This window comes from Streptomyces sp. NPDC090499 (genome assembly GCF_044769305.1).
In the GTDB taxonomy this organism is placed as follows: Bacteria; Actinomycetota; Actinomycetes; order Streptomycetales; family Streptomycetaceae; genus Streptomyces.
This window is the reverse complement of sequence record NZ_JBIVXP010000004.1, coordinates 112723-168911: the sequence shown is the minus strand read 5'-3', so window position 1 is coordinate 168911 and position 56189 is coordinate 112723. Positions and strand designations below refer to the sequence as shown.

General features: G+C 70.8%; 51 protein-coding genes, 2 tRNA genes and 1 riboswitch (1 of these 54 running past the window's edge). Of the genes, 24 read left to right on the top strand and 29 right to left on the bottom strand.

Features of this window, described 5'->3' with window-relative positions; translation table 11 throughout:
- The 3 genes in view from ACIQVL_RS16460 to ACIQVL_RS16450 are tightly spaced (at most 7 nt apart) and all read right to left on the bottom strand, a layout consistent with a single transcriptional unit that may run on beyond the window.
- Positions 1 to 958, bottom strand: partial view of a cystathionine gamma-lyase gene (locus tag ACIQVL_RS16460; protein ID WP_403475615.1) — the 5' portion only. Its footprint begins 173 nt before the window's first position; the window shows 958 of its 1131 coding nt (coding positions 1-958); it begins with the start codon at positions 956 to 958; the stop codon falls past the left edge of the window.
- Positions 955 to 1446, bottom strand: coding sequence for a low molecular weight protein-tyrosine-phosphatase (locus tag ACIQVL_RS16455; RefSeq protein WP_403428441.1), 492 nt, complete (start codon positions 1444 to 1446; stop codon positions 955 to 957). The genes ACIQVL_RS16460 and ACIQVL_RS16455 overlap by 4 nt, the downstream gene beginning before the upstream one ends.
- A 7-nt stretch (positions 1447 to 1453) precedes the next feature.
- Entirely contained in the window at positions 1454 to 1831 is a 378-nt protein-coding gene (locus ACIQVL_RS16450) for a phage holin family protein (RefSeq protein WP_351956854.1), read from the bottom strand.
- A gap of 59 nt (positions 1832 to 1890) precedes the next feature.
- Here ACIQVL_RS16450 and ACIQVL_RS16445 point away from each other — a divergent pair, with 59 nt between their 5' ends.
- The 4 genes from ACIQVL_RS16445 (at position 1891) to ACIQVL_RS16430 (ending at position 4122) form a co-directional block, all read left to right on the top strand.
- Complete coding sequence (locus ACIQVL_RS16445; RefSeq protein WP_089100494.1) at positions 1891 to 2208, top strand: cupin domain-containing protein; 318 nt, start codon at positions 1891 to 1893, stop codon at positions 2206 to 2208.
- A 165-nt stretch (positions 2209 to 2373) separates the two neighbouring features.
- Complete coding sequence (locus ACIQVL_RS16440; RefSeq protein ID WP_089100495.1) at positions 2374 to 2586, top strand: DUF5326 family protein; 213 nt, start codon at positions 2374 to 2376, stop codon at positions 2584 to 2586.
- A gap of 133 nt (positions 2587 to 2719) precedes the next feature.
- Positions 2720 to 3586 carry an IclR family transcriptional regulator gene (locus ACIQVL_RS16435; protein ID WP_403428437.1) on the top strand — a complete coding sequence of 289 codons (867 nt, stop codon included), beginning with the start codon at positions 2720 to 2722 and terminating at the stop codon, positions 3584 to 3586.
- A gap of 98 nt (positions 3587 to 3684) precedes the next feature.
- The gene (locus ACIQVL_RS16430; protein ID WP_093500910.1) at positions 3685 to 4122 is read left to right on the top strand and encodes an SsgA family sporulation/cell division regulator; all 438 of its coding nucleotides are present in this window, start codon (positions 3685 to 3687) and stop codon (positions 4120 to 4122) included.
- Positions 4123 to 4302: 180 nt separating this feature from the next.
- Here ACIQVL_RS16430 and ACIQVL_RS16425 read toward each other — a convergent pair whose 3' ends face one another.
- On the bottom strand, positions 4303 to 5907 hold the full coding sequence (locus tag ACIQVL_RS16425; RefSeq protein ID WP_403475614.1) for a YibE/F family protein: 1605 nt from the start codon (positions 5905 to 5907) through the stop codon (positions 4303 to 4305).
- A 71-nt stretch (positions 5908 to 5978) separates the two neighbouring features.
- A riboswitch (TPP riboswitch) is annotated at positions 5979 to 6156 on the top strand.
- Between ACIQVL_RS16425 and thiC the strand changes: the two genes are divergently transcribed.
- Positions 6149 to 7951, top strand: a complete 1803-nt coding sequence (gene thiC, locus ACIQVL_RS16420; protein ID WP_403428433.1) for a phosphomethylpyrimidine synthase ThiC — start codon at positions 6149 to 6151, stop codon at positions 7949 to 7951. It overlaps the preceding riboswitch by 8 nt.
- A gap of 91 nt (positions 7952 to 8042) precedes the next feature.
- Here the strand turns inward: thiC and ACIQVL_RS16415 are convergent, their stop codons facing one another.
- The 3 genes from ACIQVL_RS16415 to ACIQVL_RS16405 all read right to left on the bottom strand — a co-directional run bounded on the left by ACIQVL_RS16415 (position 8043) and on the right by ACIQVL_RS16405 (position 11547).
- Positions 8043 to 8915, bottom strand: a complete 873-nt coding sequence (locus ACIQVL_RS16415) for a hypothetical protein (RefSeq protein WP_403475613.1) — start codon at positions 8913 to 8915, stop codon at positions 8043 to 8045.
- Between the two features lie 181 nt (positions 8916 to 9096).
- Entirely contained in the window at positions 9097 to 10182 is a 1086-nt protein-coding gene (locus tag ACIQVL_RS16410; protein WP_403428428.1) for a metallophosphoesterase, read from the bottom strand.
- Positions 10183 to 10434: 252 nt separating this feature from the next.
- Positions 10435 to 11547 carry a LacI family DNA-binding transcriptional regulator gene (locus ACIQVL_RS16405; protein ID WP_403428426.1) on the bottom strand — a complete coding sequence of 371 codons (1113 nt, stop codon included), beginning with the start codon at positions 11545 to 11547 and terminating at the stop codon, positions 10435 to 10437.
- 470 nt (positions 11548 to 12017) lie between these two features.
- Here ACIQVL_RS16405 and hisC point away from each other — a divergent pair, with 470 nt between their 5' ends.
- The 4 genes from hisC to cydD all read left to right on the top strand — a co-directional run bounded on the left by hisC (position 12018) and on the right by cydD (position 19682).
- Positions 12018 to 13097 (top strand): histidinol-phosphate transaminase, encoded by a 1080-nt coding sequence (hisC, locus tag ACIQVL_RS16400; protein WP_403475612.1) that lies wholly within the window; start codon positions 12018 to 12020, stop codon positions 13095 to 13097.
- Positions 13098 to 13366: 269 nt separating this feature from the next.
- A complete protein-coding gene (locus ACIQVL_RS16395; protein WP_403428423.1) occupies positions 13367 to 14875 on the top strand; it encodes a cytochrome ubiquinol oxidase subunit I in 1509 nt (502 codons plus the stop codon).
- Positions 14876 to 14893: 18 nt separating this feature from the next.
- A complete protein-coding gene (gene cydB / locus ACIQVL_RS16390; protein WP_403428421.1) occupies positions 14894 to 15901 on the top strand; it encodes a cytochrome d ubiquinol oxidase subunit II in 1008 nt (335 codons plus the stop codon).
- Positions 15902 to 15953: 52 nt separating this feature from the next.
- Positions 15954 to 19682, top strand: a complete 3729-nt coding sequence (gene cydD, locus ACIQVL_RS16385; protein ID WP_403428419.1) for a thiol reductant ABC exporter subunit CydD — start codon at positions 15954 to 15956, stop codon at positions 19680 to 19682.
- 19 nt (positions 19683 to 19701) lie between these two features.
- On the opposite strand, the gene ACIQVL_RS16380 is transcribed toward cydD, so the two are convergent.
- The 7 genes from ACIQVL_RS16380 to ACIQVL_RS16350 form a co-directional block, all read right to left on the bottom strand.
- The gene (locus tag ACIQVL_RS16380; protein ID WP_403475611.1) at positions 19702 to 20589 is read right to left on the bottom strand and encodes an HAD-IIB family hydrolase; all 888 of its coding nucleotides are present in this window, start codon (positions 20587 to 20589) and stop codon (positions 19702 to 19704) included.
- Between the two features lie 91 nt (positions 20590 to 20680).
- Positions 20681 to 21583, bottom strand: coding sequence for an LLM class flavin-dependent oxidoreductase (locus ACIQVL_RS16375; RefSeq protein WP_403428416.1), 903 nt, complete (start codon positions 21581 to 21583; stop codon positions 20681 to 20683).
- Positions 21584 to 21624: 41 nt separating this feature from the next.
- Positions 21625 to 22095: a hypothetical protein gene (locus ACIQVL_RS16370; protein WP_403428414.1), complete on the bottom strand. Its 471-nt coding sequence runs from the start codon at positions 22093 to 22095 to the stop codon at positions 21625 to 21627.
- A 19-nt stretch (positions 22096 to 22114) separates the two neighbouring features.
- Positions 22115 to 22690, bottom strand: coding sequence for an RNA 2'-phosphotransferase (locus tag ACIQVL_RS16365; RefSeq protein ID WP_403428412.1), 576 nt, complete (start codon positions 22688 to 22690; stop codon positions 22115 to 22117).
- Between the two features lie 121 nt (positions 22691 to 22811).
- Positions 22812 to 23759, bottom strand: coding sequence for a MerR family transcriptional regulator (locus tag ACIQVL_RS16360; protein WP_403475610.1), 948 nt, complete (start codon positions 23757 to 23759; stop codon positions 22812 to 22814).
- Between the two features lie 220 nt (positions 23760 to 23979).
- Positions 23980 to 25740 carry an SDR family oxidoreductase gene (locus ACIQVL_RS16355; protein ID WP_403475609.1) on the bottom strand — a complete coding sequence of 587 codons (1761 nt, stop codon included), beginning with the start codon at positions 25738 to 25740 and terminating at the stop codon, positions 23980 to 23982.
- Positions 25737 to 26585: a M24 family metallopeptidase gene (locus ACIQVL_RS16350; RefSeq protein WP_403428408.1), complete on the bottom strand. Its 849-nt coding sequence runs from the start codon at positions 26583 to 26585 to the stop codon at positions 25737 to 25739. Before ACIQVL_RS16350 ends, ACIQVL_RS16355 begins: the two co-directional genes overlap by 4 nt.
- Before the next feature lie 237 nt (positions 26586 to 26822).
- Between ACIQVL_RS16350 and ACIQVL_RS16345 the strand changes: the two genes are divergently transcribed.
- From ACIQVL_RS16345 to ACIQVL_RS16320, 6 genes are all read left to right on the top strand, one after another.
- Entirely contained in the window at positions 26823 to 27788 is a 966-nt protein-coding gene (locus ACIQVL_RS16345) for an ABC transporter ATP-binding protein (RefSeq protein ID WP_403429065.1), read from the top strand.
- Positions 27778 to 28683: an ABC transporter permease subunit gene (locus tag ACIQVL_RS16340; RefSeq protein WP_403428406.1), complete on the top strand. Its 906-nt coding sequence runs from the start codon at positions 27778 to 27780 to the stop codon at positions 28681 to 28683. The genes ACIQVL_RS16345 and ACIQVL_RS16340 overlap by 11 nt, the downstream gene beginning before the upstream one ends.
- Positions 28680 to 29591, top strand: a complete 912-nt coding sequence (locus tag ACIQVL_RS16335; RefSeq protein WP_403428404.1) for an ABC transporter ATP-binding protein — start codon at positions 28680 to 28682, stop codon at positions 29589 to 29591. Before ACIQVL_RS16340 ends, ACIQVL_RS16335 begins: the two co-directional genes overlap by 4 nt.
- A gap of 10 nt (positions 29592 to 29601) precedes the next feature.
- Positions 29602 to 30321: an ABC transporter permease subunit gene (locus ACIQVL_RS16330; RefSeq protein WP_403428402.1), complete on the top strand. Its 720-nt coding sequence runs from the start codon at positions 29602 to 29604 to the stop codon at positions 30319 to 30321.
- Between the two features lie 80 nt (positions 30322 to 30401).
- Entirely contained in the window at positions 30402 to 30620 is a 219-nt protein-coding gene (locus tag ACIQVL_RS16325) for a hypothetical protein (protein WP_403428399.1), read from the top strand.
- Positions 30621 to 30918: 298 nt separating this feature from the next.
- Positions 30919 to 31006, top strand: a tRNA-Ser gene (locus ACIQVL_RS16320).
- 84 nt (positions 31007 to 31090) lie between these two features.
- Here the strand turns inward: ACIQVL_RS16320 and ACIQVL_RS16315 are convergent.
- The 9 genes from ACIQVL_RS16315 to ACIQVL_RS16275 all read right to left on the bottom strand — a co-directional run bounded on the left by ACIQVL_RS16315 (position 31091) and on the right by ACIQVL_RS16275 (position 41155).
- Complete coding sequence (locus ACIQVL_RS16315) at positions 31091 to 31888, bottom strand: HAD family hydrolase (protein WP_403475608.1); 798 nt, start codon at positions 31886 to 31888, stop codon at positions 31091 to 31093.
- On the bottom strand, positions 31885 to 33162 hold the full coding sequence (serS, locus tag ACIQVL_RS16310; RefSeq protein ID WP_403475607.1) for a serine--tRNA ligase: 1278 nt from the start codon (positions 33160 to 33162) through the stop codon (positions 31885 to 31887). Before serS ends, ACIQVL_RS16315 begins: the two co-directional genes overlap by 4 nt.
- 530 nt (positions 33163 to 33692) lie before the next feature.
- The gene (gene pheA / locus ACIQVL_RS16305; RefSeq protein ID WP_403428393.1) at positions 33693 to 34628 is read right to left on the bottom strand and encodes a prephenate dehydratase; all 936 of its coding nucleotides are present in this window, start codon (positions 34626 to 34628) and stop codon (positions 33693 to 33695) included.
- A 134-nt stretch (positions 34629 to 34762) separates the two neighbouring features.
- Positions 34763 to 36043 (bottom strand): iron uptake transporter deferrochelatase/peroxidase subunit, encoded by a 1281-nt coding sequence (efeB, locus tag ACIQVL_RS16300; protein ID WP_403475606.1) that lies wholly within the window; start codon positions 36041 to 36043, stop codon positions 34763 to 34765.
- Between the two features lie 8 nt (positions 36044 to 36051).
- Positions 36052 to 38046: a copper resistance CopC/CopD family protein gene (locus tag ACIQVL_RS16295; protein WP_403475605.1), complete on the bottom strand. Its 1995-nt coding sequence runs from the start codon at positions 38044 to 38046 to the stop codon at positions 36052 to 36054.
- 13 nt (positions 38047 to 38059) lie between these two features.
- Positions 38060 to 38539 carry a copper chaperone PCu(A)C gene (locus tag ACIQVL_RS16290; RefSeq protein WP_403475604.1) on the bottom strand — a complete coding sequence of 160 codons (480 nt, stop codon included), beginning with the start codon at positions 38537 to 38539 and terminating at the stop codon, positions 38060 to 38062.
- Positions 38536 to 39192 carry an SCO family protein gene (locus ACIQVL_RS16285; protein ID WP_403475603.1) on the bottom strand — a complete coding sequence of 219 codons (657 nt, stop codon included), beginning with the start codon at positions 39190 to 39192 and terminating at the stop codon, positions 38536 to 38538. Before ACIQVL_RS16285 ends, ACIQVL_RS16290 begins: the two co-directional genes overlap by 4 nt.
- A 113-nt stretch (positions 39193 to 39305) precedes the next feature.
- Positions 39306 to 40046 (bottom strand): YcnI family protein, encoded by a 741-nt coding sequence (locus tag ACIQVL_RS16280; protein ID WP_403475912.1) that lies wholly within the window; start codon positions 40044 to 40046, stop codon positions 39306 to 39308.
- Positions 40047 to 40276: 230 nt separating this feature from the next.
- On the bottom strand, positions 40277 to 41155 hold the full coding sequence (locus tag ACIQVL_RS16275; protein WP_403475602.1) for a hypothetical protein: 879 nt from the start codon (positions 41153 to 41155) through the stop codon (positions 40277 to 40279).
- Between the two features lie 288 nt (positions 41156 to 41443).
- Between ACIQVL_RS16275 and ACIQVL_RS16270 the strand changes: the two genes are divergently transcribed.
- From ACIQVL_RS16270 to ACIQVL_RS16255, 4 genes are all read left to right on the top strand, one after another.
- Positions 41444 to 41893, top strand: coding sequence for an ATP-binding protein (locus tag ACIQVL_RS16270; protein ID WP_403428382.1), 450 nt, complete (start codon positions 41444 to 41446; stop codon positions 41891 to 41893).
- 38 nt (positions 41894 to 41931) lie between these two features.
- A complete protein-coding gene (locus tag ACIQVL_RS16265; protein WP_403428380.1) occupies positions 41932 to 42507 on the top strand; it encodes a GNAT family N-acetyltransferase in 576 nt (191 codons plus the stop codon).
- A gap of 99 nt (positions 42508 to 42606) precedes the next feature.
- Positions 42607 to 43554, top strand: coding sequence for an intradiol ring-cleavage dioxygenase (locus tag ACIQVL_RS16260; RefSeq protein ID WP_403475601.1), 948 nt, complete (start codon positions 42607 to 42609; stop codon positions 43552 to 43554).
- Positions 43555 to 43564: 10 nt separating this feature from the next.
- A complete protein-coding gene (locus ACIQVL_RS16255) occupies positions 43565 to 44380 on the top strand; it encodes a triphosphoribosyl-dephospho-CoA synthase (RefSeq protein ID WP_403475600.1) in 816 nt (271 codons plus the stop codon).
- A gap of 143 nt (positions 44381 to 44523) precedes the next feature.
- Here ACIQVL_RS16255 and ACIQVL_RS16250 read toward each other — a convergent pair whose 3' ends face one another.
- A complete protein-coding gene (locus ACIQVL_RS16250) occupies positions 44524 to 45993 on the bottom strand; it encodes an aminopeptidase P family protein (protein ID WP_403475599.1) in 1470 nt (489 codons plus the stop codon).
- Positions 45994 to 46127: 134 nt separating this feature from the next.
- The gene (locus ACIQVL_RS16245; protein WP_403428371.1) at positions 46128 to 47522 is read right to left on the bottom strand and encodes a PP2C family protein-serine/threonine phosphatase; all 1395 of its coding nucleotides are present in this window, start codon (positions 47520 to 47522) and stop codon (positions 46128 to 46130) included.
- A gap of 675 nt (positions 47523 to 48197) precedes the next feature.
- Between ACIQVL_RS16245 and ACIQVL_RS16240 the strand changes: the two genes are divergently transcribed.
- Both ACIQVL_RS16240 and ACIQVL_RS16235 read left to right on the top strand, forming a co-directional pair.
- Positions 48198 to 48872 carry a bifunctional DNA primase/polymerase gene (locus tag ACIQVL_RS16240; protein WP_403428369.1) on the top strand — a complete coding sequence of 225 codons (675 nt, stop codon included), beginning with the start codon at positions 48198 to 48200 and terminating at the stop codon, positions 48870 to 48872.
- Positions 48873 to 48926: 54 nt separating this feature from the next.
- Positions 48927 to 49490, top strand: a complete 564-nt coding sequence (locus ACIQVL_RS16235; RefSeq protein ID WP_403428367.1) for a hypothetical protein — start codon at positions 48927 to 48929, stop codon at positions 49488 to 49490.
- A 245-nt stretch (positions 49491 to 49735) separates the two neighbouring features.
- On the opposite strand, the gene ACIQVL_RS16230 is transcribed toward ACIQVL_RS16235, so the two are convergent.
- From ACIQVL_RS16230 to ACIQVL_RS16220, 3 genes are all read right to left on the bottom strand, one after another.
- Positions 49736 to 50725 (bottom strand): DUF5926 family protein, encoded by a 990-nt coding sequence (locus ACIQVL_RS16230; protein ID WP_403428364.1) that lies wholly within the window; start codon positions 50723 to 50725, stop codon positions 49736 to 49738.
- Between the two features lie 274 nt (positions 50726 to 50999).
- On the bottom strand, positions 51000 to 51638 hold the full coding sequence (locus ACIQVL_RS16225; protein ID WP_403428362.1) for an ATP-binding protein: 639 nt from the start codon (positions 51636 to 51638) through the stop codon (positions 51000 to 51002).
- Positions 51639 to 51860: 222 nt separating this feature from the next.
- On the bottom strand, positions 51861 to 52688 hold the full coding sequence (locus tag ACIQVL_RS16220; RefSeq protein WP_403475598.1) for a glycerophosphodiester phosphodiesterase: 828 nt from the start codon (positions 52686 to 52688) through the stop codon (positions 51861 to 51863).
- Positions 52689 to 52945: 257 nt separating this feature from the next.
- On the opposite strand from ACIQVL_RS16220, the gene ACIQVL_RS16215 reads away from it, so the two are divergent.
- Together ACIQVL_RS16215 and ACIQVL_RS16210 are read left to right on the top strand one after the other, a co-directional pair.
- Positions 52946 to 54412: a S1C family serine protease gene (locus tag ACIQVL_RS16215; RefSeq protein WP_403428358.1), complete on the top strand. Its 1467-nt coding sequence runs from the start codon at positions 52946 to 52948 to the stop codon at positions 54410 to 54412.
- A gap of 60 nt (positions 54413 to 54472) precedes the next feature.
- Positions 54473 to 54557: transfer RNA gene (locus tag ACIQVL_RS16210), tRNA-Ser, on the top strand.
- Between the two features lie 167 nt (positions 54558 to 54724).
- Here the strand turns inward: ACIQVL_RS16210 and ACIQVL_RS16205 are convergent.
- Positions 54725 to 55480: a GntR family transcriptional regulator gene (locus tag ACIQVL_RS16205; protein ID WP_403475597.1), complete on the bottom strand. Its 756-nt coding sequence runs from the start codon at positions 55478 to 55480 to the stop codon at positions 54725 to 54727.
- Between the two features lie 78 nt (positions 55481 to 55558).
- Here ACIQVL_RS16205 and ACIQVL_RS16200 point away from each other — a divergent pair, with 78 nt between their 5' ends.
- Positions 55559 to 55837 carry a hypothetical protein gene (locus ACIQVL_RS16200; RefSeq protein ID WP_403475911.1) on the top strand — a complete coding sequence of 93 codons (279 nt, stop codon included), beginning with the start codon at positions 55559 to 55561 and terminating at the stop codon, positions 55835 to 55837.
- Positions 55838 to 56189 lie beyond the last annotated feature (352 nt).

The window sequence follows — 56189 nt, the reverse complement described above, 5'->3', positions numbered from 1 at the left end:
GCAGGGACTCGAGAAAGCGCTCGGCACGCGCGCGCGTGGGCAGCGTGAAGGAGAGCACCGAGCCGTAGCGCCGCATCTGCTGCGAGGCGATCTTGTGCGCGGGGTCGTCGGACAGCCCCGGATAGCGCAGGGCGGTCACCTCGGGCCGCTCGCGCAGCGCCTCCGCGAGCAGCAGGGCGGTCGCGTTCTGCCGGTCCACCCGCAACTGGAGGGTGGCGAGGGAGCGATGGGCCAGCCAGGCTTCCATGGGCCCGGAGATCGCCCCGATGATCTTCCGCCAGCGGCGTACGGCGGCCATGGCCGCCGCGTCCCGCCCGGCGACGTACCCCAGCAGGACGTCCCCGTGACCGGTGAGCTGTTTGGTGCCACTGGCCACGGAGAAGTCGGCGCCCAGCGCCAGCGGCCGCTGGCCGAGCGGGGTGGCGAGGGTGTTGTCGACGGCGACCAGAGCGCCCCGCGCGTGTGCCGCCTCGGCGAGCCGCCGGATGTCGCAGACGTCGAGCCCGGGGTTGCACGGCGACTCGATCAGCAGCAGCTTCGCGCCGTCCAGGACGTCGAGCTGGGCGTCGCCGGCGGTCGGCGCGGTGCGCACCTCGATGCCGTACGCCTCCAGCTGGGCGCGGACCAGGGGCAGCACCTGGTAGCCGTCGGAGGGCAGGACGACCGTGTCACCGGCGCGCAGCTGGGAGAAGAGCACCGCCCCGATGGCCGCCACGCCGGAGGCGAACACCAGCGTCTCCACGTCCTCGCCCGGTGCCTCCAACTCGCCGATGGCCCGCTCCAGATGGGTCCAGGTCGGGTTCTCGTCACGGCCGTAGGCGTACGGCCCGCTCACCTCGCCGGGGAGATGGAAGTGCGCGGCGAAGACCGGCCCGGGCAGGGTCGGCTCGTTCTTGACCGGCTCGGGCAGCCCCGCGCGTACCGCGCGCGTGCCCTCGCCCATGGCTGCCTCGCTCATGCCGCCGATCCCTCCACTTCGGCCCGAACCGCGGCGAGCAGGCCCGCGCTCGCCGCCTCCACCATCTCAAGACACTCCTCGAAGCCGTCCAGAGCGCCGTAGTACGGATCCGGTACGTCCAGGTCGTCACCGGCGGCCGGGTCGTACGAGCGCAGCAGCCGCACCTTGCGCGCGTCCTCCTCGGTGGGAGCCAGGCGGCGCAGGGACTTGAGGTGTCCGGAGTCGAGGGCGATCACGAGGTCGAGGCGGCCGAACCAGGACGCCTGGAACTGGCGGGCGGTGTGCTCGCCGTCGTAGCCGTGCTCCTCGAGGACGCGGACGGTGCGCGGGTCGGCGCCGTCGCCCTCGTGCCAGCCGCCGGTGCCGGCGCTGTCGGTCTCGACGCGGTCGTCGAGCCCGGCCTCGGCCGTGCGGGCACGGAAGACGGATTCGGCCATCGGGGAGCGGCAGATGTTGCCGGTGCAGACGAAACAGACGCGGTAGGTCATCGGGAGCTCAGTCCGTGTCGGGAAGGATCATGTTGAGGGCCCAGGACACGACCGAGATGATCAGACCGCCGAGGACGGCCGTCCAGAAACCCTCCACGTGGAAGCTCAGGTCGAGCTTGTCGCACACCCACGACGTCAGCAGCAGCATCAGCGCGTTGACCACCAGGGTGATCAGGCCGAGAGTGAGGATGAACAGCGGGAAGGTCAGGATCTTCACGATCGGCTTGACCAGGAAGTTGACCAGGCCGAAGACCAGGGCGACCAGGATCAGCGTCCAGACCTTCTTGGTGGTGCTGTCGCCGGTCAGGGTGATCTTGTCGAGCAGCCATACGGCGACCGCCAGGGCGCCCGCGTTGGCGATCGTCTTGACTACGAAATTCTTCATGTGTCTGATCGTGGCAGAAGAGATCGGATACGAGCAGTGGGGCGAGGGCGACGAAGGCGATGAAGGCATTCCGGCTGGACGAACTGGAGGCGGAGCGCGCCGCCAACGACGGGGCCTACCTGCAGTTCCTGCGGGAGCGGAACATGTCGGTCGGCCTCTACGCCCTCGACGCCGGCTCGCACGACCCGCAGCAGCCGCACAACCAGGACGAGGTCTACTTCGTCGTCAGCGGCCGTGCCGCGATCACGGTCGGCATGGAGACCACTCAGGTGGCGCGGGGCAGCGTGGTGTACGTGCCGGCCGGGGTGGCCCACAAGTTCCATCACATCAGCGAGGATCTGCGGGTTCTGGTCGTCTTCTCTCCGCCCGAGGCCTGACCCCGGGCCTCGGGGTTCCCTAGGGGACGGGTCAGGGGAGGACAAGGGGTCCAGGGCCCCCGCACGACCCCTTCGCGGCTCTAGCATCGGGTGCAGGACATCGCATCGTGCGGGACGCACGAGACCGTACGTGCCGGAACGCACGAGAAGGCGGAGGACAGGGCAATGCGAGAGATCTTCACGGGTCTGCCGTGGTGGGTGAAGTGGATCGCGGTGCCGGTCATCGCGCTGGTGGTGTTCGGCGGTCTGATCACGGCCGTGATCAGCTGGGTGGTCTTCCTCCTCTTCAAGCTGCTGATCTTCGTGGCGCTGGTCGGCGGACTGATCTACATCGTGCGGAAGTTCATGTCGAACTCCTCGTCGAAGAGCGACTGGTGAGGACCGTGGGAATCGGTGACCGGTAACAGGAATCACCGGTTCCCTCGGGGGAGGGAAGTTTCCCGCAGGGGCCGACCGGGAGCGGCGGCGGACGGTTAGAGTCGCTGACCCCCTCGCGCTCCGGGAGTGACCCTTGGCCACGCTTGACGCCACCTCCGCACCCACGGAACACCCCCCGCCCCCGACCCAACGCAGTTCCGGTACGCCTCCGGTGCAGCGGCCGGCCTCCCCGGCCGACTCCGCACAGCCGCAATCGGCCACCCTCATCGGCTCCGTGCAGCGTGCGATGCGCCTGCTGGAGTGCGTCGCCGGACACGAACACGGCGCACCCGCCAAACAACTCGCCCGCGAGACGGGCCTTGCCCTGCCCACCGCGTACCACCTGCTGCGCACCCTGGTCCACGAGGGCTATCTGCGCCGCGACAAGGGGCTGTTCTTCCTCGGTGAGGCAGCGGAGCGGCTGAGCAGCAGCGGAGCGCAGCAGAAACGTCGCAGCGCTGTCGTCGACACCCTCGCCCACTGGCGGGATTCGATCGGTGTCCCGGTGTACTACGCCATGTACCGGGACGGCGAGATCGAGGTCATGAGCGTCTCCGACTCCCCGGCCATCCCTGCGGTCGAGGAGTGGGCCGGCTTCCGCGAGACCGGGCACGCCCACGCCGTCGGCCAGTGTCTCCTCTCCCAGCTGGACCAGGACGTCCGGCGCGATCATCTCCGCCGCTATCCCGTCCGCCACCTCACCCCGTACACGGTCCGTGACGACCAGACGCTGCTGCGCCGGCTGGAGCGCGCGCGGCGGATGGAGCCGGTGGTGGAGCGCCAGGAGTACACGCTGGGGACGGTGTGCGCGGCGATCCCCCTCACCGTCGGCACCACGGCCGCCACGATCGCCATTTCCCTCCCTCTCCACCAGGCCGACCGGCTGCTGCCCGCCGTCCAGCAGTTGCAGGCCGAAGTGGGCCGGCATCTGGGGTCCCTGGCGATCGCTATCAGTATCTGAAAACTCACTCCTTGTGATCTCCCGTGTACTTTCAGCAAGATTTGACCACCATCAAGGGATAAATCCCGGCCAGTCGGTGTCATATGACGGGGTAGGCAATGCGCGAGTCCGTACAAGCAGAAGTCATGATGAGCTTTCTCGTCTCGGAGGAGCTCTCCTTCCGCATCCCTGTGGAGTTGCGCTACGAGACCTGTGATCCCTATGCCGTCCGGCTCACCTTCCATCTGCCCGGGGACGCTCCGGTGACCTGGGCCTTCGGCCGGGAGTTGCTGATCGACGGGGTGGGGCGGCCGTGCGGGGAGGGCGATGTGCACATCGCGCCCGCCGATTCCGAGGTGCTGGGCGAGGTGCTGATCCGGCTTCAGGTCGGCGGCGACCAGGCGGTGTTCCGGTCCTCCGCGCCTCCGCTGGTGGCCTTCCTGGACCGCACGGACAAGCTGGTGCCGCTTGGCCAGGAGGGTTCGCTCGCCGACTTCGACGCCCACCTCGACGAGGCTCTGGACCGCATCCTGGCCGAGGAGCCAAGCACTGGCTGAAGCGTTACGGCACGGAGCCGCGCGCCGCTCGTCCGAGCCGCGTGAGGACACGCAGGAACGCTTCTGCGTGTCCACGGGCGCTCCTGCGCGGACCTTGCCGGAACTCTTCCCCGACCGCGCCGGTGCACGGCTCGCGCCCCCACCTCGTGGACGGCCTTCTCCCGGGCCGTCCACCGCACCTCACCGCTTCCGCCGGCGCCCCCGCCCACCGCGCGCCGCAGCCGGTCCGGCCGGTGCGGCCTCCGCGGACACGGCCCTCCCGGTGCCCGGCCGGTCGGCCGACACCACCAGGGCCGCGAGCAGCGTGGTGACCGGCACCGAGGCGACCAGGCCGATCGAACCGACCAGGGTGCGCACGATCTCCTCGGCCACCAGCTCGCTGTTGGCGACCGTGACCACACTGCTCTGCGCGATCGAGAAGAGCAGCAACAGGGGCAGCGCGGCACCCGCGTAGGCCAGCACGAGGGTGTTGACGACGGAGGCGATGTGGTCGCGGCCGATGCGGATGCCCGCACGGTACAGCCCGCGCCAGCCCATCGTCGGGTTGGCCTCGTGCAGTTCCCAGACGGCCGAGGTCTGGGTCACCGTCACGTCGTCCAGGACACCCAGCGAACCGATGATGACACCGGCCAGCAGCAGGCCGCTCATGTCGATCGACGGATACAGGCCGTGGATCAGGCCGGTGTTGTCGTCGGTGTTGCCGGTGAGCGCGGCCCAGTCGATGAACTCCGAACCGAGCAGCCCGATCAGGCACAGCGAGACGAGCGTGCCGAGCACCGCCACCGAGGTCCGGGCCGACAGGCCGTGGCAGATGTACAGGGCGATCAGCATGATGGCGCTCGACCCGACCACCGCCATCAGCAGCGGATTCGAGCCCTGCAGGATCCCCGGCAGGATGAACATGGTCAGCACCAGGAAGCTGACGGCCAGCGCGACCAGCGCCATCACACCGCGCAGCCGGCCCACCACCACGACGGCGAGCGCGAAGATCCCGGCCAGCAGCGCCATCGGGAACTTCCGGTTCACGTCGGTGACCGAGTACTGCAGGTCCTTGGGCGCGGAGGGCTCGTACGCGGCCACGACCTGCTCGCCCTCGTGCAACTGCCGCGACTGGTCGGGCTGCACGATCTCGGTGAAGGTACGGCCCTTGTCCTTGCCGGTGTCGACCCGGACCGTGGCCTTCTTGCAGGTGCCGCCCTCCTCCGTCGAGGAGGTGCCGTCGGAGGTCGAGGCGTCGCCGGTCGAGCCGCCCCCGGAGGCGTTGACCGACTTGCAGCTGACCGAGACGACCTTGGTGACCGTCGCCGCCTGCGTCTGGCGGTCGAAGCCGACACCCGTGCGCTCGTGCGGCGGGGCGCCGCCGGGCCACAGCACCACCAGGCCGACCACGACCGCGGCGGTGAAGGGGATGAGGATCGCCGCGATGACCTTCCGCAGGTGCTTGGAGACCGGTGCGGCGGGACCGTGGCTGTGACTGTGCCCGTGCGAGTGGCCGTGACCGCCATCTGACCCGGAGCCGCCCTGGTCGGGGCCGGACGCGGGCGAATGGCCGTCAGCCTGGCCGTGGGACGAGCGGTGCTGGGCCTCGCCGTGGCCGTGGGCATGGCCGTTGTCGTGATGGTGGGCGTTGCCGAGGGGCTGCCCGCGGTCGTACTGCTCGCCCTGCCCGTGGATGTGTCCGTCACCGGCACCAAGGCCCCCGTGGCCGGGTCCGCCACCCTGCGGGGCGCCGTTGCCGCGCCGCGGGTCGGGGGGCGGATAGGGGTGCTGCTGTGTCGAGGTCACCGCCCGATCATCGCAAGAACGGTAGGGGCCCTCTGTTCACCGCGCCCGAATTGACGCTAGCGTGGAGGCACCTTTGCACACGCGGGAGCTCGGAGCACCGGGCTGAGAGGGCGCTGACCTCCGTATTCGCGATGTTTCACGTGGAACGAGTGATGTTTCACATGGAACGCCGCCCGACGGAAGCCGCTGCGTCGACCGCCGAACCTGTTACCGGGTAATGCCGGCGTAGGGAGTAGGTCTCATGACCAACAAGGACGCACGCACGCCTGCCTTCAGCCAGGACGAACAGCCCATTGCGGGTGAAACGTCCCCGGAGGCCGGGAAGTCCATCGGCTGGCACAAGGGGTATGTCGAGGGCTCCCGCCCCGACCTGCGGGTGCCGGTCCGTCAGGTGCATCTCACCAACGGGCAGTCGGTCACGCTCTACGACACCTCGGGCCCGTACACCGATCCGCTCGTCGAGACCGACGTCCGCAGGGGTCTGCCGCCACTGCGGGAGAACTGGATCGTCGCCCGCGGCGACACCGAGGAGTACGCGGGCCGGCCAGTCCGTCCCGAGGACGACGGGATCAAGCACACCTCGCCGCGAGGGGGTCTGCGCAACCTGGACGCGGTCTTCCCGGGCCGCCCGCGCCAGCCGCGCCGCAGCCGGGGAGGCGAGGCGGTGACGCAACTCGCCTACGCCCGCCGGGGCGAGATCACCCCGGAGATGGAGTATGTGGCCATCCGCGAGAACGTCGCTCCCGAGGTGGTCCGCGAGGAGATCGCGGCGGGCAGGGCCGTACTGCCCGCCAACGTCAACCACCCGGAGATCGAGCCGATGATCATCGGCAAGCGGTTCCTGGTGAAGGTCAACGCCAACATCGGCAACTCCGCGGTGACCTCCTCCATCGAGGAGGAGGTCGAGAAGATGACCTGGGCGACCCGCTGGGGCGCCGACACGGTCATGGACCTCTCCACCGGCCGCAACATCCACACCACCCGCGAGTGGGTGCTGCGCAACTCCCCCGTCCCCATCGGCACGGTGCCGCTCTACCAGGCGCTGGAGAAGGTCGACGGCAGGGCCGAGGAACTGACCTGGGAGATCTACAAGGACACGGTGATCGAACAGGCCGAGCAGGGCGTGGACTACATGACCGTCCACGCGGGCGTGCGCCTGCCGTATGTGCCGCTCACCGCCAACCGCAAGACCGGCATCGTCTCGCGCGGCGGCTCGATCATGGCTGCCTGGTGCCTCGCGCACCACAAGGAGTCGTTCCTGTACGAGAACTTCGAGGAACTCTGCGAGATCCTCGCCGCCTACGACGTCACGTACTCGCTGGGTGACGGGCTGCGCCCGGGTTCCATCGCGGACGCCAACGACGAGGCCCAGTTCGCGGAGTTGCGCACGCTCGGGGAACTCAACCGGATCGCCAGGCGTTTCCATGTTCAGACCATGATCGAAGGCCCGGGCCATGTCCCGATGCACAAGATCAAGGAGAACATCGACCTTCAGCAGGAGATCTGCGATGAAGCTCCGTTCTATACGCTCGGCCCGCTGACCACGGACGTCGCGCCGGCCTACGACCACATCACCTCCGGCATCGGTGCCGCGATGATCGCCTGGTGGGGCACGGCGATGCTCTGCTACGTCACGCCCAAGGAGCACCTGGGCCTGCCCAACCGGGACGACGTCAAGACCGGCGTCATCACCTACAAGATCGCAGCCCACGCGGCCGACCTCGCCAAGGGCCACCCGGGCGCGCAGGAGTGGGACGACGCGTTGTCCGACGCCCGTTTCGAGTTCCGGTGGGAGGACCAGTTCAACCTCGCCCTGGACCCGGACACGGCCCGCGAGTTCCACGACGAGACGCTTCCGGCGGAGCCGGCGAAGACGGCTCACTTCTGCTCGATGTGCGGGCCGAAGTTCTGCTCGATGAAGATCTCGCAGGACATCCGCCGTGAACACGGCGGCAGTCAGGCTGAGGTCGAGGCGGGTATGGCGCAGAAGTCCAAGGAGTTCGCGGCCGCGGGGAACCGGGTGTATCTGCCGATCGCGGAGTGATGGCGGGCCGGGTGTGTGACGAGGTTCGGGAAGCGGGTTCGTGTGGGCCGGGTGTCCGGCCTGCGCCCCCTGGGCGGGGGCGCAAGCCGGGTTATTCCGGCTGGTGTTCCGGGCCTCCGAAGTCCGGGCTGGTGTAGTCCGGGCTGGTGAAGCTCGGGCGGGGGGCGGGTGCGGCGCCGTCGTCGGTGCTGAAGCCGGGGCGGTCGTAACCGAGACGCGGCATCCGGCCCGCCGGGCCCGACGGGGCGGTGCGGCGCAGTCCGGCCGTGCCGGAGTCGGCGGCCAGCGCTTCCCGCAGGAAGGGCAGGATGCCCCGCTCCAGCACGGCGTCCCGCCAGGCCTCCCGGGCCTTGGCCACCTCCCCGCCGGGTTCGCCGTAGGCTCCGGCCTCCAGCGAGGGGCTGTTGCGCAGTGCGGTGAGCAGCAGCCCCGCGCCGGCCATGATGATGGCGGCCGCGGTCACGACGCCGAACACCCAGCCCGCGGTGAGCATGGTCTGGGCGAACGCCGGGGCCGGGTCCAGCATCTTCAGGACGTATCCGACGAGCAGGAAGATCGCGGCGGCGGTGCCGGCGAGCACCGGCGCCAGGACCAGGGCGAGGGCGAAGCCTCCCGCGCCGGTGGTGGTCTCGGCGGCCTCGCCGAGAGTGGTGGCGAGCCCCAGCGCGCCGCCCGCGCCCGGCTCTGCGGAGCCGGAGTCCTGGACGGCGGCCGGGGTGGACCGCGCCGGATTGCGCAGTTCCTCGCGGACCTTCACATAGTGCTGGTACTCGGTCGCCGCGGCCGCCGTGATCAGTGCGGTGGCGTTGAGCGCCATGGTGCGCAGCTGCTCGGTGTTCAAGTGCTGACCTATACCGGCCAGTTCGGGACGGTAAGGGGCGGAGCGCAGCGCCTCGTCGAGGATCCGCTCGTATTCCTGGCGGTCCTCGCTGTGCAGGTGCTGCGGAACGCTGTTCATGTGCATCCCCCGATGCTCCGTAGGGCTGGTGGCTCGCACGCCGGCGAGCCGTCGGGCAGAAACGGAGGGGAGCCTGCTACGGATAAACCGATGGTAGAGCCGTTACGGCACGCGGTGACAGGGGGTTGCCGGAAATTGAGGGTTGCCCGTGTGTGACGTCGGAGGGATGAAACCGCGCGGTTAATGCTCAGGTGTTGAGCGGGAGTTGCCTCACCAGCAGCTTTCCGGCCATGGTCACGCCGCCGTCCATGGCGATGGCGAGCCCGTCGGCGTAGACGTGCGGTCCGTCCACAACGGGACCGGTGCCCTCTTCGCCCTCCTCGGAGCCGACTTCGCCCAGCAGATAGGGAATCGGGCTGTGTCCGTGAACGATGCGGGTACCGCCGTACGTATCGAGAAGGGAACGGACGGCGTCTGCACCCCCCTCGTCGCGGAAGGAGAAGCGCTTGGTGAACTTGCGGAAGAGGTCCCACACCTCGTCCGCGTCGTTACGCGTGATGGTCTCGCGGACCGTGTCGTTGACCGCCTCGATCGAGTCGCCGTAGTCGAGGTAGGCGGTGGTGTCGGAGTGCACCAGCAGATAGCCGTCGACCTCCTCGACGGCGTCCAGCCGGGCCATCCACTGCAGGTGGTGGTCCTGGAGTCGGTCCATGTCGGTCTTCTGCCCGCCGTTGAGCAGCCAGGCCGCCTGGAAGGTGGCGGTGCCCGCGCCGGAGTTGACGGGGGTGTCGCCGAACCGCTTGGCGCCGAGCAGCAGCAGCTCGTGGTTGCCCATGAGGGCCTTGCAGTAGCCGCCGGCCGCCGCCGCCTCGGCGGACAGCCGCATCACCAGGTCGATGACGCCGATACCGTCCGGGCCCCGGTCGGTGAAGTCGCCGAGGAACCAGAGCCGGGCGACGCCCGCGCACCAGTGCCCGTCCGCGTCGATCAGGCCCTGCTCCCGCAGCGCGGCGAGCAGTTCGTCGAAGTAGCCGTGCACGTCACCGACGACGTACAGCGGGCCGGGCTCGTCCGCGGGCTGCGCGGCCGCGGCGGCCGGTTCGACGGACGTCTGGAGCGTGTCGCCGCGATTGATGACCGGCAGGTCGCGCTGGGTGGGCGTGTACCCGTCCGGATACCCCTCGGGGTACATGTCGTCGAGGGGCGGGGCGACGTCGCCGGGGTGGATGCTGGCGGCGTACGGACCGGTCTCGTTGACGTACCCGGGCACCCGGAAGTCGCGCAACGTCGCCGTCCGCTCCGCCTCGGGTCCCTGACCGGCCCCCTGAGTCATCAGACCCCTCCACCATCGCGCCGCATCTGCACCGCTTCGGACTGCCTGGTCGCAGCGGCCCGCGGTGTCGTGGGCCCATCATAGGAATGCCCGTCGCGCCGTGTGATGACCCAGGGGTGGTGAATCCGGGCAGGACTCCAGTTCAGGGTGGCTTTCGCCCCGGTTGGGCAGGGGTTCGACCACCCGGGGTTCGGCTGCCGGCCGCCGTCCGACGACGCCCGGCAGCCGTGCCGCCCCGTTCGCGTGTCCGTGCTACTCCTCCTCCGGTGCCCGCGGCGGGCTGACCGTGGTGCGCTGGGTGCGTCGCTGGGAGGAGGTGCGCACGATCAGTTCGGTCGGTATCACCTGCTCGACCGGCTGGTCCGACTCGACCCCCTCGATCGCGTCGATGAGCAGCTGCACCACCGCCGTGCCGATGCGGCGCGGCTTCAGGGAGAGCGTGGTGATGGGCGGCTCGGTGTTGGCGTACACGGTCGACTCGCTGCAGCACACCAGGAGCAGGTCGTCGGGGACGCGCAGTCCGTAGCGGCGGGCGGCGGCGAGCAGGTCGGTGCCGTTGGGGTCGAACAGTCCGTAGACGGCGTCGGGGCGGTCCGGCCGGGCCAGCAGCCGGTCGGCGGCGACGGCGCCCGCGCACGGGTCGTGGGCCGGGTAGGCCTCGTAGACCGGGTCCTGGCCGACGCGCTCGCACCAGCGCAGGTAGGCGGTGGTCGACAGGTGCGTGTACGTGTCCGTCGTGGTGCCCGTGAGCAGGCCGATCCGGCGGGCGCCGGCGTCGGCGAGATGGTCGAGGATGCCGAGTACGGCGGCCTCGTGGTCGTTGTCCACCCAGGCGGTGACCGGGAGCGCGCCGGCCGGGCGGCCGTCGGAGACCACCGGCAGGCCCTGCCGGACCAGTTCGCTGACCACCGGGTCCTGGTCGGAGGGGTCGATGACGACCGTGCCGTCCAGGGCGACGTTCGACCACACGTCGTGCCGTGAGGTGGCGGGCAGGATGACGAGGGCGTAGCCACGGGCGAGCGCGGCCGAGGTGGCGGCCCGCGCCATCTCGGCGAAGTACGCGAACTCGGTGAAGGTGAAAGGTTCATCCCCGTACGTCGTCACGGTAAGGCCGATGAGTCCCGACTTGCCGGTACGGAGGGTGCGGGCCGCGGCCGAGGGGCGGTACCCCAGCCGGTCGGCGACCTCTCTGACATGGCGGCGGGTGGCGTCCGGCAGTCGCCCCTTGCCGTTCAGGGCGTCGGAGACGGTCGTGATGGAGACTCCGGCGGCGGCGGCCACGTCTCTGATGCCCGCCCGGCCCGGCCGGCTGCCTCGCCGAGAGGTTTCCGCGCGGCTCACCTGGTGCTTCCCTGCTGCTGTCATGGCGAGCCGATAGTAGGGCTCATGCGGTGGGGTAGTGCGGACGCATATGCACGCGTTGACAGGCACGTTTCTGCAAGGTCAATGTGGGTCAACTGCCTTAGAAAGAAAGTCAGTTGAACGATCCAATGGTAAGACGTGACTTGTCGGCACGGATGGGCCTGCCAAGTGCCCGATGTTTCGAAGAGGTCTCAACTCACCTGCACGGGTGATGCGCGCTACGGCGCGAGCCACCGGCGCGTAGATATATGTAGGGCGCGCCCCCGATAAATGCGCCTTCGTGCGGTGATGCCCGTGATGCCGGTGGTACGGATGAGGCTGGCCGTTGCGGCTCCTCGCCCGTCCGCCGCCGCGCCGGTCCGGATCCTCGCGCCCTCTTCCCCTGTACGCGGCGGCGCCGAATCCTCATAAGGTGAGCAGTATTGGATGCCGGCGGCGTGGACGGTCCGCCGGTGGTCGCGAGGAGGACTGCGGTGAGCGAGACGAGCCCCAAGCTGCGCGCCGAGCTGGAGGGTATCCCCACCTACAAGCCGGGCAAGCCGGCGGCGGCCGGCGGCCCGGTCGCGTACAAGCTCTCCTCCAACGAGAACCCCTACCCCCCGCTGCCCGGCGTGATGGCGTCCGTCACCGCGGCCGCCGCCTCCTTCAACCGCTACCCGGACCTGGCGTGCACCGGGCTGGTGAACGAGCTCTCGGACTGCTTCGGCGTGCCGCTCGGGCACCTGGCCACCGGTACCGGGTCGGTCGGTGTCGCCCAGCAGCTGGTCCAGGCCACCAGTGGGCCCGGTGACGAGGTGATCTACGCGTGGCGGTCCTTCGAGGCTTATCCGATCATCACGCAGATCAGCGGTGCCCGGTCGGTCCAGGTACCGCTCACTCCCGGCGATGTGCACGACCTGGACGCGATGGCCGACGCCATCACCGACCGCACCCGCCTGATCTTCGTCTGCAACCCCAACAACCCGACCGGTACGGTCGTGAAGCGGGCCGAGCTGGAGCGGTTCCTGGACCGGGTGCCGAGCGACGTGCTGGTGGTCCTGGACGAGGCCTACCGGGAGTTCATCCGCGATCCCGAGGTCCCCGACGGCGTCGAGATCTACCGTGAGCGGCCGAACGTCTGTGTGCTGCGGACCTTCTCCAAGGCGTACGGCCTCGCCGGGCTGCGCGTCGGCTTCGCGATCGCGCACGAGCCGGTGGCCGCGGCGCTGCGCAAGACCGCGGTTCCCTTCGGTGTGAGCCAGCTCGCCCAGGAGGCGGCGATCGCCTCGCTGCGGGCCGAGGACGAGCTGCTGGGCCGGGTCGGCTCGCTGGTGTGCGAGCGGCAGCGCGTGGTCGAGGGGCTGCGTGGCCAGGGCTGGACGGTGCCCGAGACCCAGGCCAACTTCGTGTGGCTGCGGCTGGGGGAGCGTACGACCGCCTTCGCACAGCTCTGCGAGGAGCACGGTGTGGTCGTCCGGCCGTTCCCGGGCGAGGGGGTGCGGGTGACGATCGGTGAGACCGAGGCGAACGACATCTTCCTGAAGGTGACGGAGGCGTTCCGCAAGGAGCTGTAGCGTCCGCGGGCCGCAGGGAGGTTGCCTCGGCCGAAGGGTGTCAGGTGTGCGGGGTCGCACGGCCGGGATGAGGGCCGAGCGGCCCCGTTCGCGCGTTCCGGAGGGGCCGGACGGCTCAAGTGCGACCCCCCTTCGATGTTCGAGACTGAGTGCGCCATAATGGCTTGTGAATGTGAATGCATTCACAAGCGCGTCCCGTTTGTTCCGTGATGTACGCGGCAAAGGGGGCATATGCCGCTGTACCACGGCGACGTAAGGAGACTGACGACGTGTACCTGGCTCTGGCGCCGGAGACACTGGCGCGCTGGCAGTTCGGCATCACCACCGTCTACCACTTCCTCTTCGTCCCGCTGACGATCTCGCTGGCCGCGCTCACGGCCGGCCTGCAGACCGCCTGGGTGCGCACGGAGAAGGAGAAGTACCTCAGGGCGACCAAGTTCTGGGGCAAGCTCTTCCTGATCAACATCGCGATGGGTGTGGTCACCGGAATCGTGCAGGAGTTCCAGTTCGGCATGAACTGGTCCGACTACTCCCGGTTCGTCGGCGACATCTTCGGTGCCCCGCTCGCCTTCGAGGCGCTGATCGCCTTCTTCTTCGAGTCCACCTTCATCGGGCTGTGGATCTTCGGCTGGGACAAGCTGCCGAAGAGGATCCACCTGGCCTGCATATGGATGGTCTCCATCGGCACGATCCTGTCCGCGTACTTCATCCTCGCGGCCAACTCGTGGATGCAGCACCCCGTCGGCTACAAGATCGACAAGGCGAAGGGGCGGGCCGAACTCACCGACTTCTGGGCCGTCCTCACCCAGAACACCGCGCTGGCCCAGGCCTTCCACACGCTGTCCGCGTCCTTCCTGACCGGTGGCGCGTTCATGGTCGGCATCGCCGCCTTCCACCTGTTCCGCAAGAAGCACATCACCGTGATGAAGACCTCGCTGCGGCTCGGCCTGGTCACCGTGGTCATCGCCGGCATGCTCACCGCGATCAGCGGTGACACCCTCGGCAAGGTCATGTTCAAGCAGCAGCCGATGAAGATGGCCGCCGCCGAGGCCCTGTGGGACGGCCAGAAGCCGGCGCCCTTCTCGATCTTCGCCTACGGCGACGTCAGCAAGGGCCACAACTCCGTCGAGCTGTCCGTCCCCGGACTGCTGTCCTTCCTGGCCGACGACAGCTTCAACTCGTACGTCCCCGGCATCAACGACACCAACAAGGCCGAGCAGCAGAAGTTCGGCGCCGGCGACTACCGGCCCATCATCCCGGTCACCTTCTGGGCGTTCCGCTGGATGATCGGCTTCGGCATGGCGTCCTTCGCCATCGGCCTCGCCGGACTCTGGCTGACCCGCAAGAAGTTCATGCTGCCGCAGCACCTGCGCGTCGGTGAGGACGAGGTGCCGAACCTGGTCCTCTTCAGGAACAAGGCGCTCAGCCCCAAGCTCGGCCGGCTGTACTGGCTGGTGGCGATATGGACGCTGGGCTTCCCGCTGATAGCCAACTCCTGGGGCTGGATCTTCACCGAGATGGGCCGCCAGCCCTGGGTCGTCTACGGCGTCCTGCAGACCCGCGACGCGGTCTCCCCCGGTGTCTCCCAGACCGAGATCCTCATCTCGATGATCACCTTCACCGCGCTCTACGCCGTCCTCGCCGTCGTCGAGGTCAAGCTGCTCGTGAAGTACGTGAAGGCAGGCCCGCCCGAGCTCACCGAGGACGATCTCAACCCGCCCACGAAGATCGGCGGCGAGACCCGTGACGCCGACAAGCCGATGGCCTTCTCGTACTAGGCCGAGGGAGACGCAGTCATGGAACTTCACGACGTCTGGTTCGTCCTGATCGCCGTCCTGTGGACCGGCTACTTCTTCCTGGAGGGCTTCGACTTCGGGGTCGGCATCCTCACCAAACTGCTCGCCCGGGACCGCCTGGAGAAGCGGGTGCTGATCAACACGATCGGCCCGGTCTGGGACGGCAACGAGGTGTGGCTGCTCACCGCGGGCGGCGCCACCTTCGCCGCCTTCCCCGAGTGGTACGCCACGCTCTTCTCCGGCTTCTACCTGCCCCTGCTGGTCATCCTGGTCTGCCTGATCGTCCGGGGCGTCGCCTTCGAGTACCGGGCCAAGCGGCCCGAGGAGAACTGGCAGCGCAACTGGGAGACCGCGATCTTCTGGACCTCGCTGATCCCGGCGTTCCTGTGGGGCGTGGCCTTCGGGAACATCGCGCATGGCGTGAAGATCGACCGGAACTTCGAGTACGTCGGCACCGTCTGGGACCTGTTCAACCCGTACGCCCTGCTCGGCGGGCTGGTGACGCTGACCCTGTTCACCTTCCACGGCTCGGTGTTCACCGCGCTCAAGACGGTGGGCGACATCCGGGTCCGGGCGCGGAAGCTGGCCACCAAGGTCGGTGTCCTCGCTGCCGCAGTGGCGCTGGCCTTCCTGCTGTGGACCCAGGCCGACAGCGGTGACGGCAAGAGCCTGGTGGCGCTGATCGTGGCGGTCGCCGCGCTGGTGGCCGCTCTCGGGGCCAATCTGCGGGGCCGCGAAGGATGGGCGTTCGCCCTGTCCGGCGTGACCATCGTGGCCGCGGTGGCGATGCTCTTCCTGTCGCTCTTCCCGAACGTCATGCCGTCGTCGCTCAACGGGGACTGGAGTCTCACGGTCACCAACGCCTCGTCGAGTCCGTACACCCTGAAGATCATGACGTGGCTCGCGGCGATCGCCACGCCGCTCGTCCTGCTCTACCAGGGCTGGACCTACTGGGTGTTCCGCAAGCGGATCGGTACGCAGCACATCGCGACCGAAGCCGCGCACTGAGTCCGAGGAGAGGGGTGTTTCACGTGAAACACCCCTCTCCGGGCCGAAGGGCATGTTTCACGTGAAACCAATCGATCCCCGTCTGCTGCGTTACGCCCGCGCCACCCGCCTCTTTCTGGTGGCCGTCGTCGGCCTCGGTGCCGTCGGTGCCGGGCTGGTCATCGCCCAGGCGATGCTGATCGCCGACGTGGTGGTCGGCGCCTTCCAACGCGGTCACTCCGTCTCCGAACTCCGCACCCCGCTGCTGCTGTTGGTCGCCGTGGCCGTCGGCCGGGCGCTGGTCTCCTGGCTCACCGAACTCGCCGCGCACCGGGCCAGCGCGGCGGTCAAGTCCGAGCTGCGCGGCCGGCTCCTCGACCGGGCGGTGGCGCTCGGTCCCGGCTGGCTGAGCGGTCAGCGGACCGGTTCGCTGGTCACCCTCGCCACGCGCGGGGTCGACGCCCTCGACGACTACTTCTCGCGCTACCTGCCGCAGCTGGGGCTGGCGGTGGTCGTCCCGGTCGCGGTGCTGGCCAGGGTCGTCACCGAGGACTGGGTCTCCGCGGCGATCATCGTCGGAACCCTGCCGCTGATCCCGCTCTTCATGGTGCTGATCGGCTGGGCCACCCAGTCCCGGACGGAGCGTCAGTGGCGGCTGCTGTCACGGCTCTCCGGTCACTTCCTGGACGTGGTGGCCGGGCTGCCCACGCTGAAGGTGTTCGGCCGGGCCAAGGCGCAGGCCGAGTCCATCCGCCGGATCACCGGCGAGTACCGGCAGGCGACCATGCGGACGCTGCGGATCGCGTTCCTCTCCTCGTTCGCGCTGGAACTGCTCGCCACGCTGTCGGTGGCGCTCGTCGCCGTGACCATCGGAATGCGGCTCGTCCACGGCGACATGGACCTGTACATCGGGCTGGTCATCCTGGTGCTGGCGCCCGAGGCGTATCTGCCGTTGCGGCAGGTGGGGGCCCAGTTCCATGCGGCGGCGGAGGGGCTGGCGGCCGCGGAGGAGATCTTCGCAGTGCTGGAGACGCCGGTGCCGGCGTCCGGGACGGGTGCGGTGCCCTCCGCCGCGGTCCTGGCCTTCGAGGGGGTGACGGTCCGCTACCCGGGGCGCTCGGCGGACGCGGTGACCGACGTGTCGTTCACGGTCGAACCCGGGGAGACCGTCGCGCTGGTCGGCCCGAGCGGTGTGGGCAAGTCGACGCTGCTCAACGTCCTGTTGGGGTTCGTGCGGCCCGCGCAGGGGCGGGTGCGGATCGGGGACGCCGATCTCGCCGGCGTCGACCTGGCGGAGTGGCGGTCGCGGATCGCGTGGGTGCCGCAGCGGCCGCATCTGTACGCCGGGACGATCGCCGAGAACGTACGGCTCGCGCGTCCCGACGCGGACGACGACGCCGTCCGGGCGGCGTTGCGGGACGCCGGGGCGCTGGAGTTCGTGGACGCGCTGCCGGAGGGGGCGCAGACGGTTCTCGGCGAGGACGGGGCCGGTCTGTCCGCGGGGCAGCGGCAGCGGCTGGCGCTGGCGCGGGCGTTTCTGGCCGACCGGCCCGTGCTGTTGCTGGATGAGCCGACGGCTGCGCTGGACGGAGCGACCGAGGGGGAGGTCGTGGCGGCGGTACGGCGGCTCTCCGCGGGGCGCACCGTGTTGCTGGTGGTGCACCGGCCGGCGCTGCTGTCGGCGGCGGACCGGGTGGTGCGGCTCTCCGGCGGCGAGGCTCCCAGGGGGCTCCGCCCGCTGGACCCCCAGAACCTTTGCCCACCCACCACCCGACTCGGTCAGTTGGAAGGCGAGGTCGCGGAGGGGCTCGGTGGGTCGGCCAGCGGGGTTGTGGGGCGGCTCGGGGAGTTGGAGGGCGAAGTCGCGGATCGGTTCGGGGAGTTGGAAGGCGGGGGCGCGGATCGGTTCGGGGAGTTGGAAGGCGGGGGCGCGGATCGGTTCGGGGAGTTGGAAGGTGAGGTCGCCGATCGGTTCGGGGAGTTGGAGGGTGAGCCGTCGGGGGTGGTCGTGCAGGCGGTAGGCGGCGCCGCGGACTCGGTGGCTGTGCGGCGCCGGAGTGTTCTCGGGCGGGTGCGTGCCGCATCCGGGGCCCGGCGGGGGCGGTTGCTGCTCGCGCTTCTGCTGGGGGCGCTGGCGCTCGGCAGCGCCGTCGGGCTGATGGCGACCTCCGGGTGGCTGATCTCGCGGGCCTCGCAGCAGCCGCCGGTGCTGTATCTGATGGTCGCCGTGACGGCCACGCGAGCCTTCGGGATCGGGCGGGCCGTGTTCCGGTACGGCGAGCGGCTGGTGTCGCACGACGCCGTGCTGCGGATGCTGGCCGACACGCGGGTCGCCGTGTACCGGCGGCTGGAGCGGCTCGCGCCTGCCGGGCTGCGGACGACCAGGCGGGGCGATCTGCTCAGCCGGCTGGTCGCCGACGTGGACACCCTGCAGGACTACTGGCTGCGGTGGCTGCTTCCGGTCGGGGCCGCGGTGGCGGTGTCCGCCGGGGCCGTGGGCTTCACGGCCTGGCTCCTGCCCGAGGCCGGGGCCGCGCTCGCGGTGGGGCTGCTGGCGGCCGGTGCCGGCGTTCCGCTGGTGACCTCGGCCGTGGCCCGGCGCGCCGAGCACCGGTTGGCGCCCGCCCGCGGGCTGCTCGCCACCCGGGTGACCGACCTGCTCACCGGCACCGCCGAACTGACCGTCGCCGGCGCGCTGCCGGCCCGCACCGGCGAAGCCCGGTGGGCCGACCGCACGCTCACCCGGATCGCCTCGCGAGGGGCCACGGCGACCGCGCTCGGCGACGGGCTGACCGCGCTGCTGACCGGCCTGACCGTAGCGGCCGCGGCGCTGCTGGGCGCCCAGGGGGTCGCCGACGGCCGGCTGGGCGGCGTGGCGATGGCGGTCGTCGTGCTCACTCCGCTGGCCGCCTTCGAGGCCGTACTCGGGCTGCCGCTGGCCGTGCGGCACCGGCAGCGGGTGCGCAGGAGCGCCGAGCGCATCTACGAGGTGCTGGACGCGCCCGAGCCGGTGCGGGAGCCGGAGCGGCCGCGTCAGGCGCCCGCCCTACCCTTCCCCGTCGTGCTGAAGGGCCTGACGGCCCGGTACCCGGGGCAGCCGCGGGACGCCCTCGGCGGGCTCGACCTCACCCTGCACGAGGGGCGCAGGGTCGCCGTGGTCGGTGCCTCCGGCGCCGGCAAGTCGACCCTCGCCCAGGTCCTGCTGCGGTTCCTCGACCCGGACGCGGGCTCCTACACGCTCGCCGGCGTGGACGCGTACGGCATGGACAGTGACGACGTACGGCGGCTCGTCGGGCTGTGCGCCCAGGACGCGCACCTCTTCGACAGTTCGGTGCGCGAAAACCTGCTGCTCGCCCGGAAGGACGCCACCGAGGGGGACCTGCGGGACGCGCTGGGCCGGGCCCGCCTGCTCGACTGGGTGGACGGGCTGCCCGACGGGCTCGACACCCTGGTCGGCGAGCATGGGGCACGGCTGTCCGGCGGGCAGCGGCAGCGGCTGGCACTCGCGAGGGCGCTGCTCGCCGACTTCCCGGTGCTCGTGCTGGACGAGCCCGCCGAGCATCTCGACCTGCCCACCGCGGACGCGCTCACCGCGGACCTGCTGGCCGCCACCGAGGGCCGTACGACCCTGCTCATCACGCACCGGCTGGCGGGCCTGGCGGCCGTGGACGAGGTGGTCGTCCTCGACGCGGGCCGGGTGGTGCAGCGCGGGAGCCATGCGGAGCTGGCCGCCGTGGCCGGACCGCTGCGCGACATGGCGGAGCGGGAGGCGGCGGCGGACTCTCTGGTGGGAGCGCGGTAGCCCGGCGCGGCGGGCGGTCTCAGGCGCGCGCCGCCAGCAGCTGCTCGATCACGACGGCCACCCCGTCCTCGTTGTTGGCGACCGTGCGCCCGGAGGCGGCGGCGACCGCGGCGGGGTGGGCGTTGCCCATGGCGTACGACCGGCCGGCCCAGGTCAGCATCTCGACGTCATTGGGCATGTCCCCGAAGGCCACGACCTCCTCGCGCGAGATGCCGCGCTCGGCGCACTCCAGGGCGAGCGTGCTGGCCTTGGAGACGCCGGGGCCGCTGATCTCCAGCAGGGCGCTGGGGCTGGACCGGGTGACGGTCGCGCGGTCGCCGACGGCGAGGCGGGCGAGTGTGAGGAAGGCGTCGGGGTCGAGGTCGGGGTGGTAGGCGAGGATCTTCAGCACGGGTTCGCCGGCGCTCGGACCGTCGGCCGCGAGGATCTCCTCGGCGGCGAGCAGGTGGTCCGGTATCTCCAGGTGCAGCTTGGGATAGGCCGGCTCCTGGTGGAAGCCGTACGTCTGCTCGATCGCGTACACGGTGCCGGGCGCGGCCTCGCGCAGCAGCCGTACCGCGTCCAGCGCGTTCTCCCTGGCCAGGTCGCGCACCTTCACGAAGCGGTGGGCGCCGGGGCGGCCGTGCAGGTCGACCACGGCCGCCCCGTTGCCGCAGATCGCCAGGCCGTGGCCGTGGACGTGGTCGCTGACGACGTCCATCCAGCGGGCCGGGCGGCCGGTGACGAAGAAGACCTCGATCCCCGCCTCCTCGGCGGCGGCCAGCACGGCGACCGTCCTCGGGGAGACCGACTTGTCGTCGCGCAGCAGGGTGCCGTCGAGATCGGTGGCGATCAGCCGGGGCGGGGTCGCGAAGGCAGGGGGCTCGGACTGTCGGGTCGCTGAGGTCACCGCGCCATTCTCGCGCATATGCCCGCACGGCCGTGCGGCCGGGCGCACAGATGAGACACAGACGACTCCGAAGCGTCCCCGGTCGTGCCCCGGCCTTGCTGGGCGGGACTCAGCCGAGCTGGGCCGGGGCCTCCATGGCGATCTGCTCGAAGACCTTCTGGTCGGCCGCGAAGTCCGAGTCGGGGATGGGCCAGTGGATCACCAGCTCGCTGAAGCCCAGCTCCTGGTGGCGGCCGGCGAAGTCCACGAAGGCGTCCAGGGACTCCAGCGGCCGGCCGCGGTCCGGGGTGAACCCGGTGAGCAGGATCTTGTCCAGCTCCGCCACGTCCCGGCCGATCGCCGCGCAGGCCTCGCCGAGCTTTCCGAGCTGACCGCGGAGCGCCTCGACCGACTGCTCGGGCGTGCCGTTCTCGTACAGCTTCGGGTCGCCGGTGGTCACCCACGCCTGGCCGTGCCGCGCGGCCAGCTTCAGTCCGCGCGGGCCGGTGGCCGCGACCGCGAAGGGCAGCCGGGGCCGCTGCACACAGCCCGGGATGCCGCGTGCCTCGTGGGCCGAGTAGAACTCGCCCTCGTACGTCACCGAGTCCTCGGTGAGCAGCCGGTCGAGGAGCGGCACGAACTCGGCGAACCGGTCGGCGCGCTCGCGCGGGGTCCACGGCTCCTGGCCCAGCGCGGTGGCGTCGAAGCCGTTGCCGCCCGCGCCGATGCCGAGGGTGACGCGGCCGCCGGAGATGTCGTCGAGGGAGATCAGCTCCTTGGCGAGGGGCACCGGATGCCGGAAGTTCGGTGAGGTGACGAGGGTGCCGAGGCGCACTCGGTCGGTGATGGACGCGGCGGCGGTCAGCGTCGGGACCGCCCCGAACCACGGGCCGTCCCGGAAGCTGCGCCAGGACAGGTGGTCGTAGGTGTAGGCGGTGTGGAAACCGAGTTCCTCGGCCCGCGTCCAGGCGGCGGCACCGCCCTCGCTCCAGCGGCGGTACGGGAGGATCACGGTGCTCAGACGCAGACTCATGCGTCCGAGACTAAGGGGACCCGCCGGAACGGCCGAAACGCTCACCGTATGCGGCTGCTCAGCCACGGTGTGAGCAGGTACGCGGCCAGCTGCTCCCGGTACGTGCGGTCTCCGGGCAGCGGTACGACCAGCGCGGCCGTGGGCGGGAAACGGCGGCCCCGGACGTGGGCCAGGTCGCCGAAGACGGAGTGCAGGAAGGCGGGCACGTCGTCGCGCGGGACGTCGTGGAAGTCCACGCCCTCGACGGTGATCCGCGCGTCGCCCTCCGGGAAGAGCCGCACGCTCACCCGGGGCAGGCCACCGAACTCGGCGTACGCCTCGTGCGGCAGCGAACCGTCCGGGTCGGTGGTGACCCCGAAGCCCGCCGCGCTGCGCCGTGAGGTCTGGTCGGCGCCGATGTCGTGCGTGACCTCGATCCCGCGTCCGTACTCGGCGGCGAGCGCGTGCAGCGCGCTGACGGCCGCCTCGGTGCTCGGAAGGTGCCCGTGTTCCCGGCGTTCGGAGTGGTCCATACCACTCATCATGCCGGGGTCAGTGGGGACGGGGGAAGTGCAGGTAACGCGGCGGTACCGCCCGCGTCAGCCACACGCCGTTCGCGCTGACGTGGAAGACGTGGCCGTCCCGGTGCATCGCGGCCGCGTCGACCGACAGCACGACCGGGACTCCGCGCCGGGCACCGACCCGGGTCGCGGTCTCCCGGTCCGCCGACAGATGCACGTCGTGCCTGTTCATGGGCTTGAGGCCCGCGCTCCGGATCGCGTCCAGGTTCCGTGCGACGGTGCCGTGGTAGAGGTAGGGCGGCGGGGTCGCCGGGGGCAGTCCGAGGTCGACGTCGATGCTGTGGCCCTGGCTGGCGCGGATCCGGGTGCCCTCGATCGCGAACCGCTGCTTGTCGTTGGCGGCGACGACGTGGTCGAGTTCCGCACGGCTGACCGGGAAACCGTGCGCCGCTGCCGCCGCGAGCAGCGTGTCGATCTCCACCCAGCCGGCCTCGTCCAGGCTGAGCCCGATGCGTTCGGGCTGGTGGCGCAGGTGTTTCGAGAGGTATTTCGACACCTTCACGGTGCGTCGCTCGTCCGGTGTTCCTTCGTTGTGTCTCGCGTTCATGTCCTCAGCGTGCCGGGCGAGACGGGGATCACGCAGATATTTTTCGCCGCAGGTTTGATCCACAACCAAGTGCGGTTATCCACAAGGAAATTGGCCGAGTTGTGGACAAGTGCTGGGCAGTTCACGGTGTTTCGTCAAGATCGTTAACAGGGTTGTGATCTGTGGTGAGGGCGTCCAACTGCCGTGCCCCGACCTCGCGTTCGGCCGCCAGTGCGATGAACTCCGCGATGCGGTCCGGGCCAACGAGACGTCGCACGGCCTGAATCGTCCCGGCGGGGAGGGATACCGGACGCGTCTCGTCCGGGGTTTTCGGCTGTTCCCCCGCACCGAGCCGGCGGCGTACCTCGCGGGTCGCGAACAGGCGCATGGCACGGGCCAGTTCGGCGTCCACCGTCTGCCGGGCCAGGGGGCGCAGGCGCCGTACGAGCGAGGCCGCCTCGGCCGCGCCTGCGTCGGTGCGGTGGTCGGGGTCGTCGAGGTAGCGGGCGAAGACGTGCTCGGTGGTGAACTCCAGGAAACGGGCGGCTATGTGCTCGACCTGGAGTCTCAACTCCCGCAGGTGCTCGGAGATCGCGGAGAGCGGGACACCGGCCCCGTACAACTCGGCGGCCACGGCGAGCTCCTGGGGGCTCGGGACGAGGAAGGAGCCGGAGCCGTCGGCCACCGGTTCCAGCACGCCCAGTGCCACCGCCTCGGCCACGGCCGCGTCGTCGGGAGTGCCGCCGAAGCGGGCGTCCAGGTCGGCGCGGGTCAGGCGCACCGGCTCCTCGTCGGTCCAGGGGCCCTCGGCCTCGGTGACGAGCCCGAGCACGCCGGCCAGGCCGCGGCCGGTGTCCCAGGCGTCGAGCAACTCCTTGATGGAGGCGAGGGTGTAGCCGCGGGAGAGGAGGTCGGCGATCTGGTGGAGGCGGGTGAGGTGGACGTCCGAGTAGAGGTTGGCGCGGCCCTGGCGTTCGGGGCGGGGGAGGAGGCCCTTGTCCTGGTAGGCGCGGATGGTCCGGACGGTGGTGCGGGAGAGGCGGGCGAGGTCCTCGATGCGGTGGGCGGGGGTGGCCGGGGGGTCGGTCATGTGGGGTTCCTTGGCTGGTGCGGGTGGGTGGGTGGGTGGGGGCCGGGGGTGGGGACGCTTGGCGGCGCCGGCCGGGTGCCTCCCCCACGCTCGGCTTCGCTCGCGCGGGGTGCCCGCAGCTGAGCGGCCCCGTAAGGGGCGCTGGGGGCACCCCCGGCCGAAGGCTGGGGGAGGAACTGCGCGAGCAACCCCCACCGGCCCGCAGTTGGACGACGGCCCCCTACAACTTCGGCTCCACGCGCGCGAGCCGCCTCAGCACCCCCGGCGCCACCCGCGAAAGCACCCGCATCCCCCGCGCCTCCGGTGTCACCGGCACCACCGCACGGTTGTGTTCCACCGCCTCCAGGATCGCCGAAGCAACCTTCTCCGGCGGGTAGTTGCGCATCCCGTACAGCTTGGCCGAGCGCTTCTGCCGGCGGCGCTGTTCCTCCTCGTCGACCCCGGTGAAGCGGGCGGTCGAGGTGATGTTGGTGTTGATGAAACCGGGGCAGATCGCCGTCACCCCGATGCGCCGGGCGGCCAGTTCGGCGCGCAGGCACTCCGAGAGCATCAGGACCGCCGCCTTGGAGGTGCTGTAGGCCGGCAGGGCCCGGGAGGGCTGGTAGGCCGCCGCCGACGCGACGTTCACGATGTGGCCGCCCTGGGCGCGGTCCGCCATCCGGGCCCCGAAGAGGCGGCAGCCGTGGATCACGCCCCAGAGGTTGACGTCCAGGACCCGCCGCCAGTCCTCCGCCGTCGTCGTGAAGAAGGAGCCGGACAGGCCGATGCCCGCGTTGTTGACCAGCACGTCCAGGACGCCGTACTCGCGGTGGACCTTCTCCGCGAGCTTCTCCATGGCCTGCTCGTCGGAGACGTCGGCCGTCTCCGCCCACGCGTTCGCCGCGCCGACCAGCCGGGACAGCTCGGCGGTGCGGGCCGCCGCCTCCGCGTCCCGGTCCACCGCCACCACCCGCGCGCCCGCCTCCGCGAACGCGAACGCCGTGGCCCGCCCGATGCCGCTGCCCGCGCCGGTGACCAGGACCAACTGGCCTGCGAACCGCTGGGCATGGCGGTCGGCGGGCTTCGGCTCCGGCCCCGGGCCGTCCTCCACGGACCTCACGAACTCCTCGATCCAGGCCGCCACCTGGTCCGGCCGGGTGCGCGGGATCCAGTGCCTGTCCGGCAGGGTGCGGCGGGTGAGCCTGGGTACCCAGCGCTCCAGGTCGTCGTAGAGGCGCTCGGAGAGGAACGCGTCGCCGAGGGGCGTGATGAGCTGCACGGGCGCGTGCGCGTACGGGTCCTCGCGCGGGCGGCGCAGCCGGGCCCGTACGTTGTCGCGGTACAGCCAGGCGCCGTGGGCCGCGTCCGAGGGCAGGGAGGACGTGGGGTAGTCCCCCGCGGGGAGCTTCTCCGCCCGTCGCAGGATGCCCGGCCAGGCCTTTCCCAGAGGGCCGCGCCAGGCCAGTTCGGGCAGGGCGGGGGTGTGCAGCAGGTAGACGTACCAGGACTTGGCGCCCTGGCCGAGGAGCTGGCCCACCCGGCGGGGGGTCGGGCGCAGCACGCGCGCGTTGATCCAGTGCCCGAAGTGGTCCAGGGACGGCCCGGACATCGACGTGAAGGAGGCGATACGGCCCTCCGTGCGCCCCACGGTGGCGAACTCCCAGGACTGCACCGAGCCCCAGTCGTGGCCGACGAGGTGCACCGGCCGCTCCGGGCTGACCTCGTCGATCACCGCCAGGAAGTCGTCCGTGAGCTTGGCCAGGGTGAAGCCGCCGCGCAGCGGCTCGGGGGCGGTGGAGCGGCCGTGGCCGCGGACGTCGTACAGGACGACGTGGAAGCGCTCGGCGAGGCGGGCCGCGACCGCGGCCCAGACCTCCTTGCTGTCCGGGTAGCCGTGGACCAGGACGACCGTCGGGTCCGCCGGGTCGCCCAGCTCCGCCACGCACAGGTCGACGCCGCCGGTACGCACCCGGCGCTCGCGCGCGCCTTCGATCCCGCTCACTTGTCCTCCGCCCAGCGCCGCACGTGCGGCAGATCGTCGTCCAGCCAGAAGGCGCTCTGCTCGGGGTCCCGGGAGTCGGTGACCACGAGGATCTCCTCGAACTTGGCGCCCGTACCGCGGAAGCCGAGGTGCGGTTCGACCGCCCACAGGCCCGGCTGCGGCGGGTGGTCGGAGAAGCGGTACGGCGACCACAGGGGCGACCAGCCCTCGCGGTGGCCGTGCAGCGCGTCGGCCGCGAGGCCCCGCAGGGACCGGGTGCCGAACCCGAAGAGATGCGGCGACCAGCGGCGCTGCTTCACCCGGTCCACCTTGTGGGCGATCACGCCGAAGGGATACGCGCGATGCCGGTTGGCGTAGCCCTGGCGGACCATCAGGCGGTCCACGTCCTCGTAGATCTCGCGCAGCGGACGCCGCTCGCGCACCTCGCGCAGGATCAGCTCCCGGTGCGCCTCCAGGTCGGCCATCAGCCGGTCCTGCACGGGGTTGGGTCCGAGGGATCCCGAGTAGCCGATGTCGGCCGTGCAACCCTCGTACACCGGGGCCAGGTCCAGGATGAACGGCATGCCGGGCGCCAGCCGGCGGTCGGTCGGGAAGAACTGCAGCGGTATGCGGAAGTCCGTGAACGCCGTGCGGTCGCCGAACCAGGCGAAGGGGAGGTGGAACCAGTCCCGCACACCCCGCGCGCGCAGCCACTCGCGCTGCATCCGGGCCGCCTCGCGCTCGGTGATCCCCGGCTCCAGCCGGGCCGCCACCGCCTCCGCGCACTCGTACGCGAGCCGTTGCACCCGCCGGAAACCCTGGAGCTCCGTGGCGCGTTCTTCCTTCGATGCCACTGCCGTCGTCATCCGCCCCGTCCCGTCCCCGTCTCCGTCGACTGCGGTACGTGCCCGTAACTTGACACTGGCGAATGTGACAGTTGTTAGAGGCGACGTCAATAGGCCTGGGCAAGGCCTGTGGATAACTCTGCGTAGCTCTCAGGCAGGGGATCCCCTAGGGCCCCGTAATACTCGAGAGTGATGTGAAGACGGCTCCAAGGTCTGACGACCGCAGTGGCGCGGGTCACTACCTTCTATGGCGTGACTGTGATCGCGACCGAAAGCCTGAGCAAGCGGTTCCCCCGGGTGACCGCGCTCGACCGGCTGTCCGTGGACATCGGACCCGGTGTGACCGGACTCGTCGGAGCCAACGGCGCCGGCAAGTCCACCTTGATCAAGATCCTGCTGGGTCTGTCCCCCGCGACCGAGGGCCGCGCCGAAGTGCTCGGCCTCGACGTCGCGACCAAGGGCGCCGCCATCCGCGAGCGCGTGGGCTACATGCCGGAGCACGACTGCCTGCCGCCCGACGTCTCGGCCACCGAGTTCGTCGTGCACATGGCCCGCATGTCCGGCCTGCCGCCCGCCGCCGCCCGCGAGCGCACCGCCGACACCCTGCGCCACGTCGGGCTCTACGAGGAGCGGTACCGCCCCATCGGCGGCTACTCCACCGGCATGAAACAGCGCGTGAAGCTCGCCCAGGCCCTGGTGCACGACCCGCAGCTGGTCTTCCTCGACGAGCCGACCAACGGCCTCGACCCGGTCGGCCGCGACGAGATGCTCGGCCTGATCCGCCGCATCCACACCGACTTCGGCATCTCGGTCCTGGTCACCTCGCACCTGCTCGGCGAACTGGAACGCACCTGCGACCACGTGGTCGTCGTCGACGGCGGCAAACTGCTGCGCTCCAGCTCCACCACCGACTTCACGCAGTCCACGACCACCCTCGCCATCGAGGTCACCGACAGCGACGCGCACCCCGACGGCACCCGCGCGGTCCGCGACGCGCTCCACGCGCGCGGGGTGGAGACGAACGCCGAGGGCGGCGGCCTCCCCGGCGCCGGCCACATCCTGCTGCTCACCGCCCAGGGCGAGGAGACCTACGACCTGGTCCGCGACGTCGTCGCCGACCTCGGTCTCGGCCTGGTGCGCATGGAGCAGCGCCGGCACCACATCTCCGAGGTCTTCACCAGCGACGACGAGCAGCGGAAGGAGGCGACCGTCCATGGCGGTTGACCAGCCCATCGCGGGACCGGGTGACCAGTCCCGCATCCACGACATCGGCTACCGCGGCTACGACGGCCCGCGCCTGGGCCGCGCCTACGCCCGCGTCTCCCTCTACTCGCAGACCCTGCGCGGCTCCTACGGCCTCGGCCGCTCGGTGAAGTCCAAGGTGCTGCCGATGCTGCTGTTCGCGGTGATGTGCGTGCCGGCGGCCATCATGGTCGCGGTCGCCGTCGCCACCAAGGCGCACGACCTGCCGGTCACCTACACGCGGTACGCGATCATCATGCAGGCCGTCATCAGCCTGTACGTCGCCTCGCAGGCCCCCCAGGCGGTCTCCCGCGACCTGCGCTTCAAGACCATCCCGCTGTACTTCTCGCGGCCCATCGAGACCGCCGACTACGTCCAGGCCAAGTTCGCGGCCCTGGCCTCCGCGATGTTCATCCTGACCGGCGCCCCGCTGGTCGTGCTGTACCTGGGCGCCCTGCTCGCCAAGATGGACTTCGCCCACCAGAGCGAGGGGTTCGGCCAGGGACTGGTCTCGGTGGCCCTGCTCTCCCTGCTCTTCGCCGGCATCGGCCTGGTCATCGCGTCGGTCACCCCGCGACGCGGCTTCGGCATCGCCGCCGTGATCGCCGTACTGACCATCTCCTACGGCGCGGTCTCCACCCTCCAGGCCATCGCCGACTCCCAGGGCAGCACCGGCGCCATCCCGTGGATCGGCCTGTTCTCGCCGGTCACCCTGATCGGCGGCCTGAGCACCGCCCTGCTCGGCGGCACCAACACCTTCCCGGGCGGCGACGGACCCTCCCACGCCCAGGGCGCGGTGTACCTGCTCGTCGTCCTCGGCCTGATCGCCGCCTGCTACGGCCTTCTGCTGCGCCGCTACAAGAAGGTGGGACTGTGACCACGCTCTCCATCGACCACGTCTCCCGCTGGTTCGGCAACGTGGTCGCCGTCAACGACATCACCATGACCATCGGCCCCGGCGTCACCGGCCTCCTCGGCCCCAACGGCGCCGGAAAGTCCACCCTCATCAACATGATGGGCGGCTTCCTCGCCCCCTCCACCGGCACGGTCACCCTCGACGGGCAGCCCACCTGGCGCAACGAGGCCATCTACAAGCACATCGGCATCGTCCCCGAGCGCGAGGCGATGTACGACTTCCTCACCGGCCGCGAATTCGTCGTCGCCAACGCCGAATTGCACGGCCTCGGCGCCAAGGCCGCCCAGAAGGCCCTCGCCACGGTCGAGATGGAGTACGCGCAGGACCGCAGGATCCAGACGTACTCCAAGGGCATGCGCCAGCGCGTGAAGATGGCGTCCGCCCTGGTCCACGACCCGTCGCTGCTCCTGCTCGACGAGCCCTTCAACGGCATGGACCCCCGCCAGCGCATGCAGCTCATGGAACTGCTGCGGCGGATGGGCGACGAGGGCCGCACGGTCCTCTTCTCCTCCCACATCCTCGAAGAGGTCGAACAGCTCGCCTGGCACATCGAGGTCGTGGTCGCCGGACGGCACGCGGCCAGCGGCGACTTCCGCAAGATCCGCCGCCTGATGACCGACCGTCCGCACCGCTACCTGGTCCGCTCCAGCGACGACCGCGCCCTCGCGGCCGCCCTGATCGCCGACCCGTCCACCTCGGGCATCGAGGTCGACCTCGCCGAGGGCGCGCTGCGCATCCAGGCCGTCGACTTCGGCCGCTTCACCGCCCTGCTGCCCAAGGTCGCCCGCGACCACGGCATCCGGCTGCTCACGGTCTCGCCGTCCGACGAGTCCCTCGAATCCGTGTTCTCGTATCTGGTCGCGGCGTAGGAGGCCGAAGATGTACGACCCCACAGTCGCCCGGCTCACCTACCGGGCCCTGCTCGGCCGCCGTCGGGCCCTCATCCTGGGCGCCCTGCCGCTGCTGCTGATCGCGATCTCCGTCGTCGTCCGCGGCCTCGCGGGCGCCGACGACCAGACGGCCGCCGACCTGCTCGGCGGCCTCGGGCTCGCCACCATGGTGCCGATCATCGGCGTCATCGCGGGCACGGGCGCGATCGGCCCGGAGATCGACGACGGCTCGGTGGTGTACCTGCTGTCCAAGCCGATCAAACGGCCGACGATCATCTTCACCAAGCTGATCGTGGCGATCGCCGTGACCATGGTGTTCTCGGCCCTGCCGACGCTGATCGCGGGCTTCATCCTCAACGGCAACGGGCAGCAGATCGCCGTCGCCTACACGGTCGCCGCGCTGGTCGCCTCCATCGCCTACGCCGCGCTCTTCCTGCTGCTCGGCACGGTGTCGCGGCACGCGGTGGTCTTCGGGCTCGTCTACGCCCTGGTCTGGGAGGCCCTGTTCGGCTCCCTGGTGCCCGGAGCGCGGACGCTGAGCGTCCAGCAGTGGTCCCTGGCGGTCGCCCACAAGGTGACCGGCGGCGACCTGGTCACGTCCGACGTGTCCCTGACGACGGGCACGGTGCTGCTGGTCGCGGTGACCGTCCTGGCCACCTGGTACGCCGGCCAGAAGCTGCGCTCGCTGACGCTGGCGGGCGAGGAGTAGACGTCCGCTTTATTGACGGGGGCTTCACCCGGGTCCGGGCACACTGGGCCAAAGGGGATGTTCCGTGGAGAGGAACGGGGATGGCCGAGGGTTTCCGGGACGCCGACGCAGACTGGGACGGCGTCGTCCTTGACGAGGAGTTCATACGGTCGGCGGGGGCGGCGGAGCCTTCCGCGCGAGCGCGGATGCTGGCCGCGAAGTGGCGCGCGGAGGCGCCGGAACCTCAGCCGTGGCGGTCGGACGAGGCGCCCGCGGGGTGGTTCTTCAGCAAGGCCCGCCGTAAGTGGTGGCGCCGGTAGGTGGTTCTCCGGCTGCGGGCGCGTGGGGGCTGATCGCACAGTGCCTCCCCCGGCCTTCGGCCGGGGGCACCCCCGGCGCCCCTGACGGGGCGCTCACCTCGCGTTAATTCAGTGGCACCCAACTCGGCTCACAGGCACAGTGGTTGTGTCACCCACGAGCCGGGAGAGGAGCCGGACGATGTCCATGCACGACAGTACGTCCCGCTCCCGTCAGGGCAGCCGTCGGCGGATCGCCGTGTAGCTGCCCGGGGCGGCCGCTTCGAGCACGCGACGTCGCTCTCGCGTGGGCCGCCCACCCGGAGGATTGGCCGAGTGGTAAGGCACCGGCTTGCTAAGCCGTGGTCGGGCCTGGAAAGCCCGCGCACGTTCGATCCGTGCATCCTCCGCAGACCTTGCACATGCCTGAGCCGGAGCGCCCCTTCAGGTGCGCCGGGGACCAGCCCCACACACCCGCAGACAGCAGACGGGCCTCAGCCCAGCAGACGCTCCACGACCACCGCGATCCCGTCCTCCTCGTTGGAGGACGTCACCTCGTCGGCCATCGCCTTCAGCTCTTCATGAGCATTGGCCATGGCCACCCCCCGAGCCGCCCAGGCGAACATCGGGATGTCGTTCGGCATGTCGCCGAAGGCGATCGTGTCGGCGGACCTGAGCCCCAGCCGGCGCGCAGCCAGCGAGAGCCCCGTCGCCTTCGACAGCCCCAGCGGCAGCAGCTCGACGATGCCCTCACCCGCCATGGCCACGGTGACGAAGCCCCCGGCCGCCTGCCGGGCCGCATCCGCGAGTTCGTCGTCGGACAGCTGCGGGTGCTGTATGTAGATCTTGTTCAGCGGCGCGGACCAGAGGTCGGCGACGTCCGTGAAGGGGACCGACGGGAGATGACCCGTCACCGCGTATCCCGGGCCCACCAGCACGTCGCCGTCGAGACCGTCACGGCTCGCCGCCAGGTAGAGCGGGCCGACCTCCGCCTCGATCTTCGCGAGGGCGACCCCGGCCAGCTGCCGGTCCAGCGTCACGGAGGTGAGGAGGCGGTGCGCTCCGGCGTCGTACACCTGCGCCCCCTGGCCGCACACGGCGAGGCCGTCGTAGCCGAGGTCGTCGAGGATGTGCCGGGTCCAGGGGACCGCGCGGCCGGTGACGACGATGTGTGCGGCACCCGCCGCGGTGGCCGCGGCGAGCGCTTCACGGGTGCGCGGGGAGACCGACTCGTCGGAGCGCAGCAGCGTCCCGTCGAGGTCGGTGGCGATCAGCCCGTAGGGGAAGCTCACCGGGACACCGGCTCCAGGACCTCCCGGCCACCCAGGTACGGGCGCAGCACCTGGGGCACGTACACCGAGCCGTCGGCCTGCTGGTGGTTCTCCAGGATCGCCACGATGGTGCGCGGTACGGCGCACAGCGTGCCGTTGAGCGTGGCCAGCGGCTTGACCTGCTTGCCGTCGCGGACCCGGATGGACAGCCGGCGGGACTGGAACTCGGTGCAGTCCGAGGTGGAGGTCAGCTCGCGGTACTTGCCCTGCGTCGGGATCCACGCCTCGCAGTCGAACTTGCGGGCGGCCGAGGCGCCGAGGTCACCGGTGGCGACGTCGATCACCCGGAACGGCAGCTCCAGCGAGGTCAGCCACTGCTTCTCCCAGGCCAGCAGGCGCTGGTGCTCCGCCTCCGAGTCCTCGGGGGCGACGTAGGAGAACATCTCCACCTTGTCGAACTGGTGGACGCGGAAGATGCCCTTGGTGTCCTTGCCGTGCGAACCGGCCTCGCGGCGGAAGCAGGGCGAGAAACCGGCGTAGCGGAGCGGCAGGCGCTCCGCCTCGATGATCTCGTCCATGTGGTACGCGGCGAGCGGGACCTCGGACGTGCCGACCAGGTAGAGGTCGTCCTTGTCGAGGTGGTAGACGTCCTGGGCCGCCTGGCCGAGGAAGCCGGTGCCCGCCATGGACTGGGGGCGGACCAGCGCCGGGGTCAGCATCGGTGTGAAGCCGGCCTCGGTGGCCTGCGCGATCGCCGCGTTGACGAGTGCCAGCTCCAGGAGGGCGCCGACACCGGTCAGGAAGTAGAAGCGGGAGCCGGAGACCTTGGCGCCGCGCTCGACGTCGATCGCGCCGAGCAGCTGGCCCAGCTCCAGGTGGTCCTTGGGCTCGAAGCCCTCGGCACCGAAGTCCCGGATCGTGCCGTGCGTCTCCAGGGTGACGAAGTCCTCCTCGCCGCCGACGGGTACGTCGGGGTGGACGAGGTTGCCGAGCCGGAGCAGCAGCTCATGGGCCTCGGCGTCGGCCGCGTCGCGCTCGGCGTCGGCGGTCTTGACGTCGGCCTTGAGCTGCTCGGCCTTCTTCAGCAGCTCGGCCTTCTCGTCGGCGGAGGCCTTGGGGATGAGCTTGCCGAGCTGCTTCTGTTCGTTGCGCAGCTCGTCGAAGCGGACGCCGGAGGACCTGCGCCGCTCGTCGGCAGAGAGGAGGGCGTCGACGAGCGCGACGTCCTCTCCACGGGCGCGCTGGGACGCGCGCACACGGTCGGGGTCCTCACGGAGCAGGCGAAGGTCAATCACGGAGCCAAGGCTACCGGTGCGGGGTTGCCCCCCACGAATCACTATTGGCACGTGTTCCGAATCGCGGCTTACGTTCCGTTATGGGGGAATTGCCGAGCGTGTCAATAAAAAGTGTCTCACTCCCCGGGACGGGGCAAGCCCGTGCCCCGCGGTTGACTGGATTCCCTTGTGGAGGGCGGGACTTGGCAGCGCAGTTGTCCACAGGAATCCACGCCCTCCCGAGAGTTATCCACAGGGTGTGTGGACGAGGTGTGGACTCCGGAATTGATCACTCCGCGAGCCGCCTGTGAAGAGAGGAATTCCCGCATCAAACCGGGACAACACCCTCTTTCGAGTGGAAAGGCATCGCTCCAAAAGATGAACCATGGGAAACGAGTGGACGAAGGGTGATGTGGGCGAGCGGGGCCGCGCCGGAGGCCTGTAGGCCGATTTGTCGACAGACTCATGTGCCGCTGTCGACTTGTCCCCAGGTCGAGACGGGCGCCTGTGGATAACCTCTGTGGATAACGAAGATATGAGGGTACGACCGGCTAGAAGCGGCCGTCCTGGCAGCGCGCCACCCAGTCCGAGGCGGCCACGAACTCCTCGTCCGACGTCCCTGGCAGCGTGGGCCCCACGGTCTCGCCGGGCCCGACGTCCGCCCGCGGGTAGGAGCCCAGGAACCGCACCTGGCGGCAGATCCGCTTCAGCCCCATCAGGGCCTCCGCCACCCGCCGGTCGGAGATGTGTCCCTCGGCGTCGATGCAGAAGCAGTAGTTGCCGATGCCGGCGCCGGTCGGCCGGGACTGCAGCAGCATGAGGTTGATGCCCCGGGTGGCGAACTCGCCGAGCAGGTCGCGCAGCCCGCCGGGGTGGTCGTCGTTCTGCCAGAGCACGACCGAGGTCTTGTCCGCGCCGGTCGGGGCCGCGGGCCGGGCCGGGCGGCCGACCAGGACGAACCGGGTCTGCGCGTTCTCCGCGTCGTGGATCCCGGTCTCCAGGGCCTCCAGGCCGTACCGCTCCGCCGCGAACTCGCCCGCGAAGGCCGCGTCGTAACGGCCCTCCTGGACCAGGCGGGCGCCGTCCGCGTTCGAGGCGGCGGACTCCCAGAGGGCGTCCGGGAGGTGGGCCCGCAGCCAGTTGCGGACCTGCGGCTGGGCGACCGGATGGGCGGTCACCGTCTTGATCTCGGAGAGCTTGGTGCCGGGGCGGACCAGCAGCGCGAAGGTGATCGACAGCAGCACCTCGCGGTAGATCATCAGCGGCCTGCCCGCGACCAGCTCGTCGAGGGTCGTGGTGACCCCGCCCTCGACGGAGTTCTCGATCGGCACGAACGCGGCCTCGGCCTCGCCGTTGCGCACGGCGTCCAGCGCGGACTGGACGGAGACGTACGGGATGAGCTCCCGGGTGGCGGCCTCCGGAAGCGTGCGCAGGGCGACTTCGGTGAAGGTGCCTTCGGGACCGAGATACGCATAGCTCGCTGGCATGTCCCTCACCCTAATGGGCGCAGGGAGACGCGGCTCACTTGTCTCATGGGATCCACTCGACCGGGTGGTTTGAAACCCGGAAACGCACCAATAGTGATCAGAAACCACTCTGGTATCGCTGCGACAGGCGGCTGTCACCCCTCCAACAGCCGCTGCCCCACATACTCCCCGGCGGCCGCACCGCCCGGCACCGCGAACAGGCCGCTCGCCTCGTGCCGGATGTACTGCGACAGCGCGTCCCCGCGGTCCAGCTTCCGCTGCAGCGGCACGAACCCGCGCAGCGGATCCGCCTGCCAGCAGACGAAGAGCAGCCCCGCGTCCGGCGTCCCGTCCGCGTCGATGCCGTCGTGGTACGAGAACGGGCGCCGCAGGATCGCCGAGCCCCCGTTCTGGTCGGGCCGGGTGATCCGGGCATGCGCGTTGATCGGGACGACGTACTCCCCGTCCGCCCTGGCCTTCTCAAGGTCCATCGCCGTCGTCTCGGTGCCCCCGGACAGCGGTGCCCCGGTCGACTTCTTCCGTCCGATCACGTTCTCCTGGGCCGCGAGCGACAGCTTCTCCCAGTCGTCGAGGAGCATGCGGATCCGGCGGACGACGGCGTAGGAGCCGTTCGCCATCCACGCCGGGTCGCTCGAACCGCTCGCCGGCACGAAGATCCGCCGGTCGAAGTCCGAGTCCGTCGGCTTCGGGTTGCGGGTGCCGTCCAGCTGGCCCATGAGGTTGCGGGCCGTCATGGGGTGCGCGGTGGCACCCGGGGTGCGGTTGAAGCCGTTCATCTGCCAGCGGACCTTCGCCGCGCTGCCCGCGTCCTTCTGTATCGCCCGCAGGGCGTGGAAGGCGACCAGGGCGTCGTCGGCGCCGATCTGCACCCACAGGTCGCCGTTGCTGCGCGACCTGTCGAGGTGGTCCGAGGAGAAGTCGGGCAGCGGGTCCAGTGAGGCGGGCCGCTGTTTCTCCAGGCCGGTACGGGTGAAGAAGCTGTTGCCGAAGCCGAAGGTGACCGTCAGCGCCGAGGGACCCGCGTCCCGGGCCACGTCCGTGTCGTCCTGCGTCATCGGCTCGCCCGCCATCAGCCGCTCGGCCGTCGTCGACCAGCGGCGCAGCAGCGCGGCGGCCTCGGTACGGCCCGCGCCCGCCGCCAGGTCGAAGGCGACGAGATGGCCGCGCGCCTGGAGGCCCTCGGTGATGCCCGGCTGATGTTTCCCGTGAAACATCGCCCGGTCGGAGCCGACCGAGCTGAGCGGGGTGGCCTGGGCGGGGGCGGCCGCGTAGCCGACGCCCGCGCCCGCCGCGCCGAGCACGAGCCCGGTGACCCCGGCGGTGCCGAGCAGCGCGCGCCGGCTGACGCCCCCGGCCGGGGGCTCCTCGGCGGCTGCGGTACGGGCCTCGGTGACGGACTGGGACTGTTCGGGCATGGTGCGGTTCAGCCGATCTGCGCGTTCTTGGAGACGGTCACCTGGTCGATGTCGGAGGTCCGTACGGTGACGGAGACCTTCCAGTCGCCGGCGATGGGGATCTGCACCCCGTTGGCCGCCCAGTGCCCGGTGGTGACGTGGTCGGGGTTCACGGGAATCGGTCCGAGCTTCTTCGCGTCGAGGGTGAAGGCGACCTTCACCTCGGGGATGTCGAAGGCCCGGCCGTTGGGACGCTGCACGTAGACGTGCATCTCGTTGCTGCCGACGGTCGCGGGGTCCAGGTCGACGCGGACGACGCCCTTGCCGTCCGTGCCGCCGGTGTCGAAGGACATGTCGAGGGTCAGTGCGCCCGAGGACGAGTTCGACGCCGAGGAGGACGAGGAGGCGGCGGTGGCGGCCTTGGCGTCCTGCTCGGTACGGCCGGGTTCGGTCTGCGTCAGCACGGTCGTGACCGCGAGCAGGGCGACGGCGACCCCGGCCTCGGCCAGCACCGAGCGGCGCAGACCGAAGCGGTGCGGGTCGGCGTCCCGGAGCCGCTTCTGCCGGGCGGTCTCCATGGCGGACTGCTGCCGGGCGAGCTGGGCGGCACGCTCGGGGGCGTCGTCGGCCGTGGCCTTGTCGGACACGGCGGTGCCGCCGGACCCGCCGACGCCGGACTTGGCGGCCTTGCCGGCGGCCTCCTTCGTGGCGGCGGACGCCTTGACGGTCTCCTTCGTCTCCGTCTTCTCCGCCGCTTCTTCCGCCACCGCCTCTTCGACGGTCTCCGTCACTCCCGCAGCCGCGAGCCGCCCCGTCCACCGTCGCGAGATGGACGCGATGCCGACGAGCAGCGCCACCAGTCCGATCTTGACCAGCAGCAGTTCGCCGTACGCCGTGTCGGTGAACGCCGACCAGGAGCCGAGCTGGCGCCAGGACTGGTAGATGCCGGTGGCGACCAGAGCGAGCACCGACCCGAAGGCGACGCGGGAGAAGCGCTGTACGGCGGCGGACTCGACCGGGGTGTCGGCGGGCGCCCGGTAGAGGGCGACCAGCAGGGCGGTGAGCCCGCCCAGCCAGGCGGCGACGGCGAGCAGGTGGATGACGTCGACGGGCATCGCGATGCCCGGCTGGAGTCCGGTGGAGGCGTGCTCGGCCATGGCCCAGCTCGCCGCGAGCCCGGCGGCCACGACGGTTCCGCCGACGGCCAGCCCGAAGGTCAGGTCGCGCTTCTCCTCCTCCTCGCGCTTGTCGTAGGCGCCGAAGAGGACGGCGATGAAGAGTGCGGCCGCCGCGAGCAGCAGCAGCCGGGAGACCAGGGCCGCGCCGGGCTTGGTCTGCAGCACCTGGCCGAGCAGGTTCAGGTCGAAGATGTCGCCGACGCTGCCGGAGGTCGTGTAGGAGCCGCGCAGGAGCAGCAGCCAGAGGGTGGCCGCGGTGAGCGTCAGCCAGCCGCCGACGACCAGGCGCTGCATGGCCCGCACGCCGGAGCCGCGCTGCCAGCAGGCGAGGACGAAGGCGGCGCCGCCGACGAGCACGATGTACCCGGCGTACGACATGTACCGCCCGAAGCCGTAGAGCCAGCCGACGACCCCGCCGCCCGCCTCCTGGTCCCCGACCGAGGCGACGGTCTTGGAGGGCGCCCCGACGGAGAAGGTGAAGGCGCCGGCGACGGGGTGGCTGTCCGCCGAGACGACCTGCCAGGCGACGGTGTACGTGCCCTTGGCCAGCCCGCTCTTGAGCTGCACGCCGTACGTCGTCCCGCTCAGGTTGTCGGGCTTGGCCAGGTCGACCCGTTTGCCCTTGGGGTCCAGGACCCGGATCGAGTTGTTGTTCATCGACACGTTCTCGGAGAACGTGAGCGAGACCTGGTCGGGCGCCTTGGTGACCACCACCCCCTGGGAGGGGTCGCTGCCGGTCAGCGCGGCGTGTGCCGAGGCCGGCCCGGCACCGGCCAGCAGCGCGCCGGTGACGGCCAGGAACAGCAGCACCAGGGTGCGCAGGCGGGGGGTGATGGTCCGCATCAAGGTCGGTCCTCCCTCAGTGTCCGGTCGAAGGGTTGTACGTGGCGGACTTCACCGGCATCTCGACGGTGAGCGGACCGGATTCGGCGAACTTGAGTTTCAAGGTGATCGTGTCGCCCTGTTCCGGGCGGCGCTTCAGCTTCTCGAACATCAGATGGTTGCCACCACTTTTGAACACGAGTTGACCGTGTGCGGGCACCTCGAAGGAGTTGACCTCCTCCATCGCCCCGCCGTTGGTCTCGTGCATGGTGATCTCACCGGCGGAGTCGCTGGTGACGGAGGTGAGCTCGTCCTTCGTGCCGCCCCTGTTGGTGATCGTCAGGAATCCGGCGGCCATGTCGGCGGAGACCGGCTGGGGCATGTAGGACGCGGCGACGGACAGTTCGGCCGCCGAGGAGCCCGAGGCTCCCGAGCCGCCGCAGCCCGCGAGGGCGAGTGCCCCCGCGAAGGCTATCCCGGTCAGGGCGAGGCGTTTTCCGGGGTTCGTGGGCCTCACGGGTTCTCCCCCTTGATGATCTTGGGGAGGTCCTTGGTGTAGTCGTCGACGGTGGCGTCCTCGCCGTAGAGGACGTATCCGCCGTCGGTCTTCGGCGAGAACGCGATGACCTGGGTGCCGTGCACCGAGACGACCTTGCCGGTCTTCTTGTCCTTGTGGGTCGGCTCGATGGAGATGCCGAGGGTGCGGGCACCGGCCTGGATGGTGGCGAAGTCGCCGGTCAGGCCGATGAACTGGGGATCGATGCCCTTGAGCCACTTGCCGAGCTCGGACGGGGTGTCGCGGGCCGGGTCGGTGGTGACGAACACGACCCGCAGCTTCGCCTGGTCGGCCTTGGACAGCGCCTTCTTGGCGACCGCGAGGTTGTTCATGGTCAGCGGGCAGACGTCGGGGCAGTGCGTGTAGCCGAAGTAGACCAGCGTCGGCCTGCCCTTGGTCTCCGCGCGCAGGTCGTACTTCTTGCCCTGGGTGTCGGTGAGCACCAGATCGGGCTTCTCGAACGGCGTGTCCAGGATGGTCGCGGCCTTGTTCGAGGTGTCCCCGGAGACCATGGTCACGGGTGACTTCGCGTCGTTGTCGCCGCTGCCGCAGGCGGAGAGGGTCAGGGTGGCGGCGGCGAGCAGCGCGGCCGCGGCGAACGTCTTCTTGCGCATACGAAAATGTCCCAGATGTGTGAGATCCGGCGCGCACCGGGGGGCGGTACGACAGCTGCCCGACAGCTGCGACGGCGTCGCCCGGCCCCCGGTGCGCGTCACGGACGCGGAACTCAGGCCTCGGTGCCGGTGGTGGACCGGCGGCGGCCGGCGAGGACGCCGTAGGCGACCCCGGCCGCGCCGACGGCGATGCCGACGACGCCGAGGACGCGGGCGGTGGTGTCGGTGCCGCCGGAGGAGCCGGAGTCGTCGGAGGAGGCCGTCGTCTCGGTCTTGGCCGCGGTGTCCTCGGCCGTCGTCGAGCCGTGGTGGTCATCGGTGGCGGCGGACAGCGCGAGGACCGGGGCCGGGTTCTCCGGTTCGTCCTGGCCCTTCTGCTGGACCTCGATCCACCGGACGACCTCCTTGTTGGAGTACGTCTGGACGGCCTTGAAGACCAGTTCGTCGGTGTTCTCGGGCAGGGCGCCCACGGAGAGCGGGAACTTCTGGAAGTAGCCCGGCTCGATGCCCTTGTCCTCGGCGGTCCAGGTGACCTTGGTGACCGCCTGGTCGATCTGCTCGCCGTGCATCTCCAGCGGCTTGGCCAGCTTGGACTTGGTGACGTCGATCTTCCAGCCGGCCATCGGCTGCGGCATCACGGACGCGATCGGGTGGTTGGCGGGGAAGTTGACCTCGACCTTGGTGGTGGCGGCGTTGTCGCGCTCGTTGGGGACCTTGAAGTCGATGACCGCGTAACCGCCCTTGGCGGCGGTGCCCTCGGGCTGCACGCTGACGTGTGCGAACGCGGGCGAGGAGACGGCCAGTACGGCGGTGCCCGTGACGGCGGCGACGGCGACGACGCGCGAGGCCTTCAGGGCGGACACGGCGGTCATGACGGTCATGACGGAAGCCTTCATGGGGAGAGCACTCCACTCCGAGTGAGATCTGTCGTTGAGGGGCGCGTGCAAGCCGTGAGCCGCAGGTCGACGTTCGAGAGCCAGAAGTCGAAAGCGGCCGTCGGACAGCGCACGCGCGCGTGCCGCACGACGGCGGCAGGCCCCTCCGGATCCGGGCAGACCCCGGGGAGTGCTCTGGTCGCGTCGTGTCAGGCGGCGAGAACGAGTACGGCGGCGGCCACCGGCGGTCCGCGCCGGATCACGGAGTGCTGGAGTGCGACGGTGCGCGGGGCGGGCGGTATGTCCCAGGCGCTGCGACGGCCGCGCGCGGGTGCCTCGGGCACGCTCATGAGCCCGGCGCACAGGGCGCACGCGAGCGCGAGCGCCCCGCGCAGGGAACGGATCAGCGCCCCCTCGGCAACCCCGTGCGCCGAATCGGCCGACAACTGGATCAGCCGCAGCAGCGCCAGGTCGCCCCGGCGCAGCAGCCACCCGGCCACGACGGCCGCGAGAACGTGTCCGAGCAGCATGGGCACGGAGGGCAGCAGCGAACCGGAGGCCCCGGTGGCGTCCGCGGTATGGGCCGCCCCGCTCGTGCCGGTGGCCGGAGCGGAGGTGCTGAGGTGCGCGTCCGTGAGGATCTTGTAGGCGTGGGCGGGGCTGATCTGCGCGGCCCCGGCCCCGCACACCAGCCGTGCGGCCCGCTCCACCAGCGAGGCGTCGCTCATGGACATCGACGACGTCGACGGCATGGAGGACATCGAGGCCATCGAGGACATCGACATCGAGCCGCCGGACATCATGGACGCCCCGTGCTGACCGAGCCCGAACAGCGTGTGGAGCACGGTCTGGACCACCGCGAGCAGGGCCACGATCCCCGGCAGCGAGCGGGCCCGGCCGGTGAGCGGGGCGACGAGCGCCAGGGTGCCCAGGAAGCCCGCGCCGAGCGTCCACAGCGGAACGGTCGCGCAGGAGGCCAGGGTGTGCCCCGCCGCGGCCAGCACGACGCAGAGCGCGGCGAACACGCCGGCCCGCAGGAGCCGCAGTCCGCTTCCGGTGCGCGTCGCGCGCGGCTGGGGGGCAGTCATGGCGCGCTCATCATCGCACTGGACCCGCACCCGTTTGACGTCAGGTCCGGAAGATTCCGTTACGCCCGAGGACGGTGATCTACGCCCGAGGGCGGCCATCCATGCCCGAGGACGGTGATCGAGAAAAAGAACCGAAAGATCATCCTTGTGGCGAACCACCCGCTCATACACCGAAACCTCCACCCGCGCATCCCCCGGATGGGCGTTCTCACATGAACGGAGTGCTTACACCCGCGCACGGGTGGCAATAGGTATCGGTATGTCGAGCCGCGGCCAGGAGGCTGGAGCATGAGCATCTGGTGGTCACTCCATCTGCGGCGTGAGGCCGCGAGCGTGCCGCTCGCCCGCCGGCTGCTGATCGGCACGATGGAGACTGCGGGCGTCGACCCCGACATCTCCTACGACCTCTCCGTCGCCCTCAGCGAGGCCTGTGCGAACGCCGTCGAGCACGGCGGGGCCGGCCGTACCTCGGAGGCGTACCGGGTCACCGCCTACCTGGACGGCGAGAAGTGCCGTATCGAGGTGGCCGATTCGGGCCCGGGGCTCGCGCCGGGGTTCGCCCGCAGCCAGGACATCAGGCCCGCCCGTCCCGACGCCGAGAACGGGAGAGGCCTCTGTCTCATCAGAGAACTCGCGGATCACGTCCACATCGGCAACAAACCGGGCCGAGGCGGCACCGTGGTCAGCTTCGACAAGATCCTCAAGTGGAAGAAAGATCCTTCCCTGCTTTCGGCATGACTCTCGCTCCGGCATAACACCCGCGCTAGGGTGCGCGCATGATTCTCAGAAAGATTAAAGAAAGCCTGCTCATCCCCGGCGTGATATTGCGTCCCATTGCCGCCGGCGACGCGAAAGCGCTGTGCGCCGCATACGTCGGCAGCAGAGGCCATCTCGAACCCTGGGAACCGGTCAGACCCGAGTCCTTCTTCACCGTCGACGGCCAGGCCGAGCGCATCGAAGGCCTGCTGGGACAGGCTGCGGACGGCCTCGTGGCCCCCTGGCTCATGGAGTCGGCCGAGGACGGCCGGATCGTCGGGGCGATCACCCTTTCCGGGATTTCCCTCGGTCCTTTCTGCAGTTCTTACGTCGGCTATTGGGTGGCCGGTGATCAACAGGGCCGCGGTCTGGCCACCGCCGCCCTGGAGCGGGTCTGCGGGATCGCCCGGGACGTGGTGGGACTTCACCGGATCGAGGCGTCCACGCTGATCGAGAACACGACGTCCCAACGCGTGCTGAAGAAATGCGGGTTCGAGACGATCGGGGATGCCCCGCAGTATCTGCACATCAATGGAGAATGGCGGGACAGCCGGCTGTTCCAGCGGATCCTGCACGACCGCGCCCCGGCGCTGTGACCAGTGGCTTCCCGACTGGTTCAGCTTCCTGGGTGTTCACAGGCCGTTGCCAGCCCCTGCCCATGCCCCTGACAAACGGCGTTCCTAGCTTCGTCGGCCATGACGGGAAACCACAAAAACACGTCGATCACCCGCCGCCGTGCCCTCGCGGTCTCCGGCGGCACGGTGGCGGCCGGCGGCCTCGCGGTCGCCGGCTTCCAGTCGGCCTTCGCCGACACGACCGACACGACCAGCGCCGACGCGGACGCCACGGCCTCCGCCGGTTCCACCAGCAGTGAGTGCATGACGCTGATGACCAGCGTCACGGAAGGGCCGTACTACCTCGATGGTGCCTTGGTGCGCAAGGACATCACCGAGGGCAAGGCCGGCGTTCCGCTGACCCTGCGCCTGACCGTCGTGGACGCCACCGACGGCTGCACCCCGGTCAAGGGCGCCGCGGTCGAGATCTGGCACTGCGACGCCTGGGGCTACTACTCCGGCTACACCACCGCCAACCCGGGCGGCTCGGCCCCCGCGGAGAGCGAGGAGGGCGACTCCGCCAACGACCAGACCTACCTGCGGGGCTACCAGATCGCCAACGCCAACGGGGTCGTCAAGTTCGAGACGATCTTCCCCGGCTGGTACACCCCGCGCACCTGCCACATCCACGTGAAGGTGCACACGGTCGGCGAGAAGGAGGACGGCACCTACGAGGGCGGCAAGGTCAACTACACGGGCCAGCTCTTCTTCGCCGACGACATCGCCGAGGAGATCTTCACCCTCGACCCCTACTCGAAGCACACCGGCAGCTACACCGTCCTCGCCGACGACATGGTGTACGACGGCGGCGGCGCCGCCAGCGGTCTGCTGACCCTGAAGGCCGTGCACAAGAAGGACCCCTCGAAGGGCTACAAGGGCTCGCTGACCCTGGGCATCGACCCGGATGCCGAGAGCACCGGCGCCGGCAGCGGTGGCGGCGGCACCCCGCCGAGCGGTGCGCCGACGGGCACCCCGCCGAGCGACGCACCCAGCGACAGCGCCTCCCCTTCGGCCTCCGCCTCCTCATAAGGTAAGGGACATGACAAGCTGCGAGGACGACGCGCTGGCCCAGGCCGCCGTGGCCGCGCTCACCGGGCAGCTGGCCCTGGCCCCCAAGCCGGGCCTGCCCGACCCGCGTGACCTGGACGTCCGCAGCACGCGCCGGGAGCACGACAGTCTGCGCTGGTCGGCCAGGGCACTGGCGCCCGGCCTCGCGGCGATGGCCGCCTCCGCCCGCCGAACCGGCGAGGCCACGCCGGTGCTGCGGGCGGAACTCGGCGCGATCGGCCGGTGCACCGAGCACTCGGTCGGCCTGGCCGGCGGCGGCCACAAGGGCGCCCTGTGGGCCCTCGGCTTCCTGGTCGCCGCGGTCGCCCTGGACCCCCGCGCCCAGGCCCGCGAGATCGCCCTGAACGCACGGAAGATCGCCGCGTTCAACGACAAGGGCGCCCCCAAGCGCCCCTCCCGGGGTTCGTCGATCTCCGTCAAGTACGGCGCGGCCGGCGCCCGGGGTGAGGCCAGGGCGGGATTCCCGCACGTCCGCAGGGCACTCGACGCGCTGGCGACGGCCCGCAGGGCGGGCGCCACCGAGAACCAGGCCCGCCTGGACGCTTTACTGACGGTGATGTCCACCCTCCAGGACACCGAACTCCTCTACATCGCGGGCCCCTTGGGCCTGCGCCAGGTGCAGGCAGGGGCGCGGGGAGTACTGGAGGCGGGCGGCACGGCGACGCAGGCGGGTGCGCAGGCCCTGGCGGCCATGGACGCCGACCTGCACGAACGCGGCTGGAGCCCGCGGGGCAGCGCGGGCCTGATGGCCGGAGCGTTGTTCTTGGACGCCTTGCCCTCTTTGTGACGCCCCGGTTGGAGCGCCCCGACAGGGGCGCGGGGCTGTATCCGATGTGCGGCCACCGCCGCGTGGGCGCGAGCAACCGCACACAACCCGCAGAACGCGACGATGGCCGGGCACCCCCTGGGTACCCGGCCATGTCACATCCCTCAGCCCTTCAGCGAGGCCATCCAGCTCTCGACCTCGTCGGAACGGCGCGGCAGCCCCGCGCTGAGGTTCCGGTTCCCGTCGGCCGTCACCAGGATGTCGTCCTCGATCCGCACACCGATCCCCCGGTACTCCTCCGGCACGGTCAGGTCGTCGGCCTGGAAGTACAGCCCCGGCTCGACGGTCAGCACCATCCCCGCCTCCAGGACGCCCTCCACATACGTCTCGGTCCGCGCGGCAGCACAGTCGTGGACGTCGAGCCCGAGCATGTGCCCGGTGCCGTGCAGCGTCCACCGGCGCTGCAGACCCAGCTCCAGCACCCGCTCCACCGGACCCTCCACGAGTCCCCACTCGACGAGCCGCTCGGCCAGCACCCGCTGCGCGGCATCGTGGAAGTCGCGGTACTTGGCGCCCGGCTGCACCGCGGCGATGCCGGCCTCCTGGGCGTCGTACACGGCGTCGTAGATCTTCTTCTGGATCTCGCTGTACGTGCCGTCGACCGGCAGCGTGCGCGTGACGTCGGCGGTGTAGAGGCTGTGCGTCTCGACGCCGGCGTCGAGCAGGAGCAGGTCGCCGGAGCGCACCGGGCCGTCGTTGCGGACCCAGTGCAGCGTGCAGGCGTGCGGGCCGGCCGCGCAGATGGAGCCGTAGCCGATGTCGTTGCCCTCCACGCGCGCGCGGAGGAAGAACGTGCCCTCGATGTAGCGCTCGCTGGTGGCCTCGGCCTTGTCGAGGACCTTCACCACGTCCTCGAAGCCGCGGACCGTGGAGTCGACGGCCTTCTGCAGCTCGCCGACCTCCCAGTCGTCCTTGACCAGCCGGGCCTCGGAGAGGAAGACCCGCAGCTCCTCGTCGCGCTCGGCGGTGACCTTGTCATGGAGCGCGGCCTGGAGGCCGGCGTCGTACCCGCGGACGACCCGCACCGGGCCGGTGGCCTCGCGCAGCTTGTCGGCCAGCTCGCGCACGTCGGCGGCGGGGATGCCGTAGAGAGCCTCGGACTCGGTGAGGGAGTGGCGGCGGCCGACCCACAGCTCGCCCTGGCCGGAGAGCCAGAACTCGCCGTTCTCGCGGTCGGAGCGGGGCAGCAGGTAGACGGTGGCCACGTGGCCGTCGTCCTTCGGCTCCAGGACGAGTACGCCGTCCTCGGTCTGGTTGCCGGTCAGGTAGACGTACTCGACGGACGCCCGGAACGGGTAGTCCGTGTCGTTCGAGCGGGTCTTCAGGTTGCCGGCCGGGATCACCAGGCGCTCGCCCGGGAAGCGGGCGGACAGCTCGGCGCGGCGGCGGGCGGTGTGCCCGGCCTGCTCGACGGGCTTCAGATCGCGCAGCTCGGTGTCGGCCCAGCCGGACTTCATGCTCTCGGCGAGCTCGTCGGACACGCCCGGGTACAGGCCGTTCTTGCGCTGCTTGATCGGCTCTTCCGACTCGGTCTCCGGGGTCTCCGGATTTTCCGGGGTGAGCTCGTCGGACACGGTTATCCTCCTCGACACTGCAGTGGATCCCGTCCATCGTACGGTCGTACCGGACGGCGTCCCAGGGACCCGGGGCCCGCAGCCGTGTGAGGTGTCTCCGCCTCCGTCCTCCTGCGCCTCTCCTGACTGACCGATCAGTCGAAGCGAGCCGCCAGCAGGACCACGTCCTCCTCGCTGTCGGCCTCGTCCAGGCCGTTCGGCAGCACCGTGCGCAGGACGTGGTCGGCGATCGCCCCGGGGTCGTGGCGCAGCGCGCGCGGGACGCTCGCGGCGGCCGCGTGCAGCCGGGCGAAGGCGCGGTCCATGGGGTCGCCGGTGCGGTGCAGCAGTCCGTCGGTGTAGAGGAGCACGGTCTCGCCGGCCTCCGCCTCGATCTCCACGCTGGGCGCCTCCCAGCAGGCGAGCATGCCCAGCGGCGCGGACACCGAGGTCTCCGCGAACTGCGTGCGGTGTTCCCCGATCAGCAGCGGCGGGCTGTGTCCTGCCCCGGCGAGGGTGACCTTGCGCAGCGCGGGCTCGCAGTAGGCGAACAGAGCGGTGGCGGAGCGGGCCGGCTCGGTCAGCCGCAGCAGCAGCTCCAGGTCGGAGAGGACCGCGACCGGGTCCTCGCCCTCCATCACGGCGTACGCCCGCAGCGAGGCGCGCAGCCGGCCCATCGCGGCCACCGCGCTCGGTCCGGAGCCGGTGACCGAGCCGACGGCGAGGCCGAGGGCGGCGTCGGGCAGCGGCAGCGCGTCGTACCAGTCGCCGCCGCCGCGCGGGCCGGTGCGGTGCCGGGCGGCGAGCTGGACGCCGGCCACCCGCGGCAGCCGGGAGGGGAGCAGTTCCTCGGCGATGGTCGCCATGCACGCGCGCGTGCGCTCGACCTCCAGCAGCCGGGCCAGGTGCGCGGCCGCGTGCCTGACGTACAGGCCGGCCAGGTGGCGCCGGCGCTCGTCGGGCTCGGCCGGCTCGTCGTACAGCCAGGCGACCGCGCCGAGGCGGTCGGCGGTGCCGGTGCTGAGGGGGAGCGCGTAGCTGGCGGCGTAGCCGAGGCGGGCGGCGACCTCGCGGTGGCGCGGGTCGAGGCCGTCCTCGGCGAACAGGTCGGGGTGCACGGTCTCGGCGGCGGTACCGGTGGCGTACGGCAGCGCGCCGCGCGGAACGGTCTCCAGGTGACCGAGGTCGGCGCGGCCGAGCCCGAGGCCGAGCGTGGTGTGCGGGCCCAGCCCGTCGGCGGGCTCCAGCGCCGCCACCCCGCGCCGGGCGCCCACCAGGGCGGCACCGGCGCGCAGCAGTTCGTGCAGGGCCGGCTCCAGTGCGTCGGTCCGGGCGAGCCGTTCGGTCAGTTCGTGGAGGGTGGTGAGGTCGGAGACCCAGCCGGCCAGCCGGTCCTGCAGGACGGTGCCGGGTGCCGGGGCGGCGGTGGCCTTCGGGACGGGAGGCGCGGCCGGGGTGGCCGGAGCGGGGTGGACCGGCGCGACAGTGTGTGCGGGAGTGGGGACCGTTGAATCGATTCCAGCCACTTTCGGAGGGTGCGGGGCGTTCATCGCGTCCGGCTTTCAGACCTGTGCGTATTGCTCAAAGGCATCGCAAACCCCCATGTCTTTCTGCGCCGCTGGCAGTGTCTCCACATGTACACGCACTCGTGAGGGGATGTCCAGCATTGTCCTGCCGGGATTCCTGGTGTCCGTGGGCCTCTTGAGGTGTTCTCAGCGGGTTCTCCCGGACCGCTTGCACAAAAGCAAAGTTGGCTTAAAACTGACTCGGGCAACGGTTCATTGCGGTCGACTGGCCTTGCTCCACGGAGCGTCACAGCGGTCGTGATGGGTACGTACTCGGTGAAGGCCAGGGGTGGTTGGGGACCACCCGGAACCTGGCGACGGACCCGGGCGTCTTAACCACCGACGACCGTGCCCCATCCTCCCGTGGCGGAGGCGGAGAGAAACACTCGGAACGGCAAAACGCCAGACTTCGCCACCCCCACGCCGTGGCCGTGCTTTTGATAGACGCAGTACGAGACGTAGTACGAGCAGTACGCGGTACGAGCAGTACGACGCAGTTCTTGTGAACGCGGGCGCGGCCCCCGCTCGACCCCGATGGGGTTCCCCTTGCCCAGCGCAGGGGTGTGATGCGCCAACAGGTACGCACAGTGAAGTGATCGACACATGGTGTGATGTGGTCCACGGTGTTGCCAGCGGTGCAACGGAAAGGAACGAGCGCTCATGCGCGAGATCCTCGGAAGGCGACGCAGGCTCCTGTCCAGGCGGAACGACAAGGGGCCTGAGCTTCTCGGCGCGGCCCTGACCTTCGCGACGGAATGGCAGTGGCCCGTACTCCCGGGCGTGGCTCCCGACCCGCAGGGGCGGGCCCGGTGCGCGTGTCCCGACCCCGAGTGCACGGTGCCCGGTGCACACCCCTTCGACCCCGGCCTGCTCGCCGCCACCACCGACGAGCGCATGGTCCGCTGGTGGTGGGGGAACCGGCCGACGGCCCCGATCGTCCTCGCCACCGGAGCCGCCGGCGGCAAGGCACCCTGCGCGGTCAGCCTGCCGGCCCTCGCCGCCGCCCGCGCCCTCAGCCTCCTCGACCGCCGCGGCATGCGCCTCGGTCCGGTGGTCGCCGCGCCCACCCGCTGGGCGCTGCTCGTCAAGCCGTACTCCATGGAGCAGCTGGGCGAGCTGCTCTACGCCCAGGACTTCGTCCCCGGCTCGCTCCGCTTCCACGGCGAGGGCGGCTATCTCGCCCTGCCGCCCTCCGAGACCGGCCAGGGCGCCATCCGCTGGGAGCGGGCCCCGCTGCCCGGCTCGGCCAAGCCCTGGGTGCCCGATGTGGAGGCCGTGGTGGACGCCGTGGTCGACGCCCTCACCCGTACGGGTGTGAGCGCACCCGAGTTGTAGGGGTGTCGGGCGCGCGACCCCGGCTTGCCGCGTCCGCCTGGTTACCCTCCGCACATGAACGTGCGTCTCCTCGCCCTCGCGGGCGTCATGGTGTGCGCGGTCGCGCTGCCGCTGGCCGTGGCGTCCGCAGGACAGGTGGGCGACGCCGCCGTACGCGCCGCCCGGCACGACGACGAGAAGCTGCCGGTGCCCGTCCGCTCCCCGCTGGTGCTCGGCCTGGGCCTCGCCACGGCCGCCCGCTGCGGTCCCGAACTCACCTCGCCGGACGGCGTCGAGGCGCAGACCTGTGTGATGGCCCAGGGCGCGGACACCTGGGCGCGCACCTACTACCGCAACGCCACCGGCGCGGCCCTGGAGGGCGTGCTGAGCCTCCTCGGCCCGAACGGCCGCACCGTGCAGACGCACTGCGCCGCCGATGCCGCCGCCGACGACGAGCCCGCCACCTGTGAGACGCCCCGCGAGCACACCCGGGGCGCGCTGGACGCCTACACGGCCGTCACGGAGTTCGCGGCGCGCGACGGCGGCGGCCCGCTGCTGCTGCGCTCCGCGAGCAACGCGGGGGACACCGACGCCGGGGACCCGGCTGGGAACAACTCCCAGCGGTCAAACGGGAGTTGACGAGTCGCTACGGTCCGTACACCGAGCGCGGGCATGAAAAGGCCCGATTGCTGGCGACGGGGGATGCACCAGCAACCGGGCTACTGAGACGGTAACAAGAGATCGGCGGTTCGCAAATTCGATCTCGGCTATTCGGACACGTATTTGCTTGCCGTGTAGGGAAGTTGTGACAGGAGTCACCCGAGGCAACGGGCCTGGGGCGGCTGACCGACCGGTCAGCCGCGACCCTGTGCCCACGCTGATCGTCAGCTGAGCGTGACCTGTCGGTTGGTGAGTCCGCCGCGGGCCCGCCGCTCGTCCGCGGTGAGCGGTGCCTCCGAGGCCAGCGCGGTGGCGAGGCGCTCGGCGAACTCGGCGGCAGGCTTCTCCACGTCCTCGGCGCCGACCCCGCTCGGCAGGTCCCAGACCGGCACGGTGAGACCGTGGGCACGGAAGGAGCCGACCAGCCGGGTCCCCTCGCCGAGGCCGGACCGGCCCGCCGCGTGCAGCCGCGCGAGAGCGTCCAGAAGCTGCTCCTCGGGGTACGGCATGACCCACCGCAGGTGGTTCTTCTCGGGCGTCTCGCACCAGTAGGCGGAGTCGACGCCGGTCAGCTTCACCGTCGGGATGGCCGCCGCGTTGGCCCGCTCCAGGGAGGCGGTCACGTCCGGGGTGGCGTTCTCGGCGTCCTGCACCCAGAATTCGAAGCCGTCGTGCACAACTGGCTCGAACGGGCCCTTCGGGTCGAGCAGGTCCTGCAGCCGGGGGCTGTCGGCGGGGGCGCGGCGGCCCTGCACCGGGGTGCCGGGCTCGGCGGCGAGGGCGCGCTGGAGGGTGTCGGCGAGGTCGCGGCTGATGTCGCCGGAGGCGGTGTCGTTCTGCAGGCCGAGCAGGACCGTGCCGTCGTCGCGGCGGAGCGCCGGCCAGGCCATCGGCAGCACGGTGGCGAGCGTGACCGAGGGGACGCCCTCGGGCAGACCGTCCTTCAGGGTCAGCTCGACGGTGGCGGCGGGGACCAGTTCGCGCAGCGCCACCCAGTCGCCCTCGCCGGCCAGCCCCTCGAACGGGCGGTGCACCAGCTCGGTCGCCGCGTGCGCCGCCGCCCGGCCGTGGCAGGCCTTGTAGCGGCGGCCGCTGCCGCAGGGGCAGGGCTCACGGGCACCGACAACCGGATAGTTCACATCAGCGCCTTCGGCGCGGGCCGCATCGCTGGGCTGCGGCCGCGTGGCCGTCGTCTGGGGTCGCTTCTTGGCCATCTGGGTGTCTCCCGGTTACGGCTCGTCTCGTACTGGCGGGAGCCTAGCCGTTCATGCCCTGGACCACGGGAACCTGTGGACAACGGCGCCGACACGGCCGCACGGCCGGGGGCCCTGTGGACGGAGAAGCCGCCGCGTCCCGTGGACGGAGAAGCCTTCGCGTCTCCGTCCGGTCAGGGCCGCCGAGGCCGCGGTCCGGCCTGTCGATTCCGCGGTCCGGCTTGTCGACGCTGCGGTCCGGTGGTTCGTCGACGATTCAGTCCAGTCAGTCCAGTCAGTCCAGGTCGTCGAACGCGTCCGTGAAGTCCAGGTCGGCCATCTCCGGGACCGAGGGCGCCATGACGCGCGTAGCGAAGGCGTCGCGGCGGTCCCGGGTGCCCGGACCGCGCACGTCCTTGTGGACCACGACCCAGACGGTCACCTCGCCCCGGGCGTCGTCCCGGACGCCCCAGTCGTCGGCCAGGGCCGTGATGATGTTCAGCCCGCGGCCGCCGTGCGCCGTGACCGAAGGAGTCATCGGGGCCGGGCGCGTCGGACCGCCGCCGTCCGTGACCTCGACGATCAGCCGGCCGCGCGTGTCCACCTGCCAGGCGGCCCGGACGTCGCCGTCCCCGGCCAGTGCGTCCCCCAGAGGGCGCCCGTGTTTGCAGGCATTGCTCAAAAGTTCGGAAAGGATCAGTACGGCATCGTCGATGACCGCTTCCGACAGACCGCCCGTGCGCAACTGATCGCGCATGCGGTGCCTCGCCTTCCCCACGCCCGCAGGGCCATGGGGTACGGCCATGCTCGACGACGTGGGCACCTCCTGTGCCACCACCAACGCCACCCCCGAGACCTCCTTTGCCCCACGCCACGGTGTGGATGCCCCATCGGCCTGAACCGGAAACCGGCCAATGAATGCCCGGTGACGCATTCGCAACGAACGAATACGCGCCGAACGCGCCGGAGCACTCCCTGTGACGGGTCGTCGCCAGATCCCCCGGATATGGCTACGTGTGGCTGAATTTCGATGGTGTGGCCGAGAAGTGAGAATGCTGTGAGCGGGCTGCCGGGTCAAGGGGTGCGAGATGTCCTTACTCGACTCTTTATCTGAACCCTGGTCAGCACGGTCCCGGACCGCCGCTCAGCGCCCCGCTCAGCGCCCCAGCCGGCTCAGCACGGCCGCCGGCCGGTTGGTGATGATCGCGTCGATGCCGAGTTCCACGCACAGGTCCACGTCCTCCGGCTCGTTCACCGTCCAGACGTGCACCCGGTGGCCGTTGCGCTGCAGTCGTTCGACATAGGCCGGGTGATTGCGCACGATCCGGATCGAGGGGCCCGCGATCCGCACCCCCGCAGGCAGCCGCCCGTCGCGCAGCCGGGGCGAGAGGAACTGCAGCAGATAGACGGTCGGCAGCGTCGGCGAGGCCGCCCGCACCCGGGCCAGCGACCGCGCGGAGAAGCTCATGACCCGCACCGCCGACTCCTCGGGGGTGGCCGGGGCGTCCAGCCCGAACCGCTTGAGCAGGACCAGCAGCCGCTCCTCGACCTGCCCCGCCCACCGCGTGGGGTGCTTGGTCTCGATCGCCAGCTCCACCCGCCGCCCGGCGTCCGCGACCAGCTCCAGCAGCCGCTCCAGTGTCAGTACGGAGGTGTCCGCGCGGTCCTCGGGCCGGAACTCCCAGTCGGGCTCCTCGTCCCGCCCGCGCCAGGCCGGACCCTTGCGCCACGAGCCGAAGTCCAGGGTGGCCAGGTCCGCGAGCTCCAGGGCCGAGACCGCGCCCCGCCCGTTGGACGTGCGGTTGACCCGCCGGTCGTGGACGCACACCAGGTGGCCGTCGGCGGTCAGGCGTACGTCGCACTCCAGGGCGTCGGCGCCGTCCTCGATGGCCTTCCGGTATGCGGCCAGTGTGTGCTCGGGGGCGTACTCGGAGGCCCCGCGGTGCGCGACGACCTGGATGCGATGCTGTGGTGCGTGGGTCACCGCGACATGGTGCCACCGCGCGGGGGTACCTGGGGTCACCCTGGATGCCGGTAAAGAGAACTTTTGTCGGACAAGCACTATATAAAGGTTGTCCGTGTACCCACAGCCACCGCTTATGGTGCTCTGACGGCCTGTGGGAAAAGCTGACGGCATACAAAAGCACATGCACAGCTGAATCGCGCCGGGCCGACAGCAAGCGTGAAAGAGCGTGACCGAGTGCGACCGAGAAGAAAAGCCGTGGACCGAGGAGAGAAGCTGTGAGCACCGAGAACGAGGGCAACCCGGTACCCCCGGCCCCGTCCGCACCTCCCGTGCCGCCGTCGTCTCCCGCTGCCCCGCCGCAGGCGGCCGCGTCCGACGGCGGGGAAGCGCCGACCGCCCCGATCCCGCCGACGCCCCAGAGCGCGCCCGCGGGCGACCCTTACGGGCCCGCACCCCAGGCCCCCGACGCCTCCTGGCCGCCCCCGCCGCCCGCGACCCCCTCCTACGCGGACCCGGGCGCGGGCGCCGGTGCAGGCTGGGGTTCGTCGTACGACCAGCAGCACCAGCAGTACCAGCAGCAGCCGTTCCAGCAGCCGCAGCACCCGCCGAAGAAGGGCAGCGGGCGCGGCGGTCTGATCGCCGCCGTCCTGGTGGCCGCACTGGTCGCGGGCGGCCTCGGCGGCGGCCTCGGCTACACGCTGGCCAAGAACAACGACGACAGCGCCTCCACGACCATCTCCTCGACCTCCAGTGGCGGCGCCACCCAGGTCAAGCGCGCCGCCGGCACCATCGCGGCGGTCGCGCAGAACGCGCTGCCCAGCACGGTCACCATCGAGTCCGAGGGCACCAACGGCGAGGGTGGCACCGGCACCGGCTTCGTCTTCGACAAGCAGGGCCACATCATCACCAACAACCACGTGGTCGCCGACTCCCTGGACGGCGGCAAGCTGACCGCGACGTTCCCGGACGGCAAGAAGTACGACGCCGAGGTCGTCGGCCACGCCCAGGGCTACGACGTCGCGGTGATCAAGCTCAAGAACCCGCCGTCGGACCTGAAGCCGCTCGCCCTGGGCGACTCCGACAAGGTGGCCGTCGGCGACGAGACGATCGCGATCGGCGCCCCCTTCGGCCTGTCCAACACGGTCACCACGGGCATCATCAGCGCCAAGAACCGCCCGGTCGCCTCCAGCGACGGCAGCTCCACCAGCAAGGCGTCGTACATGAGCGCCCTGCAGACCGACGCCTCCATCAACCCGGGCAACTCCGGCGGCCCGCTGCTGGACGCCTCCGGCGCGGTGATCGGCATCAACTCCGCGATCCAGTCCGCCTCCAGCGGCGGCCTGGGCAGCACCGGGCAGTCGGGTTCGATCGGCCTCGGCTTCGCCATCCCGATCAACCAGGCCAAGTACGTGGCCCAGCAGCTGATCAAGACCGGCAAGCCGGTCTACGCGAAGATCGGCGCGTCGGTGTCGCTGGAGGACGGCACCTCCGGCGCCCAGATCACCGACTCCGGCTCGGGCGGCTCCGCCGCGGTGGAGTCGGGCGGCCCCGCGGACAAGGCGGGCCTCAAGCCCGGCGACGTCATCACCAAGCTGGACGACTCGGTGATCGACAGCGGCCCGACCCTGATCGGCGAGATCTGGACCCACAAGCCCGGCGACAAGGTCGAGATCACCTACAAGCGGGGCGGCAGCGAACACACGACCACCGTCACCCTCGGCTCCCGCGTCGGCGACAACTGACCCACACCCGCCCGCAGGAACCGGTTACTCTGTTCCCCGCGCCGATCTCCGTCGGCGCGGGGTGGGTTGCCCGAGCGGCCTAAGGGAACGGTCTTGAAAACCGTCGTGGCGCGAGTCACCGTGGGTTCAAATCCCACACCCACCGCGTGATGGGAACGGCCCCTGACCAGGCGTGACGGTCGGGGGCCGTTGGCGTGTGCGCACCCCGCCGGACACCGCTGTTCCCCCTGGTTTCCCGCTCTATCGGGCACGGAAGGGGCACGGCCGGGGCACGACTTGCGGGCCTAGGATCATGGCCTGAGGGGCTGTCGCCTACCGGTTGATGGGAATCTCGTAGACGATCTCGCAGTGGGCGGCGGGCACGATGATGTCCGCGGTTTCCACGGGCCGTCCCTGATCGCTGTAGTAGGTCCGCTGAATGTGGGTGACGAGAGCGGCCTTCTGGATGCCGAGGAGCGATGCTTCCTCGGTGGTCGCCTGCCGGGGCTCGGGTTGCTCCACGGCGTGGCTGACGGTGATCCCGATGGCGGCCATGCGGTTCACGACGCCCGTCCCGGCGTGCGGACCTCCCTCGGGGAGGACGACGAGGGTGCCGGCGGTGAGGTCGTACGGCTCCCAACTGGTGGACAGCTGCACGGGCCTGCCGTCGGCCAGGAACTCGTACGCGGTCCGCACGCACAGGTCGCCTTCGGCGATGCCCAGCCGTGCGGCGATGTCGGCGGGAGCGAGGACCTTGGCGTCGGTCCGGCTCTCCCAGTCCCCCTGTTTGTTGAGGGCCTTCATGTCCGCGCGGAACGGCGACCCTTGGGGCTGCTCGCGCGCCGAGGACCGGACGACCCGCACGCGTTGCCGTGGCTCGGCGACATAGGTGCCCGATCCGGCTCGCCCTTCCAGCACGCCCTGTGAGATCAGCAGTTCCTGTGCCCGGCGGACGACGTTCTCACCCACGCCGCACTCCTGGCCGATCTGCGCCCGGGAGGGAAGACGGTCCCCCGGTTCCCAGACGTGCTCCGCGATCCGCCGCCGGAGTTCGTCGGCGATGCGGAGGTAAGGCGGCTGCTCAGACATGTGGAAAATCTAGTCCACTAGCTCTAATCTAGTTAACTAGCTTCACTGAAAGTGATCGCCGGTGACGGAGGCTGCCCTGTGCCCGCTTCGGGAGTTAGCGCGGCGGCCATCGCCGCCCGGCTGTCCGCCGTCGGGCTCCCCACGCGCGTGGAGGAACGCGCCGGCCTCACGTCGGTCGAAGCGGAGTTACCGGAATCGCTCTCCGACGAGTCGTGGAGGGAGGTCTTGGAGGTGGTGGCCGATGCCGATCGGTTCGGGCTCCACGCCACCAGCCTGAACGGCCGCACCCTTTGGGCGGTCGTACGCAAAGCGGTCCCCGCGGCGGGCGATGCCGGGGGACCGAGCCGTCAGCGATAGGAGCTGATTCAGCGTGCTCAACCGTATCCGCCGCGCCGTCGCCCGCACCAGGGCGCGGTACGTCCCCAAGGGCAGGCACCGCCGCTGCTTACCCCCGCCTCGGCGGCCAGCTGCCTGTGTGTCCCCCGCGCCCGTTGACGGGCCGACGGTCGCTCTGGGATTGGTCTCCGACCGGACGGGCCACCGCGACTTGCTCAGAGGGGAGGACACCCCGCTTGTCCGCCCTTACTTGCTGGACTGGGAGAAGCGCGTACGACAGCACTCGGTGGATGTCGTGAGCGGTGATGCGCCGGTCGATACGAGGTCGGTCCTCCTGGGGGTCGGCTGATGCCCCCTGACCAGCAGCCACGCG

Bases quoted from the DNA above. Each gene is read 5' to 3' on its own strand.
- ACIQVL_RS16455 (WP_403428441.1), bottom strand. From the start codon at position 1,446: ATGACCTACCGCGTCTGTTTCGTCTGCACCGGCAACATCTGCCGCTCC.
- ACIQVL_RS16450 (WP_351956854.1), bottom strand. From the start codon at position 1,831: ATGAAGAATTTCGTAGTCAAGACGATCGCCAACGCGGGCGCCCTGGCG.
- ACIQVL_RS16445 (WP_089100494.1), top strand. From the start codon at position 1,891: ATGAAGGCATTCCGGCTGGACGAACTGGAGGCGGAGCGCGCCGCCAAC.
- ACIQVL_RS16440 (WP_089100495.1), top strand. From the start codon at position 2,374: ATGCGAGAGATCTTCACGGGTCTGCCGTGGTGGGTGAAGTGGATCGCG.
- ACIQVL_RS16430 (WP_093500910.1), top strand. From the start codon at position 3,685: ATGCGCGAGTCCGTACAAGCAGAAGTCATGATGAGCTTTCTCGTCTCG.
- thiC (WP_403428433.1), top strand. From the start codon at position 6,149: ATGACCAACAAGGACGCACGCACGCCTGCCTTCAGCCAGGACGAACAG.
- ACIQVL_RS16415 (WP_403475613.1), bottom strand. From the start codon at position 8,915: ATGCACATGAACAGCGTTCCGCAGCACCTGCACAGCGAGGACCGCCAG.
- ACIQVL_RS16410 (WP_403428428.1), bottom strand. From the start codon at position 10,182: ATGACTCAGGGGGCCGGTCAGGGACCCGAGGCGGAGCGGACGGCGACG.
- ACIQVL_RS16405 (WP_403428426.1), bottom strand. From the start codon at position 11,547: ATGACAGCAGCAGGGAAGCACCAGGTGAGCCGCGCGGAAACCTCTCGG.
- cydB (WP_403428421.1), top strand. From the start codon at position 14,894: ATGGAACTTCACGACGTCTGGTTCGTCCTGATCGCCGTCCTGTGGACC.
- cydD (WP_403428419.1), top strand. From the start codon at position 15,954: ATGTTTCACGTGAAACCAATCGATCCCCGTCTGCTGCGTTACGCCCGC.
- ACIQVL_RS16380 (WP_403475611.1), bottom strand. From the start codon at position 20,589: ATGCGCGAGAATGGCGCGGTGACCTCAGCGACCCGACAGTCCGAGCCC.
- ACIQVL_RS16375 (WP_403428416.1), bottom strand. From the start codon at position 21,583: ATGAGTCTGCGTCTGAGCACCGTGATCCTCCCGTACCGCCGCTGGAGC.
- ACIQVL_RS16370 (WP_403428414.1), bottom strand. From the start codon at position 22,095: ATGGACCACTCCGAACGCCGGGAACACGGGCACCTTCCGAGCACCGAG.
- ACIQVL_RS16365 (WP_403428412.1), bottom strand. From the start codon at position 22,690: ATGAACGCGAGACACAACGAAGGAACACCGGACGAGCGACGCACCGTG.
- ACIQVL_RS16360 (WP_403475610.1), bottom strand. From the start codon at position 23,759: ATGACCGACCCCCCGGCCACCCCCGCCCACCGCATCGAGGACCTCGCC.
- ACIQVL_RS16350 (WP_403428408.1), bottom strand. From the start codon at position 26,585: ATGACGACGGCAGTGGCATCGAAGGAAGAACGCGCCACGGAGCTCCAG.
- ACIQVL_RS16340 (WP_403428406.1), top strand. From the start codon at position 27,778: ATGGCGGTTGACCAGCCCATCGCGGGACCGGGTGACCAGTCCCGCATC.
- ACIQVL_RS16330 (WP_403428402.1), top strand. From the start codon at position 29,602: ATGTACGACCCCACAGTCGCCCGGCTCACCTACCGGGCCCTGCTCGGC.
- ACIQVL_RS16325 (WP_403428399.1), top strand. From the start codon at position 30,402: ATGGCCGAGGGTTTCCGGGACGCCGACGCAGACTGGGACGGCGTCGTC.
- pheA (WP_403428393.1), bottom strand. From the start codon at position 34,628: ATGCCAGCGAGCTATGCGTATCTCGGTCCCGAAGGCACCTTCACCGAA.
- efeB (WP_403475606.1), bottom strand. From the start codon at position 36,043: ATGCCCGAACAGTCCCAGTCCGTCACCGAGGCCCGTACCGCAGCCGCC.
- ACIQVL_RS16285 (WP_403475603.1), bottom strand. From the start codon at position 39,192: ATGCGCAAGAAGACGTTCGCCGCGGCCGCGCTGCTCGCCGCCGCCACC.
- ACIQVL_RS16275 (WP_403475602.1), bottom strand. From the start codon at position 41,155: ATGACTGCCCCCCAGCCGCGCGCGACGCGCACCGGAAGCGGACTGCGG.
- ACIQVL_RS16270 (WP_403428382.1), top strand. From the start codon at position 41,444: ATGAGCATCTGGTGGTCACTCCATCTGCGGCGTGAGGCCGCGAGCGTG.
- ACIQVL_RS16265 (WP_403428380.1), top strand. From the start codon at position 41,932: ATGATTCTCAGAAAGATTAAAGAAAGCCTGCTCATCCCCGGCGTGATA.
- ACIQVL_RS16260 (WP_403475601.1), top strand. From the start codon at position 42,607: ATGACGGGAAACCACAAAAACACGTCGATCACCCGCCGCCGTGCCCTC.
- ACIQVL_RS16255 (WP_403475600.1), top strand. From the start codon at position 43,565: ATGACAAGCTGCGAGGACGACGCGCTGGCCCAGGCCGCCGTGGCCGCG.
- ACIQVL_RS16245 (WP_403428371.1), bottom strand. From the start codon at position 47,522: ATGAACGCCCCGCACCCTCCGAAAGTGGCTGGAATCGATTCAACGGTC.
- ACIQVL_RS16240 (WP_403428369.1), top strand. From the start codon at position 48,198: ATGCGCGAGATCCTCGGAAGGCGACGCAGGCTCCTGTCCAGGCGGAAC.
- ACIQVL_RS16235 (WP_403428367.1), top strand. From the start codon at position 48,927: ATGAACGTGCGTCTCCTCGCCCTCGCGGGCGTCATGGTGTGCGCGGTC.
- ACIQVL_RS16230 (WP_403428364.1), bottom strand. From the start codon at position 50,725: ATGGCCAAGAAGCGACCCCAGACGACGGCCACGCGGCCGCAGCCCAGC.
- ACIQVL_RS16225 (WP_403428362.1), bottom strand. From the start codon at position 51,638: ATGCGTCACCGGGCATTCATTGGCCGGTTTCCGGTTCAGGCCGATGGG.
- ACIQVL_RS16205 (WP_403475597.1), bottom strand. From the start codon at position 55,480: ATGTCTGAGCAGCCGCCTTACCTCCGCATCGCCGACGAACTCCGGCGG.